The 56,251-nt window shown below is 59.3% G+C and carries 58 protein-coding genes (2 of these 58 running past the window's edge); 55 read left to right on the top strand and 3 right to left on the bottom strand.

The annotated features are described in order from the left end of the window. The 38 genes from Q7W83_RS19135 to flhB form a co-directional block, all read left to right on the top strand. Positions 1–2,719, top strand: partial view of a TIGR00180 family glycosyltransferase gene (locus tag Q7W83_RS19135; protein WP_150637685.1) — the 3' portion only. The gene continues 215 nt to the left of window position 1, outside the view; 2,719 of the gene's 2,934 nt are visible here — the last part of the coding sequence; its start codon lies beyond the left edge, outside the window; the stop codon is at positions 2,717–2,719. A gap of 107 nt (positions 2,720–2,826) precedes the next feature. After that, positions 2,827–3,996: a UDP-4-amino-4,6-dideoxy-N-acetyl-beta-L-altrosamine transaminase gene (gene pseC / locus Q7W83_RS19130; protein WP_150630251.1), complete on the top strand. Its 1,170-nt coding sequence runs from the start codon at positions 2,827–2,829 to the stop codon at positions 3,994–3,996. A 36-nt stretch (positions 3,997–4,032) separates the two neighbouring features. Continuing rightward, positions 4,033–5,142, top strand: a complete 1,110-nt coding sequence (gene pseI, locus Q7W83_RS19125; RefSeq protein WP_224788040.1) for a pseudaminic acid synthase — start codon at positions 4,033–4,035, stop codon at positions 5,140–5,142. Further along, positions 5,139–5,837 (top strand): pseudaminic acid cytidylyltransferase, encoded by a 699-nt coding sequence (gene pseF, locus Q7W83_RS19120; protein ID WP_150637688.1) that lies wholly within the window; start codon positions 5,139–5,141, stop codon positions 5,835–5,837. The genes pseI and pseF overlap by 4 nt, the downstream gene beginning before the upstream one ends. After that, on the top strand, positions 5,837–6,724 hold the full coding sequence (locus Q7W83_RS19115; RefSeq protein WP_150637690.1) for a class I SAM-dependent methyltransferase: 888 nt from the start codon (positions 5,837–5,839) through the stop codon (positions 6,722–6,724). The genes pseF and Q7W83_RS19115 overlap by 1 nt, the downstream gene beginning before the upstream one ends. A gap of 11 nt (positions 6,725–6,735) precedes the next feature. Beyond that, positions 6,736–7,488, top strand: coding sequence for a class I SAM-dependent methyltransferase (locus Q7W83_RS19110; RefSeq protein WP_150630248.1), 753 nt, complete (start codon positions 6,736–6,738; stop codon positions 7,486–7,488). After that, positions 7,485–8,075, top strand: a complete 591-nt coding sequence (locus tag Q7W83_RS19105) for a GNAT family N-acetyltransferase (protein ID WP_150637692.1) — start codon at positions 7,485–7,487, stop codon at positions 8,073–8,075. Before Q7W83_RS19110 ends, Q7W83_RS19105 begins: the two co-directional genes overlap by 4 nt. Further along, the gene (locus Q7W83_RS19100) at positions 8,072–9,058 is read left to right on the top strand and encodes an ATP-grasp domain-containing protein (RefSeq protein ID WP_473656507.1); all 987 of its coding nucleotides are present in this window, start codon (positions 8,072–8,074) and stop codon (positions 9,056–9,058) included. Before Q7W83_RS19105 ends, Q7W83_RS19100 begins: the two co-directional genes overlap by 4 nt. Beyond that, a complete protein-coding gene (locus Q7W83_RS19095; protein WP_458377724.1) occupies positions 9,042–9,764 on the top strand; it encodes an HAD family hydrolase in 723 nt (240 codons plus the stop codon). Before Q7W83_RS19100 ends, Q7W83_RS19095 begins: the two co-directional genes overlap by 17 nt. Before the next feature lie 199 nt (positions 9,765–9,963). Next, a complete protein-coding gene (locus tag Q7W83_RS19090; protein WP_134421374.1) occupies positions 9,964–10,890 on the top strand; it encodes a ketoacyl-ACP synthase III in 927 nt (308 codons plus the stop codon). 83 nt (positions 10,891–10,973) lie between these two features. After that, complete coding sequence (locus tag Q7W83_RS19085) at positions 10,974–12,266, top strand: motility associated factor glycosyltransferase family protein (RefSeq protein WP_473656504.1); 1,293 nt, start codon at positions 10,974–10,976, stop codon at positions 12,264–12,266. Then, positions 12,263–12,529, top strand: coding sequence for a hypothetical protein (locus Q7W83_RS19080; RefSeq protein WP_150630242.1), 267 nt, complete (start codon positions 12,263–12,265; stop codon positions 12,527–12,529). Before Q7W83_RS19085 ends, Q7W83_RS19080 begins: the two co-directional genes overlap by 4 nt. A 254-nt stretch (positions 12,530–12,783) precedes the next feature. Beyond that, positions 12,784–13,629 (top strand): flagellin domain-containing protein, encoded by an 846-nt coding sequence (locus Q7W83_RS19075; protein ID WP_008035234.1) that lies wholly within the window; start codon positions 12,784–12,786, stop codon positions 13,627–13,629. A 72-nt stretch (positions 13,630–13,701) separates the two neighbouring features. Continuing rightward, positions 13,702–14,067, top strand: coding sequence for a flagellar protein FlaG (locus Q7W83_RS19070; RefSeq protein ID WP_150630241.1), 366 nt, complete (start codon positions 13,702–13,704; stop codon positions 14,065–14,067). Between the two features lie 82 nt (positions 14,068–14,149). Continuing rightward, complete coding sequence (gene fliD / locus Q7W83_RS19065; RefSeq protein ID WP_150653817.1) at positions 14,150–15,592, top strand: flagellar filament capping protein FliD; 1,443 nt, start codon at positions 14,150–14,152, stop codon at positions 15,590–15,592. A 126-nt stretch (positions 15,593–15,718) separates the two neighbouring features. Continuing rightward, on the top strand, positions 15,719–16,114 hold the full coding sequence (gene fliS / locus Q7W83_RS19060; protein WP_008035229.1) for a flagellar export chaperone FliS: 396 nt from the start codon (positions 15,719–15,721) through the stop codon (positions 16,112–16,114). A 10-nt stretch (positions 16,115–16,124) separates the two neighbouring features. Then, complete coding sequence (gene fliT / locus Q7W83_RS19055) at positions 16,125–16,421, top strand: flagellar protein FliT (RefSeq protein WP_017337176.1); 297 nt, start codon at positions 16,125–16,127, stop codon at positions 16,419–16,421. A 173-nt stretch (positions 16,422–16,594) separates the two neighbouring features. Continuing rightward, the gene (locus Q7W83_RS19050) at positions 16,595–18,070 is read left to right on the top strand and encodes a sigma-54 dependent transcriptional regulator (RefSeq protein WP_150630239.1); all 1,476 of its coding nucleotides are present in this window, start codon (positions 16,595–16,597) and stop codon (positions 18,068–18,070) included. 110 nt (positions 18,071–18,180) lie between these two features. Next, positions 18,181–19,404: a sensor histidine kinase gene (locus Q7W83_RS19045; protein ID WP_150630238.1), complete on the top strand. Its 1,224-nt coding sequence runs from the start codon at positions 18,181–18,183 to the stop codon at positions 19,402–19,404. 5 nt (positions 19,405–19,409) lie between these two features. Next, a complete protein-coding gene (locus Q7W83_RS19040) occupies positions 19,410–20,795 on the top strand; it encodes a sigma-54-dependent transcriptional regulator (RefSeq protein WP_473656496.1) in 1,386 nt (461 codons plus the stop codon). Between the two features lie 134 nt (positions 20,796–20,929). After that, positions 20,930–21,259 (top strand): flagellar hook-basal body complex protein FliE, encoded by a 330-nt coding sequence (fliE, locus tag Q7W83_RS19035; protein WP_150630236.1) that lies wholly within the window; start codon positions 20,930–20,932, stop codon positions 21,257–21,259. A 15-nt stretch (positions 21,260–21,274) separates the two neighbouring features. Then, on the top strand, positions 21,275–23,062 hold the full coding sequence (gene fliF / locus Q7W83_RS19030) for a flagellar basal-body MS-ring/collar protein FliF (RefSeq protein ID WP_150637700.1): 1,788 nt from the start codon (positions 21,275–21,277) through the stop codon (positions 23,060–23,062). Then, positions 23,055–24,074, top strand: coding sequence for a flagellar motor switch protein FliG (fliG, locus tag Q7W83_RS19025; RefSeq protein ID WP_003184041.1), 1,020 nt, complete (start codon positions 23,055–23,057; stop codon positions 24,072–24,074). Before fliF ends, fliG begins: the two co-directional genes overlap by 8 nt. Positions 24,075–24,081: 7 nt before the next feature. Beyond that, the gene (gene fliH / locus Q7W83_RS19020) at positions 24,082–24,885 is read left to right on the top strand and encodes a flagellar assembly protein FliH (RefSeq protein WP_150653820.1); all 804 of its coding nucleotides are present in this window, start codon (positions 24,082–24,084) and stop codon (positions 24,883–24,885) included. Beyond that, positions 24,875–26,233, top strand: coding sequence for a flagellar protein export ATPase FliI (fliI, locus tag Q7W83_RS19015; protein WP_150637704.1), 1,359 nt, complete (start codon positions 24,875–24,877; stop codon positions 26,231–26,233). The genes fliH and fliI overlap by 11 nt, the downstream gene beginning before the upstream one ends. Positions 26,234–26,239: 6 nt before the next feature. Next, the gene (fliJ, locus tag Q7W83_RS19010; RefSeq protein WP_150630232.1) at positions 26,240–26,689 is read left to right on the top strand and encodes a flagellar export protein FliJ; all 450 of its coding nucleotides are present in this window, start codon (positions 26,240–26,242) and stop codon (positions 26,687–26,689) included. Between the two features lie 158 nt (positions 26,690–26,847). Beyond that, a complete protein-coding gene (locus Q7W83_RS19005; RefSeq protein ID WP_150637707.1) occupies positions 26,848–27,153 on the top strand; it encodes an STAS domain-containing protein in 306 nt (101 codons plus the stop codon). A 5-nt stretch (positions 27,154–27,158) separates the two neighbouring features. Continuing rightward, entirely contained in the window at positions 27,159–28,865 is a 1,707-nt protein-coding gene (locus Q7W83_RS19000; protein WP_150630230.1) for an ATP-binding SpoIIE family protein phosphatase, read from the top strand. Between the two features lie 30 nt (positions 28,866–28,895). Next, entirely contained in the window at positions 28,896–29,264 is a 369-nt protein-coding gene (locus Q7W83_RS18995) for an Hpt domain-containing protein (RefSeq protein ID WP_150630229.1), read from the top strand. 82 nt (positions 29,265–29,346) lie between these two features. Continuing rightward, positions 29,347–30,711, top strand: a complete 1,365-nt coding sequence (locus tag Q7W83_RS18990) for a flagellar hook-length control protein FliK (protein ID WP_150637709.1) — start codon at positions 29,347–29,349, stop codon at positions 30,709–30,711. Positions 30,712–30,944: 233 nt separating this feature from the next. Beyond that, positions 30,945–31,448, top strand: coding sequence for a flagellar basal body-associated protein FliL (fliL, locus tag Q7W83_RS18985; RefSeq protein WP_150637711.1), 504 nt, complete (start codon positions 30,945–30,947; stop codon positions 31,446–31,448). Positions 31,449–31,457: 9 nt separating this feature from the next. Continuing rightward, on the top strand, positions 31,458–32,426 hold the full coding sequence (gene fliM, locus Q7W83_RS18980; RefSeq protein ID WP_008024584.1) for a flagellar motor switch protein FliM: 969 nt from the start codon (positions 31,458–31,460) through the stop codon (positions 32,424–32,426). A gap of 68 nt (positions 32,427–32,494) precedes the next feature. Continuing rightward, on the top strand, positions 32,495–32,953 hold the full coding sequence (gene fliN / locus Q7W83_RS18975) for a flagellar motor switch protein FliN (protein ID WP_008039811.1): 459 nt from the start codon (positions 32,495–32,497) through the stop codon (positions 32,951–32,953). Continuing rightward, the gene (fliO, locus tag Q7W83_RS18970; RefSeq protein ID WP_150653821.1) at positions 32,954–33,391 is read left to right on the top strand and encodes a flagellar biosynthetic protein FliO; all 438 of its coding nucleotides are present in this window, start codon (positions 32,954–32,956) and stop codon (positions 33,389–33,391) included. After that, positions 33,391–34,149, top strand: coding sequence for a flagellar type III secretion system pore protein FliP (gene fliP, locus Q7W83_RS18965; RefSeq protein WP_150630225.1), 759 nt, complete (start codon positions 33,391–33,393; stop codon positions 34,147–34,149). Before fliO ends, fliP begins: the two co-directional genes overlap by 1 nt. After that, the gene (gene fliQ, locus Q7W83_RS18960; RefSeq protein WP_008024593.1) at positions 34,146–34,415 is read left to right on the top strand and encodes a flagellar biosynthesis protein FliQ; all 270 of its coding nucleotides are present in this window, start codon (positions 34,146–34,148) and stop codon (positions 34,413–34,415) included. The genes fliP and fliQ overlap by 4 nt, the downstream gene beginning before the upstream one ends. 3 nt (positions 34,416–34,418) lie before the next feature. Next, positions 34,419–35,204: a flagellar biosynthetic protein FliR gene (gene fliR, locus Q7W83_RS18955; RefSeq protein ID WP_150630224.1), complete on the top strand. Its 786-nt coding sequence runs from the start codon at positions 34,419–34,421 to the stop codon at positions 35,202–35,204. A gap of 3 nt (positions 35,205–35,207) precedes the next feature. Then, positions 35,208–36,347, top strand: coding sequence for a flagellar biosynthesis protein FlhB (flhB, locus tag Q7W83_RS18950; RefSeq protein WP_150630223.1), 1,140 nt, complete (start codon positions 35,208–35,210; stop codon positions 36,345–36,347). Positions 36,348–36,484: 137 nt separating this feature from the next. Here flhB and Q7W83_RS18945 read toward each other — a convergent pair whose 3' ends face one another. Further along, complete coding sequence (locus Q7W83_RS18945; RefSeq protein ID WP_473656491.1) at positions 36,485–37,468, bottom strand: RHS repeat-associated core domain-containing protein; 984 nt, start codon at positions 37,466–37,468, stop codon at positions 36,485–36,487. 289 nt (positions 37,469–37,757) lie between these two features. Here Q7W83_RS18945 and flhA point away from each other — a divergent pair, with 289 nt between their 5' ends. The 14 genes from flhA to Q7W83_RS18875 all read left to right on the top strand — a co-directional run bounded on the left by flhA (position 37,758) and on the right by Q7W83_RS18875 (position 52,074). Further along, the gene (flhA, locus tag Q7W83_RS18940) at positions 37,758–39,887 is read left to right on the top strand and encodes a flagellar biosynthesis protein FlhA (RefSeq protein ID WP_150630221.1); all 2,130 of its coding nucleotides are present in this window, start codon (positions 37,758–37,760) and stop codon (positions 39,885–39,887) included. Positions 39,888–39,898: 11 nt separating this feature from the next. Then, a complete protein-coding gene (flhF, locus tag Q7W83_RS18935; protein WP_150630220.1) occupies positions 39,899–41,227 on the top strand; it encodes a flagellar biosynthesis protein FlhF in 1,329 nt (442 codons plus the stop codon). Between the two features lie 116 nt (positions 41,228–41,343). Next, positions 41,344–42,174, top strand: a complete 831-nt coding sequence (gene fleN, locus Q7W83_RS18930; RefSeq protein ID WP_008001746.1) for a flagellar synthesis regulator FleN — start codon at positions 41,344–41,346, stop codon at positions 42,172–42,174. Then, the gene (gene fliA, locus Q7W83_RS18925; RefSeq protein ID WP_007894214.1) at positions 42,171–42,911 is read left to right on the top strand and encodes an RNA polymerase sigma factor FliA; all 741 of its coding nucleotides are present in this window, start codon (positions 42,171–42,173) and stop codon (positions 42,909–42,911) included. Before fleN ends, fliA begins: the two co-directional genes overlap by 4 nt. Before the next feature lie 167 nt (positions 42,912–43,078). Next, complete coding sequence (locus Q7W83_RS18920) at positions 43,079–43,450, top strand: chemotaxis response regulator CheY (RefSeq protein WP_161986607.1); 372 nt, start codon at positions 43,079–43,081, stop codon at positions 43,448–43,450. Positions 43,451–43,472: 22 nt separating this feature from the next. After that, positions 43,473–44,261, top strand: coding sequence for a protein phosphatase CheZ (locus Q7W83_RS18915; protein WP_150637719.1), 789 nt, complete (start codon positions 43,473–43,475; stop codon positions 44,259–44,261). A gap of 46 nt (positions 44,262–44,307) precedes the next feature. After that, positions 44,308–46,554, top strand: coding sequence for a chemotaxis protein CheA (locus tag Q7W83_RS18910; RefSeq protein WP_150653824.1), 2,247 nt, complete (start codon positions 44,308–44,310; stop codon positions 46,552–46,554). A gap of 50 nt (positions 46,555–46,604) precedes the next feature. Further along, on the top strand, positions 46,605–47,741 hold the full coding sequence (locus tag Q7W83_RS18905; RefSeq protein WP_473656486.1) for a protein-glutamate methylesterase/protein-glutamine glutaminase: 1,137 nt from the start codon (positions 46,605–46,607) through the stop codon (positions 47,739–47,741). Next, positions 47,741–48,481, top strand: a complete 741-nt coding sequence (locus tag Q7W83_RS18900) for a flagellar motor protein (protein WP_150630216.1) — start codon at positions 47,741–47,743, stop codon at positions 48,479–48,481. Before Q7W83_RS18905 ends, Q7W83_RS18900 begins: the two co-directional genes overlap by 1 nt. 15 nt (positions 48,482–48,496) lie before the next feature. Continuing rightward, positions 48,497–49,387 carry a flagellar motor protein MotD gene (gene motD / locus Q7W83_RS18895; RefSeq protein WP_150630215.1) on the top strand — a complete coding sequence of 297 codons (891 nt, stop codon included), beginning with the start codon at positions 48,497–48,499 and terminating at the stop codon, positions 49,385–49,387. Positions 49,388–49,430: 43 nt separating this feature from the next. Beyond that, a complete protein-coding gene (locus Q7W83_RS18890; protein WP_150630214.1) occupies positions 49,431–50,219 on the top strand; it encodes a ParA family protein in 789 nt (262 codons plus the stop codon). A 1-nt stretch (position 50,220) separates the two neighbouring features. Beyond that, entirely contained in the window at positions 50,221–51,120 is a 900-nt protein-coding gene (locus Q7W83_RS18885; RefSeq protein WP_150637725.1) for a CheW domain-containing protein, read from the top strand. 75 nt (positions 51,121–51,195) lie between these two features. Then, entirely contained in the window at positions 51,196–51,681 is a 486-nt protein-coding gene (locus Q7W83_RS18880) for a chemotaxis protein CheW (protein ID WP_008024622.1), read from the top strand. After that, a complete protein-coding gene (locus Q7W83_RS18875) occupies positions 51,682–52,074 on the top strand; it encodes a DUF2802 domain-containing protein (RefSeq protein ID WP_150630212.1) in 393 nt (130 codons plus the stop codon). Between the two features lie 130 nt (positions 52,075–52,204). Here Q7W83_RS18875 and Q7W83_RS18870 read toward each other — a convergent pair whose 3' ends face one another. Continuing rightward, on the bottom strand, positions 52,205–52,534 hold the full coding sequence (locus Q7W83_RS18870; RefSeq protein WP_150630211.1) for an EscU/YscU/HrcU family type III secretion system export apparatus switch protein: 330 nt from the start codon (positions 52,532–52,534) through the stop codon (positions 52,205–52,207). Next, on the bottom strand, positions 52,531–54,105 hold the full coding sequence (gene fliK / locus Q7W83_RS18865; RefSeq protein ID WP_473656481.1) for a flagellar hook-length control protein FliK: 1,575 nt from the start codon (positions 54,103–54,105) through the stop codon (positions 52,531–52,533). Before fliK ends, Q7W83_RS18870 begins: the two co-directional genes overlap by 4 nt. Positions 54,106–54,301: 196 nt before the next feature. Here fliK and ccmA point away from each other — a divergent pair, with 196 nt between their 5' ends. The 3 genes from ccmA to Q7W83_RS18850 form a co-directional block, all read left to right on the top strand. Beyond that, on the top strand, positions 54,302–54,937 hold the full coding sequence (gene ccmA / locus Q7W83_RS18860) for a cytochrome c biogenesis heme-transporting ATPase CcmA (protein WP_473656480.1): 636 nt from the start codon (positions 54,302–54,304) through the stop codon (positions 54,935–54,937). After that, positions 54,934–55,602, top strand: coding sequence for a heme exporter protein CcmB (ccmB, locus tag Q7W83_RS18855; RefSeq protein ID WP_084320586.1), 669 nt, complete (start codon positions 54,934–54,936; stop codon positions 55,600–55,602). The genes ccmA and ccmB overlap by 4 nt, the downstream gene beginning before the upstream one ends. Positions 55,603–55,680: 78 nt before the next feature. Then, a protein-coding gene (locus Q7W83_RS18850; RefSeq protein ID WP_150630208.1) for a heme ABC transporter permease crosses the window boundary here: on the top strand, positions 55,681–56,251 show its 5' portion. 185 nt of this gene lie beyond the right edge of the window; the window shows 571 of its 756 coding nt (coding positions 1–571); it begins with the start codon at positions 55,681–55,683; its stop codon lies beyond the right edge, outside the window.

The following is a 56,251-nucleotide window of genomic DNA, read 5'->3' as shown; positions in this document are numbered from 1 at the left end:
TGGATACTGGGGAATCCAGACCAAACTGGTGTACGGCGTCGAGCAGGTCACCACGCCGTATATGGTCTTCGCCTCCGACGATGATTTTCTGCTGCACGGTGCCCTTACCGAGTCCGTGAACTTCCTCGAAGCCAACCCGGACTACGGTCTGTGCCATGGCTATTGCCTGATGTACCTGACCCACTCCAACTATGTGCAGTACTACCGTCGTGACAAAAAAGTGCACGAGGACTACAACGCCGAGCGCGGTCAGGATCGTGTACTCGATTACATGAGCCAGTACATTCCGCCGTTCTATGCGGTTCACCGCACCTCGTTGCTGCGTGACTGGTATCAGGCGTTGCCTGAAAAAACGATCTTCGAGTGGCAGGAAATCGGGCATGTCTACTACATGCTGGCTCGGGCCAAGGCGCGGATTCTCCCGTCGCCTTACGTGGTGCGTGAGGTCAACTATGGCCGCTCGGATCACAACACCGAAATCATGACGACCCTGACCTTCAAGGATGCGCGTTCAGTGGCGGAGCGCGAGCGCTTTGCCGGTTTTCTGGCGTCGCTGCCGACCGGCATCAGTGGCCTGGATGAACAACAGACTGCAGAGGTTGCCCTGCAGAGCTTCGCCGTCCTGGCCGAAAGCCTGACAACCCGTAAGGCGCTGACCATCGAACCGATTTTCGAGTCTTACTGGAAGGATCCGACGGTGGAACCGAAGCGCGTCTTCGGGCCTCAGCAATACGTCGAAATGCCGTTCTACAACAGCGCTTTCTTTGAACAACTCACGCAATGCGAGTTTCTCCTGCATGCGATGCCGGCCGGGCGTTTGCAACTCGAAGAAATGGAAGGCGCATTGCTCAAGCAAGAGGCCTTGCAGCGCACCTACTCCAATGACAGTTCGGCAACGATCCAGAACCGTCTGCTTGAAGCGGTGCAGTTGGGAGCCTTCAACCGCCGGGTGGTGCAAAAACTGGCGCAGCAGTTGCGGCAGATGGACGAGCCTGCCGATGCGCAGGTGCTGACCGACTGGGTTCAGCGTCTGGACAGTGTGCCGACCTTCGACAGTCGCCAGTTGCTCGACACGATGCCTTCGGGACGTCTGCACAACTGGCTGCAAGCCCGGCAACCGAACGACACCGCGGTGAGGAGGATCAACCAGCACCTGGCGGCTAACGACGGGGGGCCTCAGTTCGGCATTCTGCTGCTCGATCTGGACGCAGACATGGACAAACTCCAGGTCACTCTGGATAGCCTCATGGAGAGTGCATTCCGGGCGTTCAAGGTGGTGATCTTCACCACGGGCGACTTGCCTGTCGTCACCACTGCACAGAACACCCTGCATTTCGTCAAAGTCACGACGGCCAATTACGTCGACAAGCTGAACCAGATCGCTCGCCAGTCGACTTCGGACTGGCTGCTGCTGGCCGAGGCGGGTGACGAATTCACCGCAGCCGGTTTCTTGCGCGCCAGTCTCGAGTTGCAGAACGCCGAGGGTTGCCGTGCGGTGGCGATGGACGAAATTCATCGCCAGGCCAATGGCACGCTGGTCGATGTGTTCCGTCCAGCCTTCAATCTCGACCTGTTGCAGAGCATGCCGGCACTCGTTGCGCGGCACTGGCTGATTCGCCGTGAAACGCTGGTGGAGGTCGGTGGTTTTGCCCGCGAACTCACCTCGGCACTCGAGTTCGACCTGCTGCTGCGCTTGGTCGAAACCGGTGGCCTGGCCGGTCTTGCCCATTTGGCCGAGCCGTTGCTGATCACTGCCGCACCTGATTTCGCACCCAATGATCACGAGCGTCAGGCGTTGGTTCGTCATCTGGCGACGCGCGGTTATCAGGCCCAGGTCAGCACCGAAGTGTCGGGTGGTTACCGTATCGACTACCGTCATACCGGTCGCCCGAAGGTGTCGATCATCATCCATAGCGAGGACAACCTCGAGCACTTGCAGCGCTGCCTGGTCAGCGTCTTGCAGCGCACACGCTATCAACATAATGAAATCGTCATTGCCGATAACCACAGCCAGTCCACCGAGCTTCTCGCCTGGCTCGACAACCTGGAGAAAAACGGTGCCGGCCGGATTCGTCTGGTCAAGGCCGCACATCGCCTGAGCGCGTCAGCCCTGATCAACCTGGCCGTCGAGCAGGCGCAAGGGGAATACCTGGTGCTGCTGGCGGCGGACGCCGAAGTGGTCAACGCGAACTGGATCGAGGCGTTACTCAATCAGGCCCAGCGTCCCGAAGTCGGGGTGGTCGGTGCCAAGCTGCTGGATCGTGAAGGCCGTGTGACCGGTGCCGGCCTGATTCTGGGGCTCAACGGCGAGGTCGCTTCACCCTTCATCGGCGAGAAAAAGGACGCGTCGGGCTATATGCGCAGACTGCTCGTCGAACAGAATTATTCGGCCGTCAGCGGTGCCTGCCTGATGATTCGCAAGGAAGTTTTCGTTGCCCTCGGCGGGCTGGATCGTGAGCATTTCGATGAGGTGTACGCCGATGTCGATCTCTGCCTGAAAGTCGCCGACGCTGGTTTGCTCACGGTGTGGACGCCGCAGGTTCAGATTGCCCACCCGGGAACCTTGCCGAACGATCCAAATGCAGTGGCCGCCCTGCGTGACAAGTGGCAGGCGCGCTTTGCGCACGATGAGGCTTACAACCAGAACCTGGCTTTGACCGGCAAGGGCTTTACCCTCGGTGACGCGTCCAGTGTGAACTGGGCGCAGTTGCTTGCATAAGCTGTCTGATCAAATAAAAGGACTGAAGCCATGTGCAACAACGACCAATTGATGTTCAAAAGTGCGCGTAGTTGCCGGATCGTCGGGCGTTGCGTCGAGTCACGGACATGACGCCTTTCCGGATTCCCTACGGCCGGCAGAACATTGATCAGGCAGATATCGACGCCGTGATGGAAGTGCTCAAATCGCCCTGGCTGACGCAGGGGCCGACCATCGAGCGCTTCGAAAAGGCCTTGGCCAAACGCTGTCAGGCGGAGCATGCGGTCGCCGTGTGCAACGCTACCGCGGCGTTGCACATCGCTTGCCTGGTTGCGGATCTTGGCCCGGGAGATTACCTCTGGACCAGTCCGAACACGTTCGTCGCGTCGGCCAATTGCGCTCGCTACTGTGGCGCCGACGTCGATTTCGTCGACATTGACCCGCGCACCCTGAACCTTGATGCGAAGTTGCTCGCAGAAAAACTCGAAGTGGCCGAAGCCGCCGGAAAGCTGCCCAAAGTGGTGATTGCGGTCGCGTTCGCCGGACAGAGCTGCGACATGCGCGTCATCGCGCAGTTATCCGAGCGCTATGGCTTCACGCTGATCGAGGATGCTTCTCATGCGGTGGGGGCTTCGTACCTGGGACGGCCGGTAGGCTGTGGCCAATACGCCGCCATGACCATTTTCAGCTTTCATCCGGTCAAAATCATTACCAGCGCCGAGGGTGGCATGGTACTGACCAACAATGCCGAGTATGCCGAGCGTCTGCGGCGGCTGCGCAGTCATGGCATCACAGGTAACGCTGCACAGATGAAGGTGCCGGAAACGGGGTTGTGGTACTACCAGCAATTGGAGCTGGGGTTCAATTACCGCATGTCTGACTTGCACGCGGCACTCGGGCTCTCGCAAATGGCCCGTCTGGAGGCGTTCGTTACCAAGCGTCGTGAACTGGCTGCCCGCTATGCGACGTTGCTGGCAGGGCTTGCGCTGACATTGCCTATCGAACAGCCGGGCGCCGAGTCTGCCTGGCACCTTTACGTGGTGCGGTTGCAATTACCGCGTATCAAACTCAGTCAGCAGCAAGTATTCGAGGCGTTGCGGGCGGTGGGCCTGGGCGTGAACCTGCACTACATTCCGGTGCATTTGCAGCCTTACTACCGCGAGCAAGGTTTCAAGGATGGCGATTTTCCGCAGGCCGAGGGTTATTTTGCCGAAGCCCTCAGCCTGCCGTTGTACCCCGATATGACGGATGAGCAACAAGATGAAGTGGTTGAGCATCTGAGGCGAATTCTGGGTTGATACTTTTTTGATGACCAATACAACTGGAGTGGCTTTGTGAAAGGGCAGCAGGCAGCACGGGGAGCAGGAGCGCACAGCGCTCGGCCACTGGTTCTGAGCATCGCCGGACGTCGTATCGGTCCGGCCGAGCCTCCTTACATCGTTGCCGAGATGTCAGGGAACCATAACGGCGACATCAACCGTGCCTTTCGCATTATTGAAGCCGCCAAGCTGGCTGGCGCTGATGCGGTCAAGATTCAGACGTACCGAGCCGACACCATCACCATCGACCACTGCGGGGCAGAGTTCATGGTGAGCGGTGGCCTCTGGGATGGACGTCGCCTCTATGAGCTTTATGAAGAAGCGCACACGCCGTGGGCGTGGCACGAAGCGATCTTTGAACATGGCCGCAAGGTCGGGATCACGGTGTTTTCATCGCCCTTCGATGCTACGGCCGTGGACTTCCTCGAGTCTCTTGGTGCACCTGCTTACAAGATCGCATCACCTGAATTGATCGACCTGCCGCTCATTCGCAAGGTGGCGCGCACGGGCAAGCCCATCGTGATGTCCACTGGCATGGCGACGCTGGAGGAAATCGGTGAAGCGATAGAGGCTGCGCGTGGGGCCGGGGCCACGGAAATTGTGGTACTGCACTGCACAGCCGCGTATCCGGCGCCGCCAGAGGAAGCCAATCTGGCAACGATCGCCGAAATCGCCCGGCGTTTCGATGTCGTGGCCGGGCTTTCCGACCATACGCTTGGCACGGTGGTGTCCGCCATTGCAGTGGGGCTAGGGGCGTCTTTCATTGAAAAACATTTCACCCTTGCCCGCGCAGAGGGTGGGGTCGATAGTGCCTTTTCGCTGGAGCCCGCAGAACTGGCCGAGCTCGTGACGACGGCGCGCATCGCCCATGTGGCGGTCGGTGCTCCCGCATTCGAACCCACGCGGTCGGAAGAAATTGTCCTGAAAAATCGCCGTTCACTCTATGTCGTGGCGCCTGTCGCCAAGGGCGAGACGTTGACGGAGGAAAATGTGCGCTCTATCCGTCCCGGCAACGGACTCAAACCCAAGTTTTTCGAAGCAGTGCTTGGGCGCAGGGCGGTGCGTGCGCTTGCCTTTGGCGAGCCACTCGACGCCTCGATGTTCGAAGGGGGAATTGATACATGACTGGCACACCGACCGCTGTTGCGATCATTCCTGCCAGAGGGGGCAGCAAGCGAATCCCGCGTAAAAACATCCGCCTGTTTCGCGGTCGGCCCATGCTGGCCTGGTCCATCGAAGCGGCGCTCGAATCTGGTGCCTTCGACACCGTCATGGTCAGCACCGATGATCCGGAGATTGCAGAAATTTCGCGCGCCCTGGGTGCCGAAGTGCCATTTCTACGCTCGGCCACCGCGGCAGATGATCACGCCACCACGTCGCAAGTTCTGATTGAAGTGCTGGATCAATACGCCGAGGCGGGTATGCAATTCGATCTTGCCTGCTGCCTTTACCCGACGGCGCCATTCGTGCGGGCACAGGACCTTGCTGGCGGACGCGCGACGCTGCTGGGAAGCCGGTTCGACGTCATCATGCCTGTCGCTGCTTTTTCCTATCCGATCTGGCGCTCGCTGCAACGGGAGGACGATGGATGCATCGCCCTCAACTTCCCTGAAAACCTCAACGCCAGGTCACAGGACCTTCCGATTGCCTATCACGATGCGGGTCAGTGGTACTGGTTCCGCACCGAGGCATTTCTGCGCGATCACGTGTTGATGGGGGCGAACACCGGTTCGATCATTCTGCCCGCAATGCAGGTGCAGGATATCGATACCGAGGAAGACTGGGCGCTTGCCGAGTTGAAACATGAAAGGATGTTTTGATGAATGACCAGCGTCTACGCCGGCACGAGCTCGGTTTTCTGGAAGTTGTGGATCGCCCTACAGCAGAGGCCTTGAGCGAATATTATGCGCAGGCTTACTTTCAGAACGCGGCCAGTAGCAGTTTTCGAACATCTTATTCCGAAGAAGAACTCGAGGTCATCGAGCTGCGAATCGCGCAAAAGGCAGGCCAGGCTCGCACGCTCTTGAGTGATGACCAGCCCGGCAGCCTCCTTGATGTCGGTTGCGGTGAAGGCTTCGTGCTCAGGTACTTCGAGCGGCTCGGGTGGCAGGTTCAAGGCATCGACTACAGCCGCGCAGGCGTGCAACAGGTCAATCCGGCTTACGCCGACCATGTTGAGCAAGGAGATGTTTTCGAACTGCTCGAGGCCCGTATCGCGTCTGAAAAACAATACGATCTGGTCTGGCTGGGCAACGTGCTCGAGCATGTTCTGGATCCTGTCAGCCTGCTGCAATCACTGCGCTGTTTAGTGGCTCCAGACGGGCTTCTTGTAGTGACTGTTCCGAACGACGGCACTCCTTATCACGAGGAACTGTACGCGACGGGCACGATACCTGACCGGTTCTGGATCGCTGTGCCCGATCATCTATCGTACTTCACCGCTGACAGCCTGCGCCGAACGGCCGAGGCAACGGGCTGGGATTGCCTTTCGATTCAGGGCGATTTCCCGATCGACCTGTTTCTCGCACATGACGGATCAAACTACGTCGCCGATCGTTCCCAAGGGGCGGCAGCCCACCGGGCCCGGTTGATGCTCGAACGGCTGATCGGCCAGGCCGGCATCGAGGCATCCAATCGCTTCTACGCTGCACTCGTTGATGTGGGGTTCGGTCGCAACCTGACCGCGTTCTTTAGACCGAAACCCTGAGGATTCACTACATGACAGACCAAACCATTCGAACACTGGTGGGCTCGACGCAGTCCGAGACTGACCGCAAGCAGATGCTTGTCGATCGCCTTCGCGCCTCACGGATTCCCGATCGCGAGCTGCTGGACAACATCGGCCTCTACCTCACGCGACAAACGCTGTCGCGGATCAACTTCATGCAAATGCTCTATCAGATGATCGTGCCCGTTCACGGAACCATCATGGAGTTTGGCGTGCGTTGGGGGCAGAACATGGCATTGTTCTCCACATTGAGAGGGATACACGAGCCCTTCAATTACAACCGCAAGATCGTCGGCTTCGATACTTTTGAAGGTTTTCCTTCGGTGGCGCCTGAGGATGGCGGTAGCGTACAGGCGGGGGACTACGGCGTTGTAGAGAACTGGAAAGAGGAGCTCGAGGATATCCTTGGCTTCCACACGCAAAATGCGCCAATTCCACACAAGAAAAAGCATGAGCTGGTTCAAGGGGATGCCACGCTGACGCTTCCCGGATATCTCAAGAATCATCCTGAAACCATCGTGGCACTGGCCTATTTTGACTTCGATATTTATAAGCCGACCCGCGATTGTCTCGAGGCGATCCTGCCGTATTTGACCAAGGGCAGCATTCTGGCGTTTGACGAGCTCAATACAGAGCAATTTCCCGGCGAAACCATCGCCGTGCGCGAAGTACTGGGGTTGTCTCGTTACGCCATACGGCGTGATCCATCCAACCCGCTGACTTCGTATCTGGTGATCGAATGAGTACAGAGGCCATTCGATACCAGGTGATGCCGACTCCGACGCTATCGGACGGGCTGCTTGAGGTCCGAGCGGTTCAACCGGCTGACATCGAAGCGATCCGGCAATGGCGAAATGCCCAGATGGACGTGCTGCGCCAAACGGCTCCGATCTCGCGAGACCAGCAGGCGCACTATTTTGCCGAGCATGTCTGGCCGCAGACCGAAAGCCTGGAGCCGTCGCAGGTGTTGGTCGCGCTGGAACGTGCTGGTGTCTTGATCGGGTACGGTGGGCTGGTCCACATTTCCTGGGCGAATCGCCGGGCCGAGGTTTCATTTTTGCTCACCCCGGAACTCGAAAAGAACTCAGACGAACTCATCGCCCTGTTTTTGCGTTTCCTTGACTTGATGAAACGACTGGCCTTTGATGATCTCGGACTGCGGCGCCTGTGCACCGAAACGTTTGCGCACCGCACTCGCCACATCGCGACCCTTGAGGCATCGGGGTTCCAATGTGAGGGACGTTTGCGCGAGCACGTGCTGATTGACGGTAAACCCACTGACTCGTTTGCCCACGGCTTGCTCGCCTGCGAATGGAAGAATGGCCAGTGAACGACAATCAGACGCCCTTGAAAGGCACGGCTCGGCATGTGCTCGTCACCTCGGCTTCGCGTAAGGCACCGTTGGTGCGTGCGATGCAGGACGCTGTCCGGCGGATACATCCCGAGGCTCGCGTGATTGCTGGCGATCTTGATCCTGAAGCCCCCGCGCGCTATGTGGCTGACGGGTTCTGGCAGATGCCACCCGTGACTGACGCTGAGCTGCCGGCGCTGATTCAAGGCTGTCGCGAGCGAGGGATTACGGTGGTTTTTCCGACTCGCGATGGCGAGTTGGCCTTTTGGGCGCGCCACCGTGCAACGCTCTGTGAAGCGGGAATCTCAGTCGTCGTTTCCAACCCCGAGGCCGTTGAGCGTTGCCTCGATAAACTCGCTTTCGCTCGCTTCGGCAAACAGGTAGGCCTGCCGGTCATTGAGGCGGCGATGACACCCGAGGTCGTCGGAGCCGGACCTTACGTGGTCAAAGAGCGTTACGGCGCGGGTTCCCGGGCGATCGGGCTTGATTTGCCTATCGATGCCGCTCGCCATCACGCGAAAAACCTGGAGGCTCCGATCTATCAGGCGTTTGTGCCCGGGCCGGAAATCAGTATCGACGGCTGGCTTGATCGCGAAGGTTCGGTGGTGGGTGTCCTGCTGCGCCGACGCGACCGTGTGATCGCTGGCGAATCGCAGATAACGACCACTTTTCGCAATGAAGTGCTTGAGCGTGAAGCCGTTCGTGCCCTGGAGGCGCTGGACTTGCGCGGTCCCGTGGTGATGCAAGCCATCGTCATTGGCGACACGATGCGCATCATTGAATGCAATCCTCGTTTTGGCGGTGCCTCCACCACCGCCATTGCGGCTGGGCTGGACGTCCTTTACTGGAGCCTTGGCGAGGCTTTCGGGCTGGGGCTGTCACCTGTTTTCAAACGTATTGCCGGCGAGGTCAGACAAATTCGTCTGCCCGCCGATCTGGTGCTGCATGATCCTGATTTTTGACCTTGACGATACGCTCTATGACGAGAGCAGCTTCGTCACTAGCGGGTTGGGCGCCGTGGCCCGCCATGGCGAGGATGTCTTCGGCTGGAACGCTGAACGTTCGCTGGGTTTGATGCTGAACGTGCTGCAGCGCGAGGGGCGAGGGCGGGTATTCGACCGATGGCTTGAGTCGCATGGACAGTGGTCGAAGGCTCGCGTGACCGCGTGCGTGAACATCTATCGCCATCATCGCCCGAGTCTCGAATTGTTCCCCGCTGCCCGCGCCGTACTTGATCGGTACCGTGGGCAAGTTCCGCTCTATCTCGTCACTGACGGGCACAAGATCGTGCAGAGAAACAAAGTCGATGCACTGGCGCTCTTTTCAACGTTTCGACGGGTCCTGATCACGCATCGTTTTGGTATCCGCCATGCCAAGCCGTCCCTTCACTGCTTCGAGCGTATTCGCCAGGCAGAAGGCTGTCGCTGGGCCGACATGGTTTATGTCGGTGACAACCCCTCCAAGGATTTCGTCAACCTCAACCCTCTGGGGGCATTGACCGTTCGGGTGCAGACCGGTGGGCATCGCAACGTCGTGGCGCTGCCGGGCTACGATGCGCAAGTATCCATCCCGGACCTTGACGCACTCCCAAGCGTCCTGGCCGCACACTTTCAGGCCGCTGCGCCCTTTGGTCGAATAGCCTCTTATGGCGCTGATTCGGCAAAATAGCGTGACCTGCGAGTCATAACGCGCATCTTCACTGTATTGTATTAATAGGGAAGGTGGCGCCTGGCCTGTTTTGGGTCCAGTGATAGCCTTTTATTCTTCCCGTTGTCGCCTCGATGAGGCGGTGTTTTTATCCGTTTGTCGGCGCCCCTCGAATCATTACGAGCGGTGGTATTGGGCTGTTTATTATTGGGAAGCCGTAATGATTGGCATAAAAAGCATTGCGAGCTACGTTCCTGTAGCCGGCGTGGACAATTACGCACAAGGTGCAAAATTCGAAAAGGATGAAGAATTCATCCTGGGCAAGATCGGTTCGGCCTTCCTACCGCGCAAAGACGCCGGTCAGGAAACCTCGGACCTGTGTGTCGAAGCAGCCAACGCGCTGTTCGCCAACAATCCCGACTTGAAACGTGAAGACATCGACGTACTGATCGTCGTTACCCAGAACGGCGACGAAGAAGGCCTGCCGCACACCGCAGCCATCGTTCAGGACAAACTGGGCCTGCCGACCACTGTCGCCGCGTTCGATATTTCCCTGGGCTGCTCCGGCTACGTCTACGGCATCTACGCGATCAAGGGTTTCATGGAAGCCGCGGGCTTGAAGAATGGCCTGTTGATCACCGCTGATCCGTACTCGAAAATCGTCGATCCGGAAGACCGCAACACCACCATGTTGTTTGGTGATGCCGCCACCGCGACCTGGATGGGTGAAAACGCGCCATGGCAATTGGGCAAGGCCAAGTTTGGCACCGACGGTTCCGGGGCGCCGCATCTGAAGGTGACTGACGGGGTGTTCTTCATGAACGGTCGTCAGGTGTTCAATTTTGCACTGCTTAAAGTTCCGGCGCATTTGCACGAACTGCTGGCCGATTCGCAGCTGACCGCTGACGATATCGATGCTTTTTGCATCCACCAGGGAAGTGCTGCGATTGTCGATGCCGTGGCGCGACGTTTCGAAGGGGAGCCGGAGAAGTTCATCAAAGACATGGTCGAGACCGGCAACACGGTGTCGTCGAGCATCCCGCTGCTGCTGGAAAAACACGTGCTCGATTCCACCTGGAAGCGCGTGGCGTTGAGCGGTTTCGGCGTTGGTTTGTCATGGGGTTCGGCGATTATCTATCGCCCTTGATCCTTCAAAAGCCAGGCACAAAAAAAGCGTTCAAGGTGTAACCTTGAGCGCTATTTTTTTGCACGAATGAAAAGCGAGGCTCCATGAGCGAGTTCTTTGAGCGCAACGGCGAGTTGATTCAGCGGCGCTGGCCCAAGGTCTGGCATCGACTGTCGGTGGAGAACAGTGCCGCCTTGCACGCTGATCTGGTGGAAGGCCTGGGCTCGACGTTGAGCATCGATGGCATTCAGTTGACCAGTCGCCATGATCGAACTCGCGAAGCGTTGCTTCAGGCCGACAGCTTGCCCGTGGACAGTCCGGTGGTGCATGTCTATGGCACCGGGCTGGGTGATTTACAGCTGCAATTGCTGGAGCGTGCCGGGCTTGAGCGTTTGTACGTACACATTCTGAACGGCGCGGTGTTTGCCCTGGTGCTGCAACTGCTCGATCAACAGCCGTGGCTCGGGGATTCGCGAGTGGTGCTGCTGTACGCCGGCGATCTGGCGGAAATCCAGTTGCCGTTCTTCGCGTTGCCTTCGGAGCTGGTGCTGGCGGACGACTTCAACGCCAAGATCCGCGACCGTTTGATCAGTGAAACCCACTTGACCTTCAACAATCGCGATTTCGCTGCCGACAATCCGCAAATTGCCGAGCGATTGCAGGCGTGTGTCGAGCGTGTTCGCGCCGATGCCGATGCAGCCGAGCTGTTTGCCACCTGTTCCGGCAGAGAGGTGTTTGTCATTGGCACCGGGCCGAGCCTGGAACAGCACTTCGACACGCTGCGTACGCTACGGGAACAGGCGCTGCGGCCGCTGTTCATTTGCGTCGATACCGCCTACCGGCCACTTGTCGCGCATGGGATCAGACCGGATGTGGTGGTCACGATCGATCAGCGTATCTCGACGCGACATTTGCCGTGCGATGACACGAGCGATATCACGCTGGTCTACATGCCTACGGTCGATCCAGAGGTTTTGGGAGGCTGGCAAGGCAAGCGTTACGTGGCCTACTCCGCCAGTCCTGTCTACAAGGATATGCGCCAGTTATTGCCCAAGGCCCAACTCTTTGTCGGTGGCAGTGTGATTCACCCGGCGGTGGACCTGGCGGTACACATGGGTGCCAGCCAGATCACTCTGTTCGGTGCCGACTTTGCTTTCCCGAACAACAAGACCCATGCCGGCTGGAATGACGGTGATCTTGGGCCGCAAGTGGGCGCTGCCCGGCACTGGGTCCTTGATGGTCACGGTCGGCGGGTCAAGACGCAGCTCAATTTCCGCAGTTACTTGTGCGAGCTGGAACGGTACATCGCCGGGTACCCTGGGGTGACTTTCTATAACAGCAGTCGGGCAGGGGCGATGATCGTCGGCACGACGTTTCACCCGGAGCTCACACGATGACTGAAACCTCCCTGGTTGCCGAGGCGCGGCAGTGTGCTGTTTTGTTCCGTCTTGGGCGAGATGTCGAAGCTGCGCTGATCATGGTCCAGATATGCAGTGATGTGCAGTCCGCGATGGGGTGTGAGAATGTCGAGGTTCAATCTCGCTGGACAGTTTTGCTCACTGACATGCTTGCCTGTCAGGAGGCGCAGGATTGGTTGGCACTGGCTGATTATCTCGACCATGAGTTGCCCCAATTGTTGGAAGCGGCCACCGCCGGTTAAGGCTTTTTGACAATATGCCGGTACAGGCGAGTCCTCGCTGTCCCGTTACCGGCAATTCCCTGACGTCACTTTTTTGGATTGGATAGCCGCCAAGCCCTTGTTTCATTGAGGGTGGCAGTGTGATGGCAAATTTTTTTCAAAATGCCCTAAAGCAACCTGCATTCGCGACGATAACTATTACGAAGGTTCTCTAGGCCATACCCGGCGGTTGCCAGGGCCGGAAGCCGCAGTACCCAACCAACGAGGAATTCGTCATGGCTTTGACAGTAAACACCAACACTACTTCGCTGAACGTTCAGAAAAACCTGAACCGCGCTTCCGACGCTCTGTCGACTTCGATGACTCGCCTGTCTTCCGGCCTGAAAATCAACAGCGCTAAAGACGACGCCGCCGGCCTGCAAATCGCTACCCGTATGACCTCGCAGATCCGTGGTCAGACCATGGCTATCAAAAACGCCAACGACGGTGTTTCGATCGCTCAGACCGCTGAAGGCGCTCTGCAAGAATCGTCCAACATCCTGCAGCGTATGCGTGAAATCGCACTGCAATCGCGAAACGACTCCAACGGCACTGCTGACCGTACCGCTCTGGACAAAGAATACAAACAGTCCATCGACGAACTGACCCGTATTGCCAAGTCCACTAACCTGAACGGCAAGGCTCTGATCGACGGTACTGCTGGTGCGATGGAATTCCAGGTTGGTGCGGGTACTACTTCCGACAACCAGATCACCCTGACCCTGTCGACCAGCTTCGACGCCAGCGCCCTGGGCATGACCGGTACTACCATTTCCGGTACTTCCAACGCAGCCAACCACTCGGCAGTACTGTCGGCTGTATCGGCTATCGACGCTGCACTGGCGAACATCAACGCCACTCGTGCTGACCTCGGTGCTGCTCAAAACCGTTTCTCCACCACCATCTCCAACCTGCAAAACATCAACGAAAACGCCGAAGCTGCACGTAGCCGCGTACAAGATACCGACTTCGCTGCTGAAACTGCACAGCTGACCAAGCAACAAACTCTGCAACAAGCTTCTACCGCAGTTCTGGCCCAGGCCAACCAACTGCCATCCGCTGTACTGAAACTGCTTCAGTAATAGCTGGGTGAGTTTTGGCGGGGGAGTGCGCACGCGCGCTCTCTCGCTTTTTTAGTTTAAGAGGTGATGGACATGGATATGAGCGTGAAGCTGAACTTGTCTTATCCAGCTGCGAAGCCGGCGACGACTGTTGCTGACAAGCCGGTGGAGAAGCCTCGAGCCGATGCTGCTACAGTGGCAACGGTCAAGGATGAGCCAAAAGACGCGGTAACCGAGCGGGACAAACTGAAGATGGCCGTTCAGGAAATTGAAAAGTTCGTTCAATCGGTCAAGCGCAACCTGGAGTTCTCGATCGATGAGCCTTCAGGCAAAGTAATTGTTAAAGTGATTGCCAGCGACTCGGGTGAAGTGGTTCGCCAGATCCCCAACGAAGAAGTCCTCAAGCTGGCCAATAGTTTGAATGATGCAAGCAGTCTGTTGTTCAGCGCTAAAGTCTGACAGCTGGCATGAATTTTGTTGCTATGTTCTTTTGGGCGTTGTAATGGTCAAAAGGCCGGCGACACACTGAAGGGAGTCCCACATGGCAAGTCCAATTCTACCGGGTCTGGGGTTAGGCTCCGGGCTTGACACCGGTGCTATCGTCAAAGCCTTGGTTGATGCTGATAAGTCGGCCAAGCAGAGTCAGATCAACCGACAGACGACCACCAATACTTCGCAGATTTCCGGTATCGGGACCCTCAAGAGTGTCCTCGCGAATTTCCAGACCGCGATCAAAAACCTCGGTAGTACCACGACCCCGCAGTTCTTGGGTTACACCGCCACGAGTTCCGATCCCAAAGTGCTGACCTCAGTCGCCAGCAACTCGGCGGTCAACGGCACTTATGTCATCAAGGTCGACACCCTTGCGACCTCGTCCAAAGTGGCGACTGCTGCGTTTGCCGGTGGCCCTAGCAGCGCCATTCCGAGTGGTACGCTCAATATCACTCAAAATGGCATTAGCCGACCTGTCGTCATTCCCGCCGGCGCAACGTTGCAGTCTGTACGGGATGCGATCAACACCCAGCAAGGCGCCAATGGTTTCAGTGCCAACATTGTCACTGACTCTTTCGGTTCGCGTCTGGTCATGGGGTCTACCGTTACCGGTTCAGGCTCCGACATCACGCTCAGTGATATTCCTGGCCTGGAAATCACGGCAGGTCAAAAAATGGGCACCACGCCCACGGCGACCTCGGCCGGTGCCATCGGCGAACTCGCTGCGGACGCCAAGTTCACGGTTGACGGACTGGCAATCACCAGCAAATCCAACACCGTGGACGGCGCTATTTCCGGCCTGACACTGAACCTGGTGGCAGGTGGTGGTGTGACGTCAACTGTGACAGTCGGGCCGAACAGTGACGGTTTGAAAAAATCGGTCCAGGCCTTTGTCGACGCTTACAACCAGGTTGTCACTACCGTCAATACGCTGACCAAGCCCACGCTGGATAAAGATGGCAAGCCAACCGTTGCCGCCGCATTGACCGGTGACCCGCTGGCTCGGGGTATCCTGGCATCGATCCGTGAGCCGTTGGCCAGTACCGGTGCAGGCGACAAACTGACCGTGCTTTCGCAGTTGGGTATTACCACCAACCAGAAAACCGGCGCCCTCGATTTCGACAGTGCCAAGTTCACTACGGCGATGACCACGCAGAAACTGGGTGGTGAGATTCAGACGCTGTTTCTGGGTGACCCGACGGCAACCGGTGATGCGGCCAAGGGTTTGCTGGAACGAATGAATACGATGCTGACGCCTTATACCGTTACCGGCAGCGAAGGCATCCTTGATGCGCGTTCAACGAGCCTGGCGAAGGTTAAAACCAACCTGGCCAGCCAGCAAGAAGCACTGGATCGCCGGATTGAAACGCTGACAGCCGTGCTGACCAAAAAGTACAACGACATGGACACGCTGGTCGGCAAGCTCAAGGCGACGGCGAGCAACATTACCTCGATGTTCGATGCAATGAACGCACAGAAAAACGCTTCATAGCGCGCCAGCGCCAAAAGCCCGGCAGCGAATTCCGCTTGTCGGGCTTTTTTTGTTTAGATCTAAAGATTTTTGACGCGGTGTCGATACACTGGCTATACGAATCACAAAGTTTTGATGAGGTACAGCATGAACCCGATGTTAGCCCTTCGGCAGTACCAGAAGATTGGCGCTCAGGCCCAGACTTCCGAAGCCAGCCCCCATCGCCTGGTGCAAATGCTCATGGAGGGTGGCCTGGATCGCATCGCTCAGGCCAAGGGTGCCATGGAGCGCAAGGATATCCCCAACAAAGGCATTTTCATCGGCAAGGCGATCGGGATCATCGGCGGCTTGCGCGAAGGTCTGGACCTGGAAAATTCTGTTGAGTCTGTGGGGGAGCTGGACAAGCTCTACACCTACATGATGAAGCGTCTGACAGAAGCGAACGTCAAAACCGATCCAAAGATTCTCGACGAAGTCGCCGATCTGCTTCGCACCGTCAAGGACGGCTGGGACGCTATCGCCGCGCCGGGTCCGCAGTTTTAAGGAGATCACCATGAGTCTTGTTTTGCAGCGAATCGAAGAAACCCGTGAAGGCTTGGTCGGTGCCCTGGCCGAGCGAAACTGGGAAGCCATTGGTGAATTGGATCTGGCTTGTCGTTCCTGCATGGAAGATGTCTTGAGTGAAGCTTCGGTGGACGAGGCTGCCTTGCGCGACAATCTTGAGGAGTTGCTGGGGGTGTACAAGCAGCTTCTGGAGGCGGCGACAGGGGAGCGACAAGCAATAGTTGACGAGATGTCGCAGATCCATCAAGCACAGAACGCAGCAAAGGTTTACCATCTGTTTGGCTAATTAATCCCCAGTTAATCCAAACATAGTGCGCCATAAATTTGACTGTGCACGGTTTTTTGACTTAACTAGTGGCTGGTTCCAGATTTCAGGCGTCTACAGGCATAACGTGTCTGCAAGCGTCTAGCTTGCCCCATCATTTCGGGCATTGAGTTGACTAGGGAAGTTGCTATTGCATGTGGCGTGAAACCAAAATTCTGCTGATTGATGACGATAGCGTCCGCCGCCGCGACCTGGCGGTGATTTTAAATTTTCTTGGCGAAGAAAATTTACCCTGCGGTAGCCATGACTGGCAGCAGGCTGTCGGCTCTTTGTCATCAAGTCGTGAAGTGATCTGTGTCCTCATCGGGACAGTCAATGCTCCTGGTGCACTTCCGGGCTTGTTAAAGACACTCTCTACCTGGGATGAGTTCCTTCCGGTTTTGTTAATGGGCGATAATTCTTCCGTTGACCTGCCTGAAGACCAGCGTCGCCGAGTGCTTTCGACCCTGGAAATGCCGCCCAGCTACAGCAAACTGCTCGATTCGTTGCACCGTGCCCAGGTCTATCGCGAGATGTATGACCAGGCGCGCGAGCGCGGACGTCACCGTGAACCCAATCTTTTCCGCAGTCTTGTCGGCACCAGCCGGGCGATTCAACACGTCCGCCAGATGATGCAGCAAGTCGCCGACACCGACGCCAGTGTGCTGATCCTCGGCGAGTCCGGCACCGGCAAGGAAGTGGTCGCGCGTAACCTGCACTATCACTCCAAGCGTCGTGATGCGCCGTTCGTTCCGGTCAACTGCGGGGCGATCCCGGCCGAGTTGCTGGAAAGCGAATTGTTCGGTCATGAGAAGGGCGCCTTCACCGGTGCAATCACCAGCCGCGCCGGACGCTTCGAACTGGCCAATGGCGGCACGCTGTTCCTCGACGAGATCGGCGACATGCCGCTGCCGATGCAGGTCAAGCTGCTGCGCGTACTTCAGGAACGCACTTTCGAGCGCGTGGGCAGCAACAAGACCCAAAGCGTCGATGTGCGCATCATTGCAGCGACCCACAAGAATCTCGAAAGCATGATCGAGATCGGCACCTTCCGCGAAGACTTGTACTACCGCCTGAACGTGTTCCCGATCGAGATGGCGCCGCTGCGCGAACGTGTCGAAGATATTCCGCTGCTGATGAACGAATTGATCTCGCGCATGGAACATGAAAAGCGCGGTTCGATCCGTTTCAACTCCGCGGCGATCATGTCGCTGTGCCGTCACGGCTGGCCGGGCAACGTTCGCGAACTCGCCAACCTGGTGGAGCGCATGGCGATCATGCATCCGTACGGGGTCATCGGCGTCGTCGAGCTGCCGAAAAAATTCCGCTACGTCGATGATGAAGATGAACAGTTGGTCGACAGCCTGCGCAGCGATCTTGAGGAGCGCGTGGCCATCAACGGTCATACTCCGGACTTCACGGCCAACGCCATGCTGCCACCGGAAGGCCTGGACCTGAAAGACTACCTCGGTGGTCTGGAACAAGGCCTGATTCAGCAGGCGCTGGATGATGCCAATGGCATCGTGGCGCGTGCTGCCGAGCGGCTGCGGATCCGTCGTACCACGCTGGTAGAGAAGATGCGCAAGTACGGCATGAGCCGCCGCGAGGGTGATGAACAGGCGGATGATTGACGCCTGTTTTTCAAGTCGTTCATTTGTAGGCGGTTTTTTTTAGGCACGGGTATTGCTACATCCCTCGCAACGTTCCGTTTAACTGACGGTCAGCCAAGCGAGAGAGCCCGATGCCCCAAGCCGCCCAGATGTCTCCTGTCCCTGATGCTTCGGGTCAAACGTCGTCCGTAGAGCAGGCAAGCCGGCTTGGCCTTGAGCAGGCTTTCGCGCTGTTCAATCAGATGTCCAGCCAGTTGACCGACTCCTACAGCATGCTCGAAGCCCGGGTCACCGAGCTCAAGGGGGAGCTGGCGGTGGTCAGCGCTCAGCGCATGCAGGAACTCGCGGAAAAAGAACGCCTGGCCAACCGTCTGCAAAACCTCCTCGATCTATTGCCCGGCGGGGTTATTGTCATCGACGCTCAAGGCATTGTGCGCGAAGCCAATCCCGCTGCCTGTGAACTGCTCGGCCTGCCCCTTGAAGGCGAGCTGTGGCGTCATGTCATTGCCCGTTGCTTCGCGCCGCGTGAAGACGATGGGCACGAGATATCGCTCAAGGACGGTCGGCGCCTGTCGATCGCCACTCGCTCGCTGGACGCAGAGCCTGGCCAGTTGGTGTTGCTCAACGACCTGACCGAAACCCGTCATCTGCAGGACCAGTTGGCTCGCCACGAACGTCTGTCGTCTCTCGGTCGAATGGTCGCGTCGCTGGCTCACCAGATTCGTACGCCGTTGTCCGCCGCATTGCTCTATGCCAGTCATTTGACCGAGCAAGAGCTGCCGGTTGCCACGCAGCAACGATTTGCCGGACGGCTTAAAGAGCGTTTGCATGAGCTGGAGCATCAAGTGCGCGACATGCTGGTGTTCGCTCGTGGCGAGCTGCCGCTGACCGATCGCATCACCCCGAAAATGCTGTTGCAGTCCTTGCAGGCAGCGGCGCTGACCCACGTGCAGGATTTGCCGGTTCGCTGGCAATGCGACAGTCATGCGGGAGAGCTGTTGTGCAATCGTGACACGCTGGTCGGGGCGATACTCAATCTGATCGAGAACGCGATCCAGGCCAGTGCCGGCGACGTGCGCTTGAAAGTCCATCTCTACACCCGAGACAACAACCTGCGTGTCTGCGTCAGCGACAGCGGCAGCGGCATCGATACAAAAGTGCTGGCGCGTTTGGGCGAGCCATTCTTTACCACTAAAACTACCGGGACCGGCCTTGGCCTGACCGTGGTCAAGGCAGTGGCTCGTGCCCATCAGGGAGAATTGCAGTTGCGCTCGCGGTTGGGCCGTGGCACCTGCGCGCAGGTGATTCTGCCGCTTTTTTCTGATGAGAAGCGCAGTGCTCAGGGAGTGGAGTGAACGACATGGGGATCAAGGTTTTACTGGTCGAGGATGACCGCGCGTTACGCGAAGCGCTGGCCGATACGTTGTTGCTCGCAGGGCATGACTACACCGCTGTGGGTTCGGCGGAAGAGGCGCTGGACGCCGTCGGAACCGAGGCGTTCAACCTGGTGCTCAGTGACGTCAACATGCCGGGCATGGACGGTCATCAACTGCTTGGATTGCTGCGTGCTCGCCAGCCGCAGCTGCCGGTGTTGCTGATGACGGCGCATGGCGCGGTAGAGCGGGCAGTCGATGCGATGCGTCAGGGTGCGGCGGATTATCTGGTCAAGCCGTTCGAGCCAAAGGCCTTGCTGGATCTGGTCGCTCGGCATGCGTTGGGCAGTCTCGGCGCTGCCGACATTGAAGGGCCTGTAGCCTTCGAACCGGCGAGCGCACAATTGTTGGAATTGGCTGCGCGGGTGGCGCGCAGTGATTCTACGGTATTGATCTCCGGCGAGTCCGGGACCGGTAAAGAGGTGTTGGCGCGTTACATCCATCAGCATTCTCATCGCGCCAGTCAGCCGTTTATCGCGATCAACTGCGCGGCGATTCCCGACAACATGCTCGAGGCCACGTTGTTCGGACACGAAAAGGGCTCGTTCACTGGCGCCATCGCGGCGCAGGCCGGCAAGTTCGAGCAGGCCGACGGCGGAACCATTCTGCTCGACGAAATCTCCGAAATGCCCCTTGGTCTTCAAGCCAAATTGCTGCGGGTGTTGCAGGAGCGTGAAGTCGAGCGGGTTGGCGCGCGCAAGCCGATCACGCTGGACATTCGGGTTGTGGCGACCACCAACCGTGATCTGGCCGGGGAAGTGGCTGCCGGGCGTTTCCGTGAAGACCTTTACTATCGCCTGTCCGTGTTTCCATTGGCCTGGCGTCCGTTGCGCGAACGCACCGCCGACATCCTGCCGCTTGCTGAGCGGCTGCTGACCAAACACGTCAATAAAATGAAGCATGCTGCGGCTCGACTGTCGCCCGAGGCGCAGGCGTGCCTGATCGGTTACCCATGGCCGGGCAACGTGCGGGAGTTGGACAACGCGATTCAGCGCGCATTGATTCTGCAGCAGGGCGGTGTGATCCAGCCGCAGGATTTCTGCCTGGTCGGGCCTGTTGCCTGTGCGCCGTTACCGGCATTGGCCGTCGTGGCGTTGCGGGTTGCGGAGGTCGAATCCGAGTCTGCCGGTGCGCTGGGCGACGATCTGCGTCGCCGCGAATTCCAGATGATCATCGACACCTTGCGCTCCGAACGGGGGCGTCGCAAAGAAGCGGCGGAGCGTTTGGGCATCAGTCCGCGCACCCTGCGCTACAAGCTGGCGCAAATGCGTGATGCCGGAATGGACGTTGAAGCGTACTTGTTCGCCACCTGATTTATTTTGTAGGAGCGAGAGCGAAGGACAGGCTTTTGTTCAGAGCGGCCACGGAGCTGGCACCCTTGTTGCTAACACCTCACTACCCGCCGAGTGAGTGTCAAAAAATTGCGGGTCGCCAATGAGAGTAGACCATGAGCCAAGGTATTGAATTCAATCGGTTGATGCTGGATATGCGCTCCATGCAAATGGACGCCATGTCTGCGCCGAAATCGACTGCCGCCGTCCCTGAAATGAGTGGCAGCAGCTTTTCCGACATGCTCGGTCAGGCCGTCAATAAAGTGAACGACACCCAGCAGGCTTCCAGTCAGTTGGCCAGTGCCTTCGAAATCGGCAAGAGTGGCGTCGACCTGACGGACGTGATGATTTCTTCGCAGAAAGCCAGCGTGTCTTTTCAGGCGTTGACCCAAGTGCGTAACAAGCTGGTTCAGGCCTACCAAGACATCATGCAGATGCCGGTTTAAGGACGAGATTGAGTCATGGCAGAAGCAGTCGCCGATAACGTTCCGGCCAAGGCCACTCCGATAGACGGCAAACCGCCGCTGTTCGGCTTGTCTTTCCTGGAAAACCTCTCCGAGATGACCATGTTGCGTCAGGTGGGCCTGTTGGTCGGCCTGGCTGCGAGCGTGGCGATTGGCTTCGCCGTGGTGTTGTGGTCCCAGCAGCCGGACTACCGGCCTCTGTACGGCAGCCTTGCAGGTATGGACGCCAAGCAAGTCATGGATACCCTGGCTGCCGCTGACATTCCCTATACCGTTGAACCGAACTCCGGTGCCTTGCTGGTCAAGGCCGATGACTTGTCCCGTGCGCGTCTGAAACTCGCGGGCGCTGGTGTCACTCCCAGCGACGGCAACATCGGTTTCGAGATCCTCGACAAGGATCAGGGGCTCGGCACCAGCCAGTTCATGGAAGCGACCCGTTATCGTCGTGGCCTCGAAGGCGAACTGGCCCGGACCATCTCCAGCCTGAACAACGTCAAGGGTGCCCGCGTGCATCTGGCGATTCCGAAGAGTTCGGTGTTCGTGCGCGACGAGCGCAAGCCGAGTGCTTCGGTGCTGGTTGAGCTGTATTCCGGTCGCTCGCTGGAGCCGGGCCAGGTGGTGGCGATCATCAACCTGGTCGCGACCAGCGTTCCGGAATTGAGCAAATCGCAGATCACCGTCGTCGACCAGAAGGGCAACTTGCTCTCGGATCAGGCGGAGAACTCTGAACTGACCATGGCCGGCAAGCAATTCGATTACAGCCGTCGCATGGAAAGCATGCTCACTCAGCGTGTGCACAACATCCTGCAACCGGTGTTGGGCAACGACCGCTATAAAGCGGAAGTCTCGGCGGACGTGGATTTCAGTGCTGTCGAGTCGACCTCGGAGCAATTCAACCCGGACCAACCGGCGTTGCGCAGCGAGCAGTCCGTTAACGAACAACGCACCACCAGCAATGGCCCGCAAGGCGTGCCGGGTGCCCTGAGCAACCAACCGCCAGCGCCGGCCTCCGCGCCGCAAACCACCGGTGGCGCTACCGCGTCAGCCGGCATGGTGCAGCCAGGCCAGCCGCTGCTGGATGCCAACGGTCAGCAAATCATGGACCCGGCCACCGGCCAGCCGATGCTGGCACCGTACCCGGCGGACAAGCGTCAACAATCCACCAAGAACTTTGAACTCGACCGTTCCATCAGCCACACCAAGCAACAACAAGGGCGTTTGAACCGCCTGTCGGTGTCGGTAGTGGTGGACGATCAGGTCAAGATCAACGCGGCCAACGGCGAAACCACCCGTGCACCGTGGAGCGCCGACGAATTGGCGCGCTTCACCCGTCTGGTACAGGACGCCGTCGGTTTCGACGCCAGCCGTGGCGACAGCGTTAGTGTGATCAACATGCCGTTCTCCGCCGAGCGCGGTGAAGTGATTGCCGATATTCCGTTCTACTCCCAGCCCTGGTTCTGGGACATCGTCAAGCAAGTGCTGGGTGTCTTGTTCATCCTGATACTGGTGTTCGGTGTGCTGCGTCCGGTGCTCAACAACATCACCAATGGCGGCAAAGGCAAGCAGCTGGCCGGTTTTGGCAGCGACGTGGAACTCGGCGGCATGGGCGGCCTGGATGGCGAACTGGCCAACGACCGCGTCAGCCTCGGCGGCCCGCAAAGCATCCTGCTGCCGAGCCCGAGCGAAGGCTATGATGCACAGTTGAACGCAATCAAGAGTCTGGTGGCAGAAGACCCGGGCCGTGTGGCCCAGGTCGTGAAAGAGTGGATTAACGCAGATGAGTGATAACCGAGCCGCTGTCGCCAAACTGTCCCGGGTTGATAAAGCCGCGATTCTGCTGCTGTCCCTGGGGTCTACCGATGCCGCGCAAGTGCTGCGCCACATGGGGCCCAAAGAGGTCCAGCGTGTGGGTGTGGCCATGGCGCAGATGGGTAATGTGCACCGCGAGCAAGTCGAACAGGTGATGAGCGAGTTCGTCGATATCGTCGGCGATCAGACCAGCCTGGGCGTCGGCTCCGACGACTACGTGCGCAAAATGCTCACCCAAGCGCTGGGCGAAGACAAGGCCAACGGCCTGATCGACCGGATCCTGCTGGGCGGCAACACCAGTGGCCTTGATAGCTTGAAATGGATGGAGCCGCGCGCGGTCGCCGACGTGATCCGTTACGAGCACCCGCAGATCCAGGCGATCGTGGTGGCGTATCTTGACCCGGACCAGGCCGGCGAAGTGCTGGGCAACTTCGACCACAAGGTACGACTGGACATCATTCTGCGGGTTTCCTCGCTGAACACCGTGCAGCCAGCCGCCCTGAAAGAACTCAACCAGATTCTCGAAAAGCAGTTCTCCGGCAACTCGAATGCCTCGCGCACCACCCTGGGTGGCATCAAGCGTGCGGCCGACATCATGAACTTCCTCGACAGCTCGATCGAAGGTCAGTTGATGGACTCGATCCGCGAAGTCGACGAAGACCTGTCCGGTCAGATCGAAGACCTCATGTTCGTGTTCAACAACCTGTCCGATGTCGACGACCGCGGGATTCAGGCGTTGCTGCGCGAAGTGTCCTCCGACGTGCTGGTCCTGGCCCTCAAAGGTTCCGACGAAGGCGTCAAAGAGAAGATCTTCAAGAACATGTCCAAACGGGCGGCCGAACTGTTGCGCGACGACCTCGAGGCCAAAGGCCCGGTACGTGTCAGCGACGTGGAAACCGCACAGAAAGAAATCCTCACCATTGCTCGCCGTATGGCCGAAGCCGGAGAAATCGTTCTCGGCGGGAAGGGCGGCGAAGAGATGATCTAAGGTCACTATGTCGTCCAAACATGATGAGTCCAACACCGACCTGATCCGTGCCAAGGACGTCGGTGGTTTCGATGTCTGGTCGCTGCCCAGTTTCGACCCGCATGTGCCGGAACCCGAGCCGGAGCCTGAGCCCGAGCCGCCGGAAATGGAAGAAGTGCCGCTGGAAGAAGTCCAGCCACTGACCCTCGAAGAGCTCGAAAGCATTCGCCAGGAGGCCTACAACGAAGGCTTTGCGACGGGTGAAAAAGAAGGTTTTCACAGCACTACGCTCAAGGTCCGTCAGGAAGCAGAGGCCGTCCTGTTGCCGAAAGTCGCTGCCCTGGAGCAGTTGATGGCCAACCTGTTCGAGCCCATCGCCGAGCAGGACACCCAGATCGAAAAGTCGCTGGTCGACCTCGTTCAGCACATCACCAGACAGGTGATTCAGCGCGAACTGGCGATTGACTCGACACAGATCGAACACGTCATGCGCGAAGCCCTCAAGCTGTTGCCGCTGGGCGTGGGCAACGTGCGGTTGTACATCAATCCGCAGGATTTCGAGCAGGTCAAAGCTCTGCGCGAGCGCCATGAAGAAACCTGGCGCATCGTCGAGGACGAAGCGTTGTTGCCTGGTGGTTGCCGGGTCGAGACTGAGCACAGTCGTATCGACGCCACCGTTGAAACCCGCGTCGCCCGGGTCATGGACAAGCTGTTCGATCAATTGCATGAACAGGCGCTGCACCCGGCCGAGCCGGACCTGAGCCTGGAGTTACCGATCGACACCAAGCCTGCCGTCGAATCAGAACCGGAAGCAGATCCCGATGCGCCTTGATCGCACCAGCTTCGCCAAGCGCCTGGGCAGTTACGCCGAGGCCACGGAGCTGGCCGGCGCACCAATTCTTGAAGGCCGCTTGCTGCGCATGGTCGGCCTGACCCTCGAAGCCGAAGGCTTGCGCGCCGCCATGGGCAGCCGCTGCATGGTGATCAACGACGACAGTTACCATCCGGTGCAGGTCGAAGCCGAAGTCATGGGCTTCTCCGGCAGCAAGGTCTTTCTGATGCCGGTCGGCAGCGTCGCCGGCATCGCGCCCGGTGCCCGCGTGGTGCCGTTGGCTGATACCGGTCGTCTGCCGATGGGCATGAGCATGCTCGGACGGGTGCTTGATGGCGCCGGTCGTGCGCTGGACGGCAAGGGCGGAATGAAGGCCGAAGACTGGGTGCCGATGGACGGGCCGACGATCAACCCGCTCAAGCGTCACCCGATCAGCGAGCCGCTGGACGTGGGCATTCGCTCCATCAACGGCTTGTTGACGGTCGGTCGCGGCCAGCGGCTCGGGCTGTTTGCCGGTACCGGCGTCGGCAAGAGTGTGCTGTTGGGCATGATGACCCGCTTCACCGAGGCCGACATTATCGTCGTTGGGCTGATCGGCGAACGGGGTCGCGAAGTTAAAGAGTTCATCGAGCACATCCTCGGTGAAGAAGGCCTCAAGCGTTCAGTGGTCGTGGCGTCCCCGGCGGACGATGCGCCGCTGATGCGTCTGCGCGCCGCCATGTATTGCACGCGAATCGCCGAGTATTTTCGCGACAAGGGCAAGAATGTCCTGTTGCTGATGGACTCCTTGACCCGTTTCGCCCAGGCCCAGCGGGAAATCGCCCTGGCCATTGGCGAGCCGCCGGCGACCAAGGGCTATCCGCCATCGGTGTTCGCCAAGTTGCCGAAACTGGTGGAGCGGGCCGGTAACGCTGAAAAGGGCGGCGGTTCGATCACCGCGTTTTATACCGTGTTGTCCGAAGGCGACGACCAGCAGGATCCGATCGCCGACGCCGCGCGGGGTGTACTCGACGGGCACATCGTCCTGTCCCGGCGTCTGGCCGAGGAAGGGCATTACCCGGCCATCGACATCGAAGCGTCGATCAGCCGGGTCATGCCGTCGGTGGTGTCGCCGGAGCACATGAACCGCGCTCAGTATTTCAAGCAGTTGTGGTCGCGTTATCAACAGAGTCGCGACCTGATCAGCGTGGGCGCCTACGTGCCCGGCGGAGATCGGGAAACTGACCTGGCGATTTCCCTGCAACCGCAACTGGTCAAATACCTGCGCCAGGGATTGAACGACAGCATCAGCCTGGGTGAAAGCGAAGCCTATCTCGGCTCGATCTTCGCGCCCGCGGCTGGCGGCTAATCGATCATGGCCCAGAGTCGGGCAGGGCGCTTGGCGCCGGTGGTCGAAATGGCCGAAAAGGCCGAGAAAACCGCCGTCCAGCGGTTGGGCCATTTTCAGGGCCAGGTTCGCTTGGCCGAAAGCAAACTCGCCGACCTTGAAGCCTTTCGACTCGATTATCAGGAGCAATGGATCGTGCGCGGCAGTAGCGGCGTCTCGGGCCAATGGCTGCTGGGTTACCAGGGCTTCCTCGCGCAACTGGGCACGGCCATCGATCAGCAACGGCAAAGCCTGGCGTGGCATCAGAACAATCTGAACAAGGCGCGGGAAACCTGGCAGCAGGCGTTTGCCCGGGTCGAGGGCTTGCGCAAGCTGGTTCAGCGCTATGCGGACGAGGCGCGGCAGCTGGAAGACAAGCGCGAGCAGAAGCTGCTGGACGAGCTGTCCCAGCGCTTGCCGCGCGAGAGTCCGTATTGAATCAGCCTGACCGCGTTATCGTTCTTCGTCGGAACGCCCCCCGGAGCTTGCCCGCGAAGACTTGCTCGGAAACTTCACAAATTTCCAGCCTTGCCCCCATCTCCACCAAGTGCTAAACCTTGTACAAGTATGTTCACCAATGACAAGGAAGCCGTTCAATGTCAGTTGTTACAGAAGTCTCCCCGAATGGGCAAAAACTGACGATATCGATCAAGGGACGATTCGATTTCGCCAAACATCAAGAATTTCGAGAATCCTACGAGAATCTTGAGCCAAAACCCGAGTCCTTCGAAGTGAACTTGAAGGACGCCACTTACCTCGACAGTTCCGCGCTAGGCATGTTGTTGCTGTTGCGTGATCACGCCGGTGGCGAGAACGCCGAGATCACGCTGACCAACGCCAACGCCGATGTGCGCAAGATCCTCGCCATCTCCAACTTCGAACAGATCTTCGACGTGGCGTGACGGCCGTGCAATCGTTGTTCGAGCCGCTGACAATCCTGATCGCTGAAGACAGCGCGGCCGACCGCATGCTGTTGTCCACTATTGTCCGCCGTCAGGGGCATGAAGTCCTGACGGCGGCCAACGGTGCCGAAGCGGTCGAAGCGTTTCGCCAGCAGCGACCGCAGCTGGTCTTGATGGACGCCATGATGCCGGTGATGGACGGTTTCGAGGCGGCGCGGCAGATCAAGACGCTGGCCGGGGAAACCCTGGTACCAATCATCTTCCTGACGTCGCTGACCGAAAGCGAAGCCTTGGCGCGCTGCCTGGAGGCCGGCGGTGACGACTTTCTGGCAAAACCCTACAACCAGGTGATCCTCGCCGCCAAAATCAAGGCGATGGACCGCTTGCGCCGGTTGCAGGCCACCGTGCTGGAGCAGCGAGACCAGATCGCCCGGCATCACGATTACCTGCTCAACGAACAGCGTGTGGCCAAAGCTGTGTTCGATAAGGTCGCCCACTCTGGCTGCCTGAACGCCCCCAATATCCGCTACCTGCAATCGCCCTATGCGCTATTCAATGGTGATTTGCTGCTGGCGGCATTCACTCCGGCCGGCGACATGCACGTGCTGCTTGGCGATTTCACCGGCCATGGCTTGCCGGCCGCCGTCGGGGCGATGCCCCTGGCCGAGGTCTTCTACGGCATGACCGCCAAGGGTTATGGCCTGTCGGAAACCCTGCGCGAGATGAACGCCAAGCTCAAGCGAATCCTGCCGGTGGACATGTTCTGCTGTGCGACGCTGCTGTGCCTGAGCTTTCAACGGCGCTCGGTGGAAGTCTGGAATGGCGGGATGCCGGACGGTTACCTGCACAGTGTCGCCACTGGCGAGCGCACACCGCTGACGGCTCGGCATTTGCCGCTTGGCGTGCTGAGCCCGCAGACGTTCGATGACTGCACCGAAGTATTTCCAATGGCGGTCGGGGACCGGGTGTTCCTGTTGTCCGACGGGGTAATCGATACGTGCGATGCCAATGAGCAGTTGTTTGGTGTCGGGCGATTGCAGCAGGTGTTTGCGGCCAACCGTCAGCCCGACCGGCTTTTCGAGGAGATCGAACAGGCGCTGCGGGATTTTCGCGGTGAGGCTCGCGATGATGTCAGCATGGTCGAGGTCAGCCTGTTGGAGGCTGAACAGCTGAGTCCGCCGGCGCTGGTCTATTCCGATAGCGGTCAGTCCTGCCCGCTGGACTGGTCGGTGAGTTTCGAGTTTCGCGCTGCCACCCTCAAGCGCTTCAACCCACTGCCGTATCTTTTGCAGTTGCTGCTGGAGGTCCATGGTTTGCGCGCCCAGAGCGGCGCGCTCTACAGTGTCCTCGCGGAGTTGTACTCCAATGCGCTAGAGCATGGCGTGCTGGGACTGGACTCAAGCCTGAAGCGCGATGCATCGGGTTTTGCCCGGTATTATCAGCAACGCAATGCACGTCTGGACGAGTTGCAGGATGGCTATGTGCGGGTGCATTTACAGGTCACGCCCAGAGGTGAGGGCGGTTGCCTGACGATTCGTGTCGAAGACAGTGGCAAAGGGTTTGATGTCGATCGGGTGATGGCGCGCCCCCTAGATGGCGTCCGTCTGTCGGGACGTGGTGTCAGTCTGATCCGCCAATTGAGCCGCAGCGCCCAATGGTCCGACGATGGTCGTAGTGCCCGCGTGGAATTTTTCTGGGAGGCTCTGGCATAATCCGCGCATTCTTGATCAAGGAGTGAGCAAGTGGCTGACACACATCTGGACCGCGACGTGCTGAGCGCGTTGCAAGAGGTCATGGAGGATGAGTATTCGACGTTGCTGGATACCTTTCTCGCCGATTCCAAAGAGCGCTTGAGTCTGCTGCGCAAGGCAGACGACGCCGAGACGCTTGGTGCCACTGCGCACAGTTTCAAGGGCAGTTGCAGCAACATGGGCGCCATTCGCCTCGCGCAGCTGTGCAATGAACTCGAGCAGCGAGCCAGGCAGACACCCTTGGAAGGTATCGAGAAACTGGTCGGTGAAATCGATGGCGAATTCGCCATTATCCGCCCCCTCTATGAAGCAGAGCGCCAGCGCTCTCTCGCTGACGGTGCGACCGTCCGGCGTTTTTAGCGCCGATAGAACAAAACTGGCGCAACCCTTGCAGCAATCTCCGCAACTGTACCTACGATCCCAGTGCAGCGGAGACCGTTTCATGCCCGTTACCCCCAATATTCTTCTTCAGGCCGCCGCCCAGGCCAAGACTCAAGCCGCCTCCGCCAATCCACCGGCGCTGTCCGCTGAGTCCGGGGACAAGGCGTCCAGTTTCGCTCAGGTCTACGCCAATCAAGCCCAGAACAAGACCTCGGCGGCCTCCGATGGATCGGCGAAGCCGGTGCGCGACAAAACCCCGGACAGCCCTGATAAAAAGAGCGTCGGCGACGACAAGTCTGCCGCCCCGGAACCGACGGTTGCCGATAGCGGCAAATCCTTGCCCGCCGACAAACCGGCGCCGGCTGACGACAAGACCGCCAGCGATGATGCGGCGGCTACTGTAGAAACTCCGGTAGCCGACACTGCACCGGTTGATCCTGCCCTTGATCCTTCATTGCTGCCAGCGTTGCAGGCTGTGGCGGCGGCTCCGGTTCCGCAGGCGCCGCCAGTGGTGGTCACTGAGCAGCCGCCAGTCCAGGCGCCTGTTGCTGCGCCAGTGACGGCGGCACAAGTGGCTGCGCCTGCGGATGACGCGTTCGATCCTGAAGCCGATCCGCTGGATGCGCTGCCGGCCGTGCGTATGGCCATGGAGCAGGGCGGTCATATTTCCGCTGCCAGTCAGGCGCAACCCAAGGCCGCACCGACGGCTGCTCAGGCCCAGGCTGACGGCGAACCTACCTCGGCGCAGAACTTTGCCGCCGGCATGGCGGGCATGCTCGATGTGCAGGCGGACAAGGACAGCACCAGCCAGGGCGGTGAGAAAGCTTTCAGTGGGCTGATCGATGACGGCCTCAAGGACTTGAAGTCGGCCAGCAGCGACACCCGTGTCGATGACTTCGCCAACCGCCTGGCGGCGCTGACCCAGGCTGCCACACCGAAAACCGCCAACGCGGTGCCAGTGAATCAACCGATTGCGATGAATCAAAGCGGCTGGACCGAGGAAGTGGTGAACCGGGTCATGTACCTGTCCAGCGTCAATCTCAAGGCAGCTGATATCCAGCTGCAACCAGCCGAGCTGGGGCGCCTCGACATTCGGGTGAACATGGTGCCGGATCAGCAGACACAGGTGACCTTTATGAGCGCGCATCCAAGCGTTCGCGAAGCGCTCGATGGGCAAATGCACCGCTTGCGTGACATGTTTGCGCAGCAGGGCATGGGGCAGGTCGATGTCAACGTTTCCGACCAGTCGCGTGGCTGGCAGGGGCAGGGTCAGGAACAACAGGCTCAGCAGGGGCAGGGCGGACGCACCAACGCTAGCGGTGGTCGCCTCGATGGCGTGGATGAAGAGCTAGCGCCAACCGTTGCCGAAGTGGCGGCCAGTACGACCAGCGTCATCGGTTCCAGCGCTGTCGACTACTACGCCTGACAGGACCAAACACCAACTCTGTGGGAGCGGGCTTGAACGCGATAGCGGTGCAGCAGTCGATGCAAATGTTGACTGTCCGGCCCTCATCGCGGGCAAGCCCGCTCCCACAGGATTTGCCGTCTTTCAGGCTACGGCCGTCCCCCCTCCCATCTCCCTCTCGACACTTCTGGCATAACACTTGCTCTGGCCTTGCCGTGCGACTGTGAAAACCCGAATAGTGACGGATTATTGGCATGGCGAAGAGCGAAGCAGCAGCAGTAAAAGACCCCGCAACCAAAGGCAAACTCAAGCTGATCATTGTGGTCGTGGTGGCCCTTCTGCTGGCGATCGGCTTGTCCGTGGGAGCGACCTGGTTCTTCATGCACAGCGCCCAGAGCAAACCGGTCGCTGCGGCTGAAACCGCCCCGGTCGGCAAGCAGCCGGCGGTTTTCGAGCAAATGGCGCCGGCCTTCGTGGCCAATTACAACCAGAACGGCCGCCAGCGCTACATGCAGGTGAGCATCACCATGCAGGGTCGCAATCAGGCCGACCTGGAAGCGCTCAAAGTTCACATGCCGGTCATCCGCAACAACCTTGTCATGCTGTTTTCCGGGCAGGATTTCGCGACCCTGGCGTCGCCGGTCGGTCAGGAAATGCTGCGTCAGAAAGCCACGGCCAGCGTCCAGGAAGTGGCGCAGAAAGAGCTTGGCAAAGTAGTCATCGAACAGTTGCTTTTCACTAATTTCGTACTGCAGTAGGAACACGACATGGCCGTGCAGGACCTGCTGTCCCAGGATGAGATCGATGCGCTGTTGCATGGTGTCGACGATGGTCTGGTACAGACCGATACCGCTGCCGAGCCCGGCAGCGTCAAAAGCTACGACCTGACCAGCCAGGATCGCATCGTCCGTGGACGCATGCCGACCCTGGAAATGATCAACGAGCGTTTCGCCCGCTACACCCGTATCAGCATGTTCAACATGCTGCGCCGCTCGGCGGACGTTGCCGTCGGTGGTGTGCAGGTGATGAAGTTCGGCGAATACGTGCACTCGCTGTACGTGCCGACCAGCCTCAATCTGGTCAAGATCAAGCCGTTGCGAGGCACCGCGCTGTTCATCCTCGACGCCAAACTGGTGTTCAAACTGGTGGACAACTTTTTCGGCGGCGACGGCCGTCACGCAAAGATCGAAGGGCGTGAATTCACCCCGACCGAACTGCGGGTGGTGCGCATGGTGCTGGAACAGGCCTTCGTCGATTTGAAGGAGGCCTGGCAGGCGATCATGGAAGTGAACTTCGAGTACATCAACTCGGAAGTAAACCCGGCCATGGCCAACATCGTCGGCCCGAGCGAAGCCATCGTGGTGTCGACCTTCCACATCGAACTCGATGGCGGTGGCGGCGACCTGCACGTGACCATGCCGTACTCGATGATCGAGCCGGTGCGTGAAATGCTCGACGCCGGCTTCCAGTCGGACCTCGACGATCAGGACGAGCGTTGGGTCAATGCCCTGCGCCAGGACGTACTCGATGTCGACGTGCCGATTGGTGCCACGGTTGCCCGTCGCCAGTTGCGCCTGCGCGACATTCTGCATATGCAGCCGGGGGACATCATCCCGGTCGAAATGCCGGAAGAAATGATCATGCGCGCCAACGGCGTGCCTGCGTTCAAGGTCAAGATGGGCTCGCACAAAGGCAACCTCGCGTTGCAAGTGATCGAGCCGATCGAGCGCCGTTGACCGGCGCCTCTTCACATTCGCTTTTAACTGACGGCTGCCTTTGAAGGGTTGCCCGCCGAGGACACATAATGGCAGACGATATGAATACCCAGGACGACCAGGCGCTGGCTGACGAATGGGCTGCGGCCCTGGAAGAAACCGGCGATGCCGGGCAGGACGACATCGACGCTTTGCTGGCCGCTGACGCTGCCGGTTCGTCGTCCAACCGTCTGCCCATGGAAGAGTTTGGCAGCGTGCCGAAAAACAACGATCCGGTGACCCTGGACGGTCCGAACCTGGACGTGATCCTCGACATCCCGGTGTCGATTTCCATGGAAGTCGGCAGCACCGACATCAACATCCGTAACCTGCTGCAACTCAACCAGGGGTCGGTGATCGAGCTCGATCGTCTGGCCGGTGAACCGCTGGACGTGCTGGTCAACGGTACGTTGATCGCTCACGGTGAAGTCGTGGTGGTCAACGAGAAGTTCGGCATCCGCCTGACCGACGTGATCAGCCCAAGCGAACGCATCAAGAAGCTGCGCTGAGTGAACAAGGTTCTGGGGTTAGTGCTGGCCTTGCCGTTCAGTGTTCTGGCGGCCGAGCCGGTGGCGACTGTTGCCGCGGCCCCTGCGGTCAGCAGCGGTGTGGCGGGGCAGTTGACGCAACTCGTGCTCGGTTTGCTGCTGGTGCTGGGGTTGATCTTCTTCCTCGCCTGGCTGCTGCGCCGGGTCCAGCAAGCCGGACCGGCCGGAAAAGGGCAGGTGATCGAGTTGATCGGTTCCCGGGCGTTGGGTCCACGTGACCGATTGATGCTGGTGCAGGTCGGCAACGAGCAGATTCTGCTTGGTTTGAGCCCTGGCACCATCACCGCGCTGCATGTGCTCAAGGAGCCGGTGCACGTGCCGGTCACCGAGAAAGCGACCCCGGAGTTTGCCCTGCGCCTGATGGAGCTGATGGGCAAGGATCAGAAGGATAAGAAGTAATGGGTGCGCTACGCATCATCTTGACGCTGGCCCTGATGCTGGCTGCGCCGCTGGCCGTCGCCGCCGATCCGTTGTCGATCCCGGCGATTACCCTGGGCACCAACGCCAATGGCGCTCAGGAATACTCGGTCAGCCTGCAAATCCTGTTGATCATGACCGCGCTGAGTTTCATTCCGGCGTTCGTCATGCTGATGACCAGTTTCACCCGGATCATCATTGTCTTCTCGATCCTGCGTCAGGCCCTGGGCCTGCAGCAGACGCCGTCGAACCAGATCCTCACCGGCATGGCGCTGTTCCTGACCCTGTTCATCATGGCGCCAGTGTTCGACCGGGTGAACCAGGATGCCTTGCAGCCGTATCTGGCGGAAAAACTCACCGCGCAAGATGCCGTGGCCAAGGCCCAGGTGCCGATCAAGGACTTCATGCTGGCGCAGACGCGCAGCAGTGATCTGGAGCTGTTCATGCGCCTGTCCAAGCGCACCGACATTGCCACGCCGGATCAGGCGCCGCTGACCATTCTGGTGCCGGCCTTCGTCACGTCCGAGCTGAAAACCGCTTTCCAGATCGGCTTCATGATCTTCATTCCATTCCTGATCATCGACCTGGTCGTCGCCAGTGTGCTGATGGCCATGGGTATGATGATGCTCTCGCCGCTGATCATTTCCCTGCCGTTCAAGATCATGCTGTTCGTGCTGGTGGATGGCTGGGCGCTGATCATCGGTACATTGGCAAGCAGCTTCGGCGGTGTTTCGCCATGACGCCGGAAGTTGCGGTAGACATCTTTCGCGAAGCACTCTGGCTGACCACCATGATGGTCGCGGTGCTGGTGATTCCGAGTCTGTTGGTGGGCCTGCTGGTGGCGATGTTCCAGGCCGCCACGCAGATCAACGAACAGACCCTGAGCTTTCTGCCGCGCCTGCTGGTCATGCTGGTGACCCTGATCGTCGCCGGCCCGTGGCTGGTGCAGACGTTCATGGAGTACATCCTGCAGTTGTACGGCAATATTCCTCGGGTCATCGGCTAAACCATGCCGTCGCTGCTGCAACTGACCGATACCCAGATCAGCACCTGGGTGGCGACGTTCATGTTGCCGTTGTTTCGCATCGGTGCCTTGCTGATGGTCATGCCGGTCTTCGGTACGACCCTGGTGCCCAAGCGAGTGCGCTTGTATTTCGCCCTCGCGATCACCGTCGTGATTGCCCCCGGTTTGCCGCCGATGCCGCCGGTCAATGCGCTGGACTTGAGCGGGCTGCTGCTGATTGCCGAACAGATCCTCATCGGCGCGGTGTTTGGGTTCGCCCTGCAACTGTTCTTCCAGGCCTTCGTGGTCGCCGGGCAGATCGTTTCGATTCAGATGGGCATGGGCTTCGCGTCGATGGTCGATCCCACCAACGGCGTTTCGGTGGCGGTGATCGGGCAGTTTTTCACCATGCTGGTGACGCTGTTGTTCCTGGCCATGAATGGCCACTTGGTGGTCTTCGAAATTCTCACTGAAAGCTTCACCACGTTGCCGGTCGGTAGCGGGTTGATGGTTTCACAATTCTGGGACCTGGCCGGCAAGCTCGGTTGGGTGCTGGGTGCGGCGTTGATGCTGGTGCTGCCAGCGATCACGGCGCTGTTGGTGGTCAACATCGCGTTTGGCGTGATGACCCGCGCCGCGCCGCAGCTGAACATTTTTTCCATCGGCTTCCCGCTGACCCTGGTGCTCGGGCTGTTCATCGTCTGGGTAGGGCTGGCGGACATCATCAATCAGTATCAACCGCTGGCTACCGAGGCCTTGCAGTGGTTACGCGAACTGGCACGGGCGCGCTGAGTCATGGCTGAGAGCGAGAGCGGTCAGGACAAAACAGAAGACCCCACGGAGAAACGTAAAAAGGACTCCAGGGAAAAAGGCGAGATTGCGCGCTCCAAAGAGCTCAATACCCTGGCGATCATGCTCGCCGGTGCCAGTGCGCTGCTGATCTTTGGCGGGGCTTTGGCGCAGGACATGATGGAACTGATGCGCATGAACTTCACGCTGTCGCGGGAAGTGATTCTGGATCAGCGCAGCATGGGCGCCTTCCTTCTGCACTCGGGGCAGATCGCCCTGCTGTCGATTCAGCCAGTGATGATCACCTTGCTGCTGGCGGCGTTTCTCGGCCCGATTTCTCTCGGCGGCTGGCTGTTCGCGGCGGGCTCGCTGGCACCGAAATTCAGTCGCATGAACCCCGGCGCAGGGCTGAAGCGGATGTTCTCGGCCAAGGCACTAGTGGAACTGCTCAAGGCCCTGGCGAAGTTTTTCATTGTGCTGTTCGTCGCACTGGCGGTGTTGAAATCCGACATCGACGACTTGATGCGCATTGCGCATGAGCCGTTGGACATGGCGATCATTCACAGCCTGCAAGTGGTTGGCTGGAGCACCCTGTGGATGGCCTGCGGCTTGATCATCATCGCCGCTGTCGACGTGCCGGTGCAGCTGTGGGAAAGCCACAAGAAACTGCTGATGACCAAGCAGGAAGTGCGCGACGAGCACAAGGATCAGGAAGGGAAGCCAGAGGTCAAACAGCGTATTCGCCAGTTGCAACGCGAGATGTCCCAGCGCCGAATGATGGCGGCCATTCCTGAGGCCGACGTGGTCATTACCAACCCGACTCACTACGCCGTGGCGCTCAAATACGACCCCGACAAGGGCGGGGCGCCGATGCTGATTGCCAAGGGCAATGATTTCCTGGCGCTGAAGATTCGTGAGATTGCCGTGGCGAATGAGGTGTTGTTGCTGGAATCGCCTGCTTTGGCGCGGTCGATCTACTACTCCACCGAACTTGATCAGGAAATCCCTGGCGGGCTCTATCTTGCCGTCGCCCAGGTGCTCGCTTACGTCTACCAGATCCGACAGCACCGGGCTGGCAAGGGTAAACGGCCGGATCCGCTGAAGGATGACTTGCCGATTCCGCCGGATTTGCGGCGGGATTCTTGAAGGACCTAGCGTTTATTGAAAATGCTGATCGCGAATACGATAACGTTCAGCCTGTAAAACATCGACTTCGCCAGGTATGGCTGAATTCATTCTTTTTTTATATGAGGAAATTAATCCTCGATCCAGACCTTTACGACTTATGAGCGCAAGCCGCGTTGAAATGTCAGGACCGTTATCTGATTCAATCGCTGGAATAGAATGCGATAACCTGCTTGATCAGTAGCTGCTCCGTTATTTATAAGTTTGTTGTAAGGTTGTTCGAAAGGGTGTGCTATGTATCTAGGATCCATAAACTCACGAGTTTCGGGGCGTGCAGCCCTGTAAGCGAGTTGTTCAAGCCGCATGGAAGCTTGGGGTGGTTTGCTGCTTGTAGATATGCTCAGGTCGAACTGGTCTCTTGTAAAAACTGATAGTTGTGCATCACTTATTAGTTCGGGGATTTTAGTTTCTATTTCAATAATTCGGGCGTGAGCGCGCGTAGCTTCTTCAGGAGTTATTCCTGGCCTTGATACAAATCGACTACCAAAGCTCGAAATTGGTGTTGGTGCTGACGGTTGCCTGCCTAGTAGACGGGCAAAGAACTCTCGAACATGTCCAGTTGAATCGGTATTGTTAATTGGATCTCCCAAACAATACATATACGAATTCAGTCCGCCGTCTCCAAACGGACTCCAACTATCCGGACAATTAAACCGCATCAACACCGGATTAAACGCCCGATACCCATTCCCCAACAAGTAACAACCGGTAACCGGATCCGGCCGTTCGCCGTTAAAGCCAAGCAGGCTTAGCAATCCATTTTCAGGGCGGTGGTGGCCGTAGGGCGTATACGCGATAGGTCGTCGTGTTTGATTGGCATTAAGGGTCTGCAGCACGGAGCGCTGCTGATCAGTGGCCAGCAACGTGGTACTGAGTGCATCGCCCTCGCTCTGCTGCTGCGCCAGTATTTGGTCGCCGTGTTGCAGTAGCGAATACCGGTTCACACCCTGGATCTCGGTAGCCAAACGGCTTTTGCAATAAAACCGCTGCCGCTCAGGCGCACTCGGCTGCTCATTGGCTATCAGCCGGTCGAGGGCGTCGTAGCGGTAATGGCAGAGCAGCGTGTTGCGCCGTGATTGCATGAGTGAGCGCTCCGACGTTAAGAATGACAGGCACTCAGTATTGGTGGTTTGGCCTGGGTCGGGTACTAGCAGAACTGATAGGTTCATTGACCTTTGGTCCGTCAGATTGGCTTTTCAGTGACGCACTTTTCCGGATGCTCATCCCGGACTTGCCCCCGATGAGGCCCTCCGAGACGACACAGCTCTCCCTGTTTTAACCCCCGGCAAAAAGTTGGAAGGCTTCTTGCAGTAGCCGCCCTGCGCCTGCTTCAGGCGTCAAAAGTTTGCTTTAAAGGAACGGGGAAAACCGGTGGATCGCTCTCAGTTACTCAACAGTGCCCGCACAAACGTTGCCGACTTAAGTCGGGGCAATCTGGGCGTGCCGTTGTTGCTGCTGGTCATGCTGGCAATGATGATGTTGCCGATACCGCCGTTCCTGCTGGACGTGTTCTTCACGTTCAACATTGCCTTGTCCATCGTTGTGTTGCTGGTCTGCGTCTACGCCTTGCGACCACTGGATTTTGCGGTGTTCCCAACCATTCTGCTGGTGGCGACGCTGATGCGGCTGGCGCTGAACGTGGCCTCCACGCGGGTGGTGATGCTTCACGGGCAGGACGGCCATGCCGCCGCCGGTAAGGTGATCCAGGCGTTCGGTGAGGTGGTGATCGGCGGTAACTACGTGGTCGGTATCGTGGTCTTCGCGATTTTGATGATCATCAACTTCGTCGTGGTCACTAAGGGTGCCGGGCGGATTTCCGAGGTGAGCGCGCGTTTCACCCTCGATGCGATGCCTGGTAAACAAATGGCGATCGACGCCGATCTGAACGCCGGCCTGATCGATCAGAACCAGGCCAAGCTGCGCCGGATGGACGTGGCCCAGGAGGCCGAATTCTACGGTTCCATGGACGGTGCCAGTAAGTTCGTGCGCGGTGACGCCATCGCCGGTTTGCTGATTCTGTTTATCAACCTGATTGGCGGCATGGCGGTCGGTATCTTCCAGCACGGCATGACCTTTGGCGATGCGGGCAGGGTTTACGCGCTGCTGACCATCGGTGACGGTTTGGTGGCGCAATTGCCATCACTGTTGTTATCTACAGCGGCTGCGATCATGGTGACCCGTGCTTCGGGTTCGGAAGACATGGGCAAGCAGATCAATCGCCAGATGTTCGCCTCGCCGAAGGCGCTGGCCGTGGCGGCGGGTTTGATGGCGGTCATGGGCCTGGTGCCCGGCATGCCGCACTTCTCCTTCCTGAGCATGGCGGCCCTGGCGGCCGGCGGTGCGTATCTGTTCTGGAAGAAGCAGAACATCGTCAAGGTTCAGGCCTTGCAAGAGGTCAAGCGTCAGCAGGAATTGCTGCCATCGCCGGCACGCGCTCAGGAAACCAAGGAGCTTGGCTGGGACGATGTGACGCCGATCGACATGATTGGCCTGGAAGTCGGCTATCGTCTGATTCCGCTGGTAGACCGCAACCAGGGTGGTCAGTTGCTGGCGCGGATTAAAGGCGTGCGTAAAAAGCTGTCCCAGGATCTGGGCTTCCTGATGCCGACTGTGCATATCCGTGACAACCTCGACCTCGCACCGAGCGCCTATCGCCTCACCTTGATGGGGGTGATCCTGGCCGAAGCGGAGATTTATCCGGACCGCGAGCTGGCGATCAACCCCGGCCAGGTCTACGGCTCGCTCAACGGTATTACCGCCAAAGATCCGGCTTTCGGGCTGGAGGCGGTCTGGATCGAAGTCAGTCAGCGTGCACAGGCACAATCCCTCGGTTACACCGTGGTCGATGCCAGTACGGTAGTGGCAACCCACTTGAACCAGATTCTGTACAAGCACTCCAGTGAGCTGATCGGCCACGAAGAAGTGCAGCAACTCATGCAATTGCTGGCCAAAAGCTCGCCAAAACTGGCCGAGGAGCTGGTGCCGGGCGTGGTTTCGTTGTCGCAGCTGCTCAAGGTGCTCCAGGCGTTGCTGGCCGAGCAGGTGCCAGTACGCGACATTCGGAGCATCGCCGAGGCGATCGCCAACAATGCCGCCAAGAGTCAAGATACTGCCGCTTTGGTCGCCGCGGTGCGCGTCGGCGTATCCCGTGCAATCGTCCAAAGCATTGTAGGGACTGAGTCCGAGCTTCCAGTTATCACCCTGGAGCCAAGGTTGGAACAAATATTGCTCAATAGTCTTCAGAAGGCAGGACAAGGCTCGGAAGAGGGTGTTCTGTTGGAGCCAAGCATGGCTGAAAAACTGCAACGCTCGTTGATCGATGCGGCGCAGCGTCAGGAAATGCAAGGTCAACCGGTGATTCTGCTGGTGGCCGGCCCGGTTCGCGCGATGCTGTCGCGATTCGGCCGACTGGCAGTCCCGGGTTTGCACGTGTTGGCTTACCAGGAAATCCCTGACAACAAGCAAGTGACCATCGTTGCGACAGTAGGGCCCAACGGCTGAGGTAGTGGTTTATGCAAGTTAAGCGTTTTTTCGCCGCCGATATGCGTCAGGCCATGAAGCTGGTTCGTGATGAGCTGGGCGCTGATGCCGCCATCATTGGCAATCGCCGGATCGCCGGCGGTGTCGAGCTGACGGCTGCTCTAGATTACAAGCTGTCGGCGCTGGCCCCACGTGTTCCAAACATGGAGCTCGAGGACGAGCTGCGCAAGACCCAGTCGCGGATCGTCACCGCCCAGGCCGAACTGAGCCTGCGTAGCGAGGGCGAGAGCGACAAGTCCACCAATCGCCAGTTGTTTGCCGGCCTGCCACTCACCGCCGCCGAACCGCTGATCGAACCGACTTACACTGAACCCCGTCGTGCAGCGCCGGCGCCCGCGCCAGCCTCCGGCGGTGTCGATCCGCGGGCGTTCGATTCGATGCGTTTCGAACTCAACAGCCTGCGCGAACTGATGGAAGTACAACTCGGCTCCTTGGCCTGGAACCAGCTGCAAGGCAGCCGTCCGGCCCAGGCCAACCTTTGGCGTCGCCTGCAGCGCATCGGTTTGTCCGGCCCGTTGTCCCGCGATCTGCTGGAAATGATTACCGGCATCGAAGAGCCCCGTCAGGCCTGGCGCATGTTGCTGGCGCACCTGGCGCGGATGATCGCCACGCCGGAAGTCGAGCCACTGGAAGAGGGCGGCGTGATTGCCATGGTCGGCCCTGCGGGCATGGGCAAGACCACCACGCTGGCCAAGCTTGCGGCCCGTTACGTGCTCAAGTACGGCGCTCAGAACATCGCGCTGGTGAGCATGGACAGCTACCGTATCGGTGCTCAGGAACAACTCAAGACGCTCGGTCGGATCCTCAATGTGTCGGTCACCCACGTCGATCCGGGCCAGTCCCTGGTGCAGGCGCTGGATCCGTTGCTGCGCAAGCGCGTGGTGCTGATCGATACCGCGGGCCTTCAGGCCAGCGATCCGGCATTGCGCATGCAGCTCGAAAGTCTGGCCGGCCGTGGCATCAAATCAAAAAATTATCTGGTTCTGGCAACCACCAGCCAGAAACAGGTTCTAACCGCCGCGTATCACAGTTACAAGCGCTGCGGGCTCGCTGGCTGCATCCTGACTAAACTGGATGAAACGGCAAGCCTGGGTGAGGTGTTGAGCCTGGCAATCAGTCATGAATTGCCGGTGGCTTACCTGACCGATGGACCGCGTATTCCGGATGATTTGCATCTGCCGCGTCGTCATCAGTTGGTCAGCCGCGCCGTCAGCGTGCAAATGCAGGAAGAACCCAGCGAAGAAGCCATGGCTGACATGTTCGCTGATATTTACCACAGCCCGACCAAGCAGGTTGGCTGAGGTATTAATGAACAGTTTTTGTACCTACATCGATGGTCTGCCATGCATTGTTCAGTTGATGAACGCGCAGCCAGTAATGTGGCCTCCGTCTATGCAAGACAAGGTAAAGAAATAACATGGGCAGCATGCATCCCGTACAGGTGATCGCGGTGACCGGCGGCAAAGGTGGCGTCGGGAAGACTAACGTGTCAGTGAACTTGTCCCTGGCTCTAGCTGAGCTCGGCCGGCGCGTGATGCTGCTGGACGCCGATCTGGGGCTGGCGAACGTTGACGTCCTGCTGGGACTGACACCCAAACGTACCCTGGCCGACGTCATTGAAGGCCGCTGTGAGCTGCGCGACGTGTTGTTGCAAGGCCCCGGCGGAATCCGCATCGTCCCGGCCGCGTCCGGCACTCAAAGCATGGTGCATCTGAGCCCGGCTCAGCATGCCGGTCTGATCCAGGCCTTCAGCGATATCGGCGACAACCTCGACGTGCTGGTGATCGACACCGCTGCAGGGATTGGTGACTCGGTAGTCAGTTTCGTTCGTGCCGCGCAAGAAGTCTTGCTGGTGGTCTGCGACGAGCCGACCTCGATCACCGACGCCTACGCCCTGATCAAACTGCTCAACCGCGACTACGGCATGAACCGCTTCCGGGTCCTGGCCAACATGGCCCAGAGCCCGCAGGAAGGCCGCAACCTGTTCGCCAAGTTGACCAAGGTCACGGACCGCTTCCTCGACGTCGCCTTACAATACGTCGGTGCGGTGCCGTACGACGAAAGCGTGCGCAAGGCTGTGCAGAAGCAGCGCGCGGTCTATGAAGCCTTTCCGCGCTCCAAGTGTTCCCTGGCTTTCAAGGCCATCGCACAAAAGGTCGATACCTGGCCGCTGCCCGCCAACCCGCGTGGGCACCTGGAGTTTTTCGTCGAGCGCCTCGTGCAACAAACGGCAGGACCCGTGCTATGACCGCCAGCGGTTACAACCTCTACAAGAAGTCGGCACGTGACGCGCAGTACGAGCTGATCGAGCGTTACGCGCCACTGGTCAAACGCATTGCCTACCACTTGCTGGCGCGACTGCCCGCCAGCGTCCAGGTCGAAGACCTGATTCAGGCCGGGATGATCGGCCTGCTTGAAGTGTCCACCAAATACGACGCCAGCAAAGGCGCGAGTTTCGAGACGTACGCGGGCATTCGAATCCGCGGCGCCATGCTTGATGAAGTGCGCAAAGGGGACTGGGCGCCACGTTCGGTCCACCGCAATACCCGCATGGTCAGCGACGCAATTCGCTCGATTGAAGCTAAAACCGGCCGTGACGCTAAAGATCACGAAGTTGCGGCCGAACTCCAATTGAGTCTCGACGATTACTACGGGATTTTGAACGACACCCTGGGCAGCCGGTTATTCAGTTTCGACGATCTGTTGCAGGACGGCGAACACGAAGGGCTGCACGAGGATGGCGCGAGTGCTCATCTCGAGCCGTCACGCGATCTGGAAGATGAACGCTTCCAGGCGGCGCTGGCGGACGCGATTGCCAATTTGCCGGAGCGTGAGCGACTGGTGTTGGCGCTGTACTACGACGAAGAGTTGAATCTCAAGGAAATCGGTGAGGTCCTGGGGGTCAGCGAATCTCGGGTCAGCCAGTTACACAGCCAGTGCGCGGCCCGTTTGCGGGGGCGTTTGGGGGAGTGGCGAGCGCGCTGAAGGCAGTGTGGGGACACTGCGAACGTGGCTGGTGTGGTGTTGAACTGCGCCGGTCTCGATCTGTTGTGCTCCAGACAGTCATTGAGTGCTTTGCCGGATTGATTGAAATGGCGCGTCCAGGTGCTGGGGGCGTTTAAGACTGCTTGGAGGTCGAATTGGACAAGAACATGAAAATCCTCATCGTTGATGACTTCTCAACGATGCGGCGGATCATAAAAAACCTGTTGCGTGACCTTGGGTTCACCAACACGGTCGAGGCCGACGATGGCGTTACTGCCATTCCGGTTCTCAACAGCGGAAGCATCGACTTTCTGGTAACGGACTGGAACATGCCTGGCATGACCGGTATCGATCTGCTGCGTCATGTGCGCGCCGATGAAAAGCTCAAGCACCTGCCGGTGCTGATGGTGACCGCTGAAGCCAAGCGCGAGCAGATCATCGAAGCGGCCCAGGCCGGCGTAAACGGCTATGTGGTCAAACCCTTCACGGCCCAGGCGTTGAAAGACAAAATCGAGAAGATTTTCGAACGCATCGGTTGAGAAACTGCGCCACGGGGGAGCTATGGACCACAAAGAATCTTCACAGGGCGATTTTGAATCGACCCTGAAAAAACACGCGGTCGAACTGGTCGAAAGCCTTGAAAAAGGCAGGTTCGGCGACGCTGTGCAACTGATCCATGAGCTCAACCAGACCCGTGACCGCGGCCTGTATCAGGAAGTGGGCAAGCTCACCCGCGAGCTGCACAGCGCGATCGTCAATTTCCAGATTGACCCGCACATGCCGCAAGCCGAGGAAGTGTCCCAGATCACAGATGCCACCGAGCGTCTGGGTTACGTTGTCAAGCTGACAGAGGCCGCAGCCAACCGCACCATGGATCTGGTCGAAAACTCCACGCCGTTGGTCAACAGCCTGAGCGATGAAGCCCAGGCGCTGAGCACGGACTGGGGGCGGTTCATGCGTCGCGAAGTCGGGGCTGAGGAGTTTCGTGAACTGGCACGGCGTGTCGACGGTTTCCTGACACGCAGCAGCGTGGATAACCGTGCAGTGTCGAGCAACCTTAACGACATTCTGCTCGCTCAGGATTACCAGGACCTCACCGGTCAAGTGATCAAGCGTGTGACCCAACTGGTCACTGAAGTTGAAAGCAACCTGCTCAAGCTCGTGCTTATGGCCAGTCAGGTGGACCGCTTTGCGGGCATCGAACATGACCGTGAAGCGATGCTTGCAGAAAAAGATCCGCAAAAACATCTCTCTCAGGGTGAAGGTCCGCAGATTCATGCCGATAAAAGAGAAGACGTTGTGTCCGGTCAGGACGATGTGGACGACTTGCTATCCAGCCTAGGGTTTTAGAATTTTAGGCATTTTAGGTTTTTAGACCTGTAGGAGCACACCCTTAATGAGCTTCGGCGCCGATGAAGAGATCCTTCAGGATTTCCTGGTTGAGGCCGGCGAGATTCTAGAGCAACTGTCCGAACAGCTGGTCGAGCTTGAAAGCCGACCGGATGATGCGGACTTGCTCAATGCAATTTTTCGCGGTTTTCACACTGTAAAAGGGGGCGCCGGCTTCCTCCAGCTCAACGAGCTGGTGGAGTGCTGTCACATCGCCGAGAACGTGTTCGACATCCTGCGCAAGGGTGAGCGTCGCGTCGACTCGGAACTGATGGACGTGGTTCTCGAAGCGCTGGACGCGGTGAACAGCATGTTTACCGAAGTCCGCGAGCGCAGCCCGATAACGGCTGCCACACCTGAATTGCTGGCGGCCCTGGCCCGTCTGGCCGAGCCGCAAACCGCCGAGCAAGCCGCACCGGTGGCTGAAGTGGTGGAAGAATCGGTTGCCGAAGCCGAATCAGGCGACATCACCGATAACGAATTTGAACAACTGCTGGACTCGCTGAACGCCGTCAAGGCGCAGGCTGAGGCCCCGGCGGCGGCTCCGCAGCCGGCCGGCGATGCCGCGACCAGCGACGAAATCACCGATGCCGAGTTCGAGTCGTTGCTCGATCAACTGCACGGCAAAGGCCAGTTCGCGGTCGACGCGGTGGCTGCACCCGCGGTGCCAGCCGCACCGGCAGCGCCGAAAGCGCCAGGCGACAGCTCCGACATTACCGACGACGAGTTCGAAGCACTGCTCGATCAGCTGCACGGCAAGGGCAACTTTGCGGTCGACGCGCTGGAATCCGCCATTGCCTCGGTACCGACCCCGGCTGTGCCAACCGCCGCAGCGGCCGGCGGCGATCTGATCTCGGATCACGAGTTCGAATCGCTGCTCGACGAATTGCATGGCAAAGGCAAGTTCACTGAAGTCGGCACAGGTTCTGCCGCTTCTTCAGTCGCAGCGCCTGTTGCCAAAGCCCCGGCACCTGTTGCCAAGGCACCCGAGCCGAAAGCCGAAACACCGAAACCTGCCGCCGCTGCTGCACCGGCGCCTGCCCGTGCACCGGCCGCGCCACCGGCGGAAAAACCGGCCAGCGAAGCCGAGACCACCGTGCGGGTCGACACCGCGCGTCTCGACGAAATCATGAACATGGTCGGCGAGTTGGTACTGGTGCGTAACCGCCTGGTTCGCCTGGGTGCCAACAGCGCCGATGAAGCGATGTCCAAGGCCGTGTCGAACCTTGACGTGGTCACGGCCGACCTGCAAACCGCGGTCATGAAGACCCGGATGCAACCGATCAAGAAGGTCTTCGGGCGCTTCCCGCGTCTGGTTCGCGACCTGGCTCGCCAGCTCAAGAAAGAGATCAACCTGGAGCTGGTCGGCGAAGAAACCGACCTCGACAAAAACCTTGTCGAGGCCCTGGCCGACCCGCTGGTCCACTTGGTGCGCAACTCGGTCGACCACGGTATCGAAGAGCCGGCTGACCGCGAAGCGATGGGTAAACCGCGCAGCGGCAAAGTGATTTTGTCCGCTGAACAGGAAGGCGACCACATCCTGCTGTCCATCTCCGATGACGGCAAAGGCATGGACGCCGACGTGTTGCGCAGCATCGCGGTGAAGAAAGGCTTGATGGACAAGGATGCGGCAGACCGCCTCAGCGAGTCCGACTGCTTCAACCTGATCTTCGCCCCGGGTTTCTCGACCAAGACCGAAATCTCCGACGTGTCGGGTCGTGGCGTGGGCATGGACGTGGTGAAAACCAAGATCGCCCAGCTCAACGGCACGATCAATATCTACTCGACCAAGGGCAAGGGCTCAAAGATCGTCATCAAGGTCCCGTTGACCCTGGCGATCATGCCGACGCTGATGGTCATGCTCGGCAACCAGGCGTTTGCGTTCCCGCTGGTGAACGTCAACGAGATCTTCCACCTCGACCTGTCGCGCACCAACGTGGTGGACGGTCAGGAAGTGGTGATCGTGCGGGACAAGGCACTGCCACTGTTTTACCTCAAGCGCTGGCTGGTCAGCTCCGCCGCTCACGAAGAGCAGCGCGAAGGCCATGTGGTGATCCTTTCGGTGGGCACCCAGCGGATCGGCTTCGTTGTCGATCAACTGGTCGGCCAGGAAGAAGTGGTCATCAAGCCATTGGGCAAGATGCTCCAGGGAACTCCGGGCATGTCGGGCGCCACCATCACCGGTGACGGCCGCATAGCGCTGATTCTCGATGTTCCGAGCATGCTCAAGCGTTACGCCGCACGGCGTATTTGATTCTGGGGGAGCGGGGCGAGTGCGCCTCGCCGCCGCCTAACGGAGTGTTTATGGTAGTCAAAGTCCTGGTGGTGGACGATTCGGGGTTTTTCCGCCGCCGCGTCTCGGAAATTCTTTCAGCGGATTCGAATATCCAGGTCGTCGGTACGGCGACCAACGGAAAAGAGGCGATCGATCAGGCGCTGGCGCTCAAGCCAGACGTGATCACCATGGACTACGAGATGCCCATGATGGATGGCATCACGGCGGTGCGGCACATCATGCAGCGCTGCCCGACCCCGGTCTTGATGTTCTCCTCGCTGACGCACGAAGGCGCCCGGGTCACCCTGGATGCGCTGGACGCCGGCGCGGTGGATTTCCTGCCGAAGAATTTCGAAGACATCTCGCGCAACCCCGAGAAGGTCAAGCAACTGCTGTGCGAGAAGATTCTCAGCATCTCGCGCAGTAATCGTCGTGTCAGCGCCTACAGCGCGCCGGCACCGGTCGCTGCACCCGCCCCGACACCTGCGCCTTCCAGCATCGGCAGTTATGGCAGCAGCGCACCTGCTCGTCCGGCACCGGCACCGGCACCGATGCCTGCTCGCAGCTCCGCAGCCAGCCCGTCGTCGCCAGCGCCGAAACGCAAAGCCTACAAACTGGTCGCCATTGGCACGTCCACGGGCGGCCCGGTTGCCCTGCAACGGGTTTTGACCCAGTTGCCGGCCAACTTCCCGGCCCCGATCGTGCTGATCCAGCACATGCCGGCCGCCTTCACCAAGGCGTTCGCCGAGCGTCTGGACAAGCTCTGCCGTATCAGCGTCAAGGAAGCCGAGGATGGCGACATCCTGCGTCCGGGCCTGGCGCTGCTGGCACCGGGTGGCAAGCAAATGATGATCGACGGCCGTGGCGCGGTGAAAATCCTGCCGGGCGACGAACGTCTGAACTACAAGCCGTGTGTGGACATCACCTTCGGTTCGGCCGCCAAGACCTACGGTGACAAAGTTCTGGCGGTCGTGTTGACCGGCATGGGCGCCGACGGTCGTGAAGGTGCACGTCTGCTCAAGCAGGGCGGTAGCTCGATCTGGGCTCAGGATGAAGCCAGCTGCGTGATCTACGGCATGCCGATGGCCATCGTCAAAGCCGAACTCGCCGATGCGGTGTACGGCCTCGACGACATAGGTAAACACCTGGTCGAGGCGTGTATCTGATGGATGTACTCAGCCTTATCGGGATCATCATGGCGTTCGTCGCCATCATCGGTGGCAACTACCTTGAAGGCGGCCACCTCGGCGCGTTGGCCAACGGTCCGGCAGCGTTGATCGTGCTCGGCGGGACCGTCGGTGCGGCGCTGCTGCAATCGCCGATGAGCGCCTTCAAGCGCGCCATGCAGATTCTCGGCTGGATCCTGTTCCCGCCGCGCATCGACCTCGCCGGCGGCGTTGACCGCGTGGTGAATTGGAGCCTGACCGCCCGCAAGGAAGGTCTGCTCGGTCTGGAAGGGGTGGCCGACGCTGAACCCGACGCCTACTCGCGTAAAGGCCTGCAGCTGCTGGTGGACGGCGCCGAACCGGAAGCGATTCGCAGCATTCTGGAAGTGGATTTCTACACCCAGGAAAGCCGCGACATTGAAGCCGCCAAAGTCTTCGAAAGCATGGGCGGCTACGCGCCGACCATCGGCATCATCGGTGCGGTCATGGGCCTGATCCATGTCATGGGCAACCTGGCCGATCCGTCGCAACTGGGCAGCGGCATTGCCGTGGCCTTCGTCGCCACCATCTACGGCGTGGCCAGTGCCAACCTGGTGCTGCTGCCGATTGCCGCCAAACTCAAATCCGTTGCCTTGCGTCAGTCGCGTTATCGCGAAATGTTGTTGGAAGGCATCCTGTCGATCGCCGAAGGTGAAAACCCTCGCTCTATTGAGTTGAAGCTTCAGGGCTTCATGGATTGATGGGGGTAATGGATTATGGCTCGTCGCCGGCAACCTGAAGAACACGTAAACCACGAACGCTGGCTGGTTTCCTACGCCGACTTTATTACCCTGCTGTTTGCCTTTTTCGTGGTGATGTACTCGATCTCTTCGATCAACGAAGGCAAGTACAAGATCATTTCGCAAGCGCTGATCGGCGTGTTCACCGATTCGGATCGTTCGCTCCAGCCGATTCCCATCGGCGAAGAGCGTCCGAAAACCGTGACCCCGGCCAAGCCGCTGGTCAAGGACAGCGAGCAGGTCGACGCCGGCATCGCCGGTACCAGCGATCCGCTTAAAAGCATTGCCGATGACATCAGTGCCGCCTTCGGCGACTTGATCAGCTCCAATCAGATGACCGTGCGCGGCAACGAGCTGTGGGTCGAGATCGAACTCAATTCCAGTCTGTTGTTCGGCAGTGGCGATGCCATGCCCAGCGACATGGCGTTCAACATCATCGATAAAGTCGCAGCGATCCTGAAGCCGTTCGACAACCCGATTCACGTCGAAGGCTTCACCGATGATCAACCGATCCGTACCGCGCAGTACCCGACCAACTGGGAGCTGTCCTCGGCGCGTTCGGCGAGCATCGTGCGGATGTTGGCGATGCAGGGTGTCAATCCTGGTCGATTGGCATCGGTGGGTTACGGCGAATTTCAGCCGGTGGCCAATAACGCCACGGCCGAGGGCAGGGCGCGCAACCGTCGCGTGGTGTTGGTGGTGTCGCGAAATCTCGATGTCCGTCGCAGCCTCACTGGCACCGGAACCGCTCATGCGCAACCGGATGCCGCATTGAAGCGTGCTGGCACACAAACTGCACCTGCACCGGTCAAGTCGCCGGGACGAGAGAGCGCCGTCAATTCTCCGTCACCCGCATTAATACGTTGAGCTATTTCTCGGTCGACCGGGTCGACCGGGAGGAACAATCCGAATGAGAGTCTGGGCCGTTGCCAATCAAAAGGGTGGTGTTGGTAAAACCACTTCCTCTATCGCTTTAGCCGGGTTGCTGGCTGAGGCGGGCAAGCGCGTGGTTGTGGTCGATCTCGACCCCCATGGCTCGATGACCAGTTACTTCGGTTACGATCCCGACAGCCTGGAGCACAGCAGCTACGACCTGTTCCTGCACAAGGGCAGCGTGCCGCAGGGCTTGCCCGGTCAATTGCTGTTGCCCACCAGTCACGCGAGTATTTCCCTGTTGCCGTCGAGCACCGCGCTGGCGACCCTCGAGCGCCAGTCGCCGGGGCAGAGTGGTTTGGGCCTGGTGATCGCCAAGAGCCTGGCGCAACTGTGGCAGGATTTCGATTACGCGGTGATCGACAGCCCGCCGTTGCTCGGTGTTCTGATGGTCAATGCCTTGGCGGCCAGTCAGCAATTGGTGATTCCGGTGCAGACCGAGCACCTGGCGGTCAAAGGCCTGGAGCGCATGGTCAACACGCTGGCGATGATCAATCGTTCGCGCAAGCAGCCGCTGGCATTCAGCATTGTGCCGACCCTGTTCGACCGGCGCACCCAGGCATCGCTCGGGACCTTGCGGGTGTTGCGCGACAAGTACCCGGAAGAAATCTGGCAAGGCTACATTCCGGTCGACACGCGTTTGCGCGACGCCAGCCGTGCCGGCGTGACGCCTTCGCAGTTCGACGGCAAGAGTCGCGGCGTGCTGGCCTATCGCGCGCTGCTCAAGCACCTGTTGGCGCAGCAATCTGTTGCGCAGGTGGCGTGAGATGAATCGCCCGGTAAAAATCACTTCCCGCCCGCAACTTGCGCTGCAGTCCTATCTGGACAGCTTGCTGATGGAAGCGACCGAAGAGTTGCCACCGGAAATCGGAGCGTTGCCGCCGGAAATCGAAACGATTGTCCAGGTGGTCGAAGTTGAAGCGGCGCTGGATGAGTTCCAGGCGGCAGTACTTGAAGAACAGGCCCGCGATGGGCTGAAACCGGCCGAGAAACCGGCAGTCGTTACCGCACCGGTCGCGGCACCTGTGGTGAAAGCCCCGGTGGCGCTGATCGAAGCGCCGGCCCCGGTTCTGGCGCCGGTATCGACCATCGCGCCGCTGCTGCAAGCGCTGGTGCCGCCGATCGTTGAAGTCCATCTGCCACCGAGCAACACGCCGCCACCCGTGGAAACCGACGGCCGTCCTGCGTGGGCCGCCGAACCGTTCGAGTGCCTGTTGTTCGATGTCGCCGGGTTGACCCTGGCGGTGCCGTTGGTGTGCCTGGGCTCGATTTATTCCCTGGCCGGTCAGGAGCTGACGCCGCTGTTCGGGCAGCCGGAATGGTTCCTCGGGATCCTGCCGAGCCAGGCCGGCAACCTGAAAGTGCTCGATACCGCCCGTTGGGTCATGCCCGACCGCTATCGCGATGACTTCCGTCAGGGGCTGCAATACGTTATTTCGGTTCAGGGCTACGAGTGGGGGCTGGCGGTGCATCAGGTCAGCCGCTCGTTGCGCCTGGACCCGAACGAAATCAAATGGCGCAGCCACCGTGGTCAACGGCCATGGCTGGCGGGCACAGTGATTGAACACATGTGTGCGTTGCTCGACGTTTCCCAACTGGCCGAGCTGATCGCCAGCGGTGGGGCGAAGCACATGGGCGGCGGCAAGCAGCCCCACAAACCGACATAAAAAACACGCGGGGCAAGTGACTTGCCATCGCACCGAACACACACCGCCAGGGGCGGTTTTTCGAGGGGTCAGGGTATGAATGATAAGGCGTCGTCTGCAAAAGGTTCCGAAGATCCGATCCTGCAATGGGTAACCTTCAAGCTGGACAATGAAACTTACGGCATCAACGTGATGCGCGTTCAGGAAGTCCTGCGTTACACCGAAATCGCCCCGGTCCCGGGTGCCCCGAGCTACGTGCTGGGCATCATCAACCTGCGCGGTAACGTGGTCACCGTGATCGACACCCGTCAGCGCTTCGGCCTGATGAACGCCGAGATCAGCGACAACACCCGGATCGTCATCATCGAAGCCGACAAGCAAGTGGTCGGCATCATGGTCGACAGCGTGGCCGAAGTGGTTTACCTGCGTCAGTCGGAAATCGAAACCGCGCCGAACGTGGGTAACGAAGAGTCCGCCAAGTTCATTCAAGGCGTGTGCAACAAGAACAACGAATTGCTGATCCTGGTCGAGCTGGACAAGATGATGAGCGAAGAAGAATGGTCGGAACTGGAGAGTATCTGATTGATTCTTGAGGTTGCGGTCATTGTCCTGTTTCTCTTCTGGGCAGGCACGCTGGCGATGTTTCTGGCGTACATTCGCGGTCAGCGGCAGATCGCCGCGCAACAGGCCGAGGGCGATGCGCTGCGCGATCAGCGCATCAAGGACCTGGCCAAGCGCGTTGACAACTATCAAAGTGGCAACGTGCGCATGGGTGAAGACCTGCACGAACTGCGCGCTGTCGTCGGCCCGTTGCCGGACAAGCTGGCTCAGCTTGAACAGCGCGATCCGTCGAGCCTGTCGTTTGCCCAGGCAGCGCGCCTGGTCGGAATGGGCGCGAGTGTCGACGAGCTGACTCAGTCCTGCGGGTTGACCCAGGCTGAGGCGGAGTTGATGAGCAAGTTGCACAAGAACTGATTGTTGCGATTCAGCTGAAATCGCTATCGCGGGCAAGCCCGCTCCCACAGGGAATCGAGGTGGACACAACAGGTGTGAACACCGCTAACTCTGTGGGAGTTGGCTTGCCCGCGATGGCGTCCTCGAAACCTCAGTAATCATCCCCGCGATCGGTGATGTCCTTCTCGATCATTTGTGCGCTCGGATCATGCCCTTCAGGAAACTTGCCTTTCAGGTTCCAGGCAAACGCAATGATCTCTGCAATCGTGCGATACAACTCCTCCGGAATACTGTCCCCAAGCTCCATCCTTGCCAGCAGCTTCACCAGTTCGGCGTTCTCGTAAATCGGCACTTCATAATCGCGGGCAATCTTCAGTATTTCTTCCGCCAGTTCTTCGTCGCCCTTGGCCGTGAGGGTCGGGGCGTGGGTGCCGTCGTATTTGAGGGCGATGGCCTGGCGTGGCGTCTCGGGATTTCTCATGCGGTTTCGTCGACCCAGCGTTGTTCCAGACGGGTTTGGGGGCCTTGCGGCGGTGTGCCAAGGTGGCAATCGAGATCACCGACGTTCAGGCCAGACGCCAGCAAGCGTTCGCGCAGCCCGGCCAGATTGCTCTCGATCAGGCTCGCGGTGTACGGGCGCTCGGCCCACAGCTGGCTGGACAGACTGCCGTTGATCAACTGCGCCTGAATCTGCAGCGGACCTAACGGCTCCATGTCGAACGCCAGATCGACACGCCACAATTGTTGCTTGGGCTCTCGTTCGTCACGGCGTTCATGGGGTTGTTCTTTCTCCGGCGCTTCCTCGCGTTGAAACTTGACCTGCAGCGGCACGATGTCTTGCATATTGCGCATCGGGATTTCCAGCTGCCAGGTGCTCATCAGCCGACCGTCGTCGGTGACGCCGGTTTGCTCCAGGCTCGACAGTTGATGGCTTTGCAGACGTGAAACCGCCGCTGCCGCCAAACGCAGCAAGTGCTCCAGATCACCTTCGCCGTCCAGGCTCTGCAGGAAGCGTTCCGGCAGAGGAAAACTGGTTGGCTGCGGTTTGGCGCTGACCTGTCCGAGCATGCCGAGAGCGCTGCGTACGAAACTCGGCATGGCCTGGGCCAACGTGTTGGCCGCGATGATCGCGTTGAGATTGGTGTTGGCCGGTAACCCCGGTGTCAGTTGCGCGATCAGCTTCAGCAGATCGCCCTTCATGTCCGGTGCCAGCGTCGGATTCGTCCCGGCGAGCAGCTTCGCTTCGAGGAACAGCCCGCTATTGGCCAGCGCCAAGGCCAGGCCTTTTGGCGTGCTGAGTTGTTGCACGTCCGGCAGGCCGGCGAGCAGTTTATCCACGGCGGCGCGCAGGTCGCTGGATGTCGGGTTCGAGGTTGGCAGGTTTTGCAGAAGCTTCAGTAATCCGTCCAGTGAGCCTTGGCGGCTTTGTTGGCTGACCAGTTGTTGGGTGACTGCCAGTTGTTCCTGGCGGTTGCTCAACGGTACGAATTTAAGGGTGTGGGTATCTTGCACCAGCGCGCTCAGCAGGGTGCCGATGCGCAACGGCGTCGGGCTGTCGATGTTCAGGGTGCTGCCGCTCAGCGCCGTGTTGAGCAGACTCACCATCGAACGAAACACCGTCGGCTGGCCCGGCACTTGCGGCAGCACTTGGGACGTCAGCACTTTGCCTTGCAGCAAGGTGCCCACCGGCAGTTGTGCCGTGTCGATGCGGGTGAGGGTGGCAACGCTGGAGGCAATGGCCTGTTGCACCGTCACGGCAAGGTTGCCCGCCGATGGCTGGGTGATTGCCAGGTTCGTGCCCTGTGGCAACGGTTGACTGCTGGTGGCCTGAACCGTGGTCTGACGGCCGCTTTCAAGGGTGACCTTGAGCAGCAGTTGAAAGGTCTGATCCGCCTGCTTCAGTGACAGCACTTCGGCTTTGGCGGTCTGCCCTGCGCTGATCAGGCCTTCCATCGGCGTCAGCAGCTTGAGCAGTTCACCACTCACCACCTGTGGCCGCGACGTCGCGGGCGTGGTCGGTGGTAGCGGGAGGATGTTCATTTCGCCTGTCATACGCGGTCACAACCTGAGGAAATTGCCCTCTTTAGAGTAGGGCATGGCATGTATAATGCCGCCCGTCTTTCGGAGAGTGGCAAAAACATTGCAATTGTTTGACGCAGCTCTCTAGAACAGGCCGCCAATGCATCTATGCTGCATCTCTTTAGCGGCTGCACCGCCGCCGACTTGAACCGTAAAGGCCCGTGATCTCTTGACCAGTCCAGTCCTGCAAACCGTTGCCCTTGCCTGTGAGCGAGACCTTCGGCTGCTCTTCGAAAATCTCGAATTGAGACTGACCGGTGGCGAAATGTTGCAAATCAGCGGCCCCAACGGCAGTGGCAAAACCAGCCTTTTGCGTCTGCTTTCGGGCCTGATGCAGCCGACCGCCGGTCAAGTGTTGCTCAACGGCCAGCCGTTGAACGAACAACGCAGCGAACTGGCGCGCAATCTGCTGTGGATCGGTCATGCCGCGGGCATCAAGGATTTGCTGACCCCCGAAGAAAACCTCAGCTGGCTGTGCGCGCTGCATCAACCGGCCTCCCATGAAGCCATTTGGGCAGCACTTTCCGCTGTCGGACTGCGCGGTTTTGAAGATGTTCCCTGTCACACCCTGTCCGCTGGCCAGCAACGCCGTGTGGCGCTGGCGCGGTTGTATCTGGACAGCCCGCCGCTATGGATTCTCGACGAGCCTTTCACCGCGCTCGACAAGCAAGGCGTGGCGCAACTCGAAGAACACCTGGCCGGGCACTGTGAGCGCGGTGGCATGGTCGTGCTGACCACGCACCACACGCTGAGCCGAATGCCGACCGGCTATCGCGACATTGATCTGGGGAATTGGGCCGTATGAGTGTTTTCGGCCTGTTGGTCGCCCGTGAGGCTCGCTTGTTGTTCCGTCGTCCGGCGGAGTTGGCCAACCCACTGGTGTTCTTCGCGATTGTGGTTTCACTGTTCCCGTTGGCGGTCGGCCCCGAGTCTCAATTGTTGCAAACCTTGTCTCCGGGACTGGTCTGGGTAGCGGCCCTTTTATCGGTTTTGCTCTCGCTGGACGGGCTTTTCCGCAGTGATTTCGAAGACGGTTCCCTCGAACAGTGGGTCCTTTCGCCGCACCCCCTGCCTCTTCTGGTTTTGGCCAAGGTACTGGCACACTGGGCCTTCTCGGGTCTGGCACTGGTTTTGCTCGCTCCACTGCTGGCGTTGATGCTTGGTTTGCCCACCGCCTGTCTGCCAGTGTTGCTGCTTTCCCTGTTGCTGGGTACACCGGTGCTGAGCCTGCTCGGTGCGGTGGGCGCGGCCCTGACGGTCGGCTTGAAGCGTGGCGGCTTGTTGCTGGCGCTGCTGATTCTGCCGTTGTACATCCCGGTGTTGATTCTCGGCAGTGGCGCCTTGCAGGCGGCATTGCAGGGCATGCCGGCGACCGGTTATCTCCTGTGGCTTGGTAGCCTGACCGCCCTGGCGATAACCCTGACACCTTTTGCAATAGCTGCTGGCCTGAAGATCAGCGTCGGCGAATAATGAGGTCTGGTTAAATTTTAACCAGTAAAGACCCTGCGCTGCTCGTGATGGCGAGCAGCAACCGTGATGGAAACAGTAATGAACTGGACCTGGTTTCATAAGCTCGGCTCACCCAAATGGTTTTATGGCATCAGCGGCAAACTGCTGCCGTGGCTGAGCATTGCAGCGTTGCTGCTGATCAGCGTTGGTGTCGTTTGGGGCCTGGCCTTCGCGCCGCCGGACTACCAGCAAGGCAACAGCTTTCGCATCATCTATATCCACGTTCCCGCCGCGATGCTGGCACAGTCCGTCTACGTCATGCTGGCGGTGTGCGGCATCGTCGGGCTGGTGTGGAAAATGAAACTGGCCGATGTCGCCCTGCAATGCGCGGCGCCCATCGGTGCCTGGATGACTGCCGTGGCGCTGGTCACCGGTGCCATCTGGGGCAAGCCGACCTGGGGCTCGTGGTGGGTCTGGGATGCACGACTTACGTCCATGCTTATTCTGCTGTTTCTGTACTTCGGTCTCATTGCGCTGGGCAACGCCATCAGCAATCGTGACAGCGCGGCCAAGGCCTGCGCGGTGTTGGCGATTGTCGGCGTGATCAACATTCCGATCATCAAATACTCGGTAGAGTGGTGGAACACCCTGCACCAGGGCGCGACCTTCA

The organism is Pseudomonas sp. 300, assembly GCF_055803035.1.
This window is presented reverse-complemented; position numbering and strand designations above follow the sequence as displayed.

Excerpts from the sequence above, each read along its gene's own strand:
- Q7W83_RS19095 (WP_458377724.1), top strand. The coding sequence starts at position 9,042 with ATGATCCTGATTTTTGACCTTGACGATACGCTCTATGACGAGAGCAGC.
- fliE (WP_150630236.1), top strand. The coding sequence starts at position 20,930 with ATGAGCCAAGGTATTGAATTCAATCGGTTGATGCTGGATATGCGCTCC.
- fliD (WP_150653817.1), top strand. The coding sequence starts at position 14,150 with ATGGCAAGTCCAATTCTACCGGGTCTGGGGTTAGGCTCCGGGCTTGAC.
- Q7W83_RS19005 (WP_150637707.1), top strand. The coding sequence starts at position 26,848 with ATGTCAGTTGTTACAGAAGTCTCCCCGAATGGGCAAAAACTGACGATA.
- fliH (WP_150653820.1), top strand. The coding sequence starts at position 24,082 with ATGTCGTCCAAACATGATGAGTCCAACACCGACCTGATCCGTGCCAAG.
- Q7W83_RS18890 (WP_150630214.1), top strand. The coding sequence starts at position 49,431 with ATGAGAGTCTGGGCCGTTGCCAATCAAAAGGGTGGTGTTGGTAAAACC.
- fliR (WP_150630224.1), top strand. The coding sequence starts at position 34,419 with ATGCCGTCGCTGCTGCAACTGACCGATACCCAGATCAGCACCTGGGTG.
- Q7W83_RS18880 (WP_008024622.1), top strand. The coding sequence starts at position 51,196 with ATGAATGATAAGGCGTCGTCTGCAAAAGGTTCCGAAGATCCGATCCTG.
- fliS (WP_008035229.1), top strand. The coding sequence starts at position 15,719 with ATGAACCCGATGTTAGCCCTTCGGCAGTACCAGAAGATTGGCGCTCAG.
- Q7W83_RS19105 (WP_150637692.1), top strand. The coding sequence starts at position 7,485 with ATGAGTACAGAGGCCATTCGATACCAGGTGATGCCGACTCCGACGCTA.
- Q7W83_RS19070 (WP_150630241.1), top strand. The coding sequence starts at position 13,702 with ATGGATATGAGCGTGAAGCTGAACTTGTCTTATCCAGCTGCGAAGCCG.
- Q7W83_RS18910 (WP_150653824.1), top strand. The coding sequence starts at position 44,308 with ATGAGCTTCGGCGCCGATGAAGAGATCCTTCAGGATTTCCTGGTTGAG.
- fliM (WP_008024584.1), top strand. The coding sequence starts at position 31,458 with ATGGCCGTGCAGGACCTGCTGTCCCAGGATGAGATCGATGCGCTGTTG.
- Q7W83_RS19080 (WP_150630242.1), top strand. The coding sequence starts at position 12,263 with ATGACTGAAACCTCCCTGGTTGCCGAGGCGCGGCAGTGTGCTGTTTTG.
- fliQ (WP_008024593.1), top strand. The coding sequence starts at position 34,146 with ATGACGCCGGAAGTTGCGGTAGACATCTTTCGCGAAGCACTCTGGCTG.
- fliL (WP_150637711.1), top strand. The coding sequence starts at position 30,945 with ATGGCGAAGAGCGAAGCAGCAGCAGTAAAAGACCCCGCAACCAAAGGC.
- fliT (WP_017337176.1), top strand. The coding sequence starts at position 16,125 with ATGAGTCTTGTTTTGCAGCGAATCGAAGAAACCCGTGAAGGCTTGGTC.
- flhB (WP_150630223.1), top strand. The coding sequence starts at position 35,208 with ATGGCTGAGAGCGAGAGCGGTCAGGACAAAACAGAAGACCCCACGGAG.
- Q7W83_RS19045 (WP_150630238.1), top strand. The coding sequence starts at position 18,181 with ATGCCCCAAGCCGCCCAGATGTCTCCTGTCCCTGATGCTTCGGGTCAA.
- Q7W83_RS19040 (WP_473656496.1), top strand. The coding sequence starts at position 19,410 with ATGGGGATCAAGGTTTTACTGGTCGAGGATGACCGCGCGTTACGCGAA.
- Q7W83_RS19075 (WP_008035234.1), top strand. The coding sequence starts at position 12,784 with ATGGCTTTGACAGTAAACACCAACACTACTTCGCTGAACGTTCAGAAA.
- fleN (WP_008001746.1), top strand. The coding sequence starts at position 41,344 with ATGGGCAGCATGCATCCCGTACAGGTGATCGCGGTGACCGGCGGCAAA.
- Q7W83_RS18885 (WP_150637725.1), top strand. The coding sequence starts at position 50,221 with ATGAATCGCCCGGTAAAAATCACTTCCCGCCCGCAACTTGCGCTGCAG.
- pseF (WP_150637688.1), top strand. The coding sequence starts at position 5,139 with ATGACTGGCACACCGACCGCTGTTGCGATCATTCCTGCCAGAGGGGGC.
- fliK (WP_473656481.1), bottom strand. The coding sequence starts at position 54,105 with ATGACAGGCGAAATGAACATCCTCCCGCTACCACCGACCACGCCCGCG.
- fliN (WP_008039811.1), top strand. The coding sequence starts at position 32,495 with ATGGCAGACGATATGAATACCCAGGACGACCAGGCGCTGGCTGACGAA.
- Q7W83_RS18990 (WP_150637709.1), top strand. The coding sequence starts at position 29,347 with ATGCCCGTTACCCCCAATATTCTTCTTCAGGCCGCCGCCCAGGCCAAG.
- ccmB (WP_084320586.1), top strand. The coding sequence starts at position 54,934 with ATGAGTGTTTTCGGCCTGTTGGTCGCCCGTGAGGCTCGCTTGTTGTTC.
- Q7W83_RS19110 (WP_150630248.1), top strand. The coding sequence starts at position 6,736 with ATGACAGACCAAACCATTCGAACACTGGTGGGCTCGACGCAGTCCGAG.
- Q7W83_RS19050 (WP_150630239.1), top strand. The coding sequence starts at position 16,595 with ATGTGGCGTGAAACCAAAATTCTGCTGATTGATGACGATAGCGTCCGC.
- Q7W83_RS18920 (WP_161986607.1), top strand. The coding sequence starts at position 43,079 with ATGAAAATCCTCATCGTTGATGACTTCTCAACGATGCGGCGGATCATA.
- motD (WP_150630215.1), top strand. The coding sequence starts at position 48,497 with ATGGCTCGTCGCCGGCAACCTGAAGAACACGTAAACCACGAACGCTGG.
- fliG (WP_003184041.1), top strand. The coding sequence starts at position 23,055 with ATGAGTGATAACCGAGCCGCTGTCGCCAAACTGTCCCGGGTTGATAAA.
- fliA (WP_007894214.1), top strand. The coding sequence starts at position 42,171 with ATGACCGCCAGCGGTTACAACCTCTACAAGAAGTCGGCACGTGACGCG.
- pseC (WP_150630251.1), top strand. The coding sequence starts at position 2,827 with ATGACGCCTTTCCGGATTCCCTACGGCCGGCAGAACATTGATCAGGCA.
- Q7W83_RS18915 (WP_150637719.1), top strand. The coding sequence starts at position 43,473 with ATGGACCACAAAGAATCTTCACAGGGCGATTTTGAATCGACCCTGAAA.
- flhF (WP_150630220.1), top strand. The coding sequence starts at position 39,899 with ATGCAAGTTAAGCGTTTTTTCGCCGCCGATATGCGTCAGGCCATGAAG.
- Q7W83_RS18900 (WP_150630216.1), top strand. The coding sequence starts at position 47,741 with ATGGATGTACTCAGCCTTATCGGGATCATCATGGCGTTCGTCGCCATC.
- Q7W83_RS19090 (WP_134421374.1), top strand. The coding sequence starts at position 9,964 with ATGATTGGCATAAAAAGCATTGCGAGCTACGTTCCTGTAGCCGGCGTG.
- fliJ (WP_150630232.1), top strand. The coding sequence starts at position 26,240 with ATGGCCCAGAGTCGGGCAGGGCGCTTGGCGCCGGTGGTCGAAATGGCC.
- fliI (WP_150637704.1), top strand. The coding sequence starts at position 24,875 with ATGCGCCTTGATCGCACCAGCTTCGCCAAGCGCCTGGGCAGTTACGCC.
- Q7W83_RS18945 (WP_473656491.1), bottom strand. The coding sequence starts at position 37,468 with ATGCAATCACGGCGCAACACGCTGCTCTGCCATTACCGCTACGACGCC.
- fliP (WP_150630225.1), top strand. The coding sequence starts at position 33,391 with ATGGGTGCGCTACGCATCATCTTGACGCTGGCCCTGATGCTGGCTGCG.
- Q7W83_RS18870 (WP_150630211.1), bottom strand. The coding sequence starts at position 52,534 with ATGAGAAATCCCGAGACGCCACGCCAGGCCATCGCCCTCAAATACGAC.
- fliF (WP_150637700.1), top strand. The coding sequence starts at position 21,275 with ATGGCAGAAGCAGTCGCCGATAACGTTCCGGCCAAGGCCACTCCGATA.
- Q7W83_RS18905 (WP_473656486.1), top strand. The coding sequence starts at position 46,605 with ATGGTAGTCAAAGTCCTGGTGGTGGACGATTCGGGGTTTTTCCGCCGC.
- Q7W83_RS19115 (WP_150637690.1), top strand. The coding sequence starts at position 5,837 with ATGAATGACCAGCGTCTACGCCGGCACGAGCTCGGTTTTCTGGAAGTT.
- Q7W83_RS19085 (WP_473656504.1), top strand. The coding sequence starts at position 10,974 with ATGAGCGAGTTCTTTGAGCGCAACGGCGAGTTGATTCAGCGGCGCTGG.